The organism is Streptomyces canus (assembly GCF_041435015.1).
Classification (GTDB): Bacteria; Actinomycetota; Actinomycetes; order Streptomycetales; family Streptomycetaceae; genus Streptomyces; species Streptomyces canus_G.
Map to the genome: position 1 here is coordinate 4,567,890 of NZ_CP107989.1, position 57,057 is coordinate 4,624,946.

At 68.8% G+C, this 57,057-nt stretch carries 52 protein-coding genes, 3 rRNA genes and 1 pseudogene (1 of these 56 cut by a window edge); 18 read left to right on the forward strand and 38 right to left on the reverse strand.

Going from position 1 to position 57,057, the window contains the following annotated elements; translation table 11 throughout:
• The 3 genes from OG841_RS20595 to OG841_RS20605 all read right to left on the reverse strand — a co-directional run.
• Positions 1–1,348, reverse strand: partial view of a glutamyl-tRNA reductase gene (locus OG841_RS20595; protein WP_328640164.1) — the 5' portion only. 365 nt of this gene lie to the left of the window's left edge; the window shows 1,348 of its 1,713 coding nt (coding positions 1–1,348); it begins with the start codon at positions 1,346–1,348; the stop codon falls past the left edge of the window.
• On the reverse strand, positions 1,345–2,112 hold the full coding sequence (locus OG841_RS20600) for a redox-sensing transcriptional repressor Rex (RefSeq protein ID WP_328640163.1): 768 nt from the start codon (positions 2,110–2,112) through the stop codon (positions 1,345–1,347). Before OG841_RS20600 ends, OG841_RS20595 begins: the two co-directional genes overlap by 4 nt.
• A gap of 209 nt (positions 2,113–2,321) precedes the next feature.
• The gene (locus tag OG841_RS20605; RefSeq protein ID WP_328640162.1) at positions 2,322–2,609 is read right to left on the reverse strand and encodes a glutaredoxin family protein; all 288 of its coding nucleotides are present in this window, start codon (positions 2,607–2,609) and stop codon (positions 2,322–2,324) included.
• A gap of 94 nt (positions 2,610–2,703) precedes the next feature.
• Between OG841_RS20605 and OG841_RS20610 the strand changes: the two genes are divergently transcribed.
• The 3 genes from OG841_RS20610 to OG841_RS20620 all read left to right on the forward strand — a co-directional run bounded on the left by OG841_RS20610 (position 2,704) and on the right by OG841_RS20620 (position 6,164).
• Positions 2,704–3,630 carry an HAD family hydrolase gene (locus tag OG841_RS20610; protein ID WP_069762643.1) on the forward strand — a complete coding sequence of 309 codons (927 nt, stop codon included), beginning with the start codon at positions 2,704–2,706 and terminating at the stop codon, positions 3,628–3,630.
• A 315-nt stretch (positions 3,631–3,945) separates the two neighbouring features.
• Entirely contained in the window at positions 3,946–4,719 is a 774-nt protein-coding gene (locus OG841_RS20615; RefSeq protein ID WP_280863278.1) for an ECF subfamily RNA polymerase sigma factor, BldN family, read from the forward strand.
• 233 nt (positions 4,720–4,952) lie between these two features.
• Entirely contained in the window at positions 4,953–6,164 is a 1,212-nt protein-coding gene (locus OG841_RS20620; RefSeq protein WP_371566443.1) for a DUF5667 domain-containing protein, read from the forward strand.
• A gap of 99 nt (positions 6,165–6,263) precedes the next feature.
• Here the strand turns inward: OG841_RS20620 and OG841_RS20625 are convergent, their stop codons facing one another.
• The 13 genes from OG841_RS20625 to OG841_RS20685 form a co-directional block, all read right to left on the reverse strand.
• Positions 6,264–6,545 (reverse strand): hypothetical protein, encoded by a 282-nt coding sequence (locus OG841_RS20625; protein WP_371566444.1) that lies wholly within the window; start codon positions 6,543–6,545, stop codon positions 6,264–6,266.
• A gap of 12 nt (positions 6,546–6,557) precedes the next feature.
• Positions 6,558–7,610 carry a lysophospholipid acyltransferase family protein gene (locus OG841_RS20630; RefSeq protein WP_328640160.1) on the reverse strand — a complete coding sequence of 351 codons (1,053 nt, stop codon included), beginning with the start codon at positions 7,608–7,610 and terminating at the stop codon, positions 6,558–6,560.
• A gap of 14 nt (positions 7,611–7,624) precedes the next feature.
• Complete coding sequence (locus OG841_RS20635) at positions 7,625–8,686, reverse strand: NAD-dependent epimerase/dehydratase family protein (RefSeq protein ID WP_328640159.1); 1,062 nt, start codon at positions 8,684–8,686, stop codon at positions 7,625–7,627.
• A 207-nt stretch (positions 8,687–8,893) separates the two neighbouring features.
• Positions 8,894–8,992: a 30S ribosomal protein bS22 gene (locus tag OG841_RS20640; RefSeq protein WP_003948845.1), complete on the reverse strand. Its 99-nt coding sequence runs from the start codon at positions 8,990–8,992 to the stop codon at positions 8,894–8,896.
• Between the two features lie 177 nt (positions 8,993–9,169).
• On the reverse strand, positions 9,170–9,379 hold the full coding sequence (locus tag OG841_RS20645) for a helix-turn-helix domain-containing protein (RefSeq protein ID WP_016437488.1): 210 nt from the start codon (positions 9,377–9,379) through the stop codon (positions 9,170–9,172).
• A gap of 129 nt (positions 9,380–9,508) precedes the next feature.
• Entirely contained in the window at positions 9,509–10,324 is an 816-nt protein-coding gene (locus OG841_RS20650; protein ID WP_328640158.1) for a phosphatase, read from the reverse strand.
• Positions 10,325–10,428: 104 nt separating this feature from the next.
• Complete coding sequence (locus tag OG841_RS20655; protein ID WP_328640157.1) at positions 10,429–11,601, reverse strand: acetoin utilization protein AcuC; 1,173 nt, start codon at positions 11,599–11,601, stop codon at positions 10,429–10,431.
• The gene (locus OG841_RS20660; RefSeq protein WP_365118218.1) at positions 11,552–12,763 is read right to left on the reverse strand and encodes an MFS transporter; all 1,212 of its coding nucleotides are present in this window, start codon (positions 12,761–12,763) and stop codon (positions 11,552–11,554) included. Before OG841_RS20660 ends, OG841_RS20655 begins: the two co-directional genes overlap by 50 nt.
• 66 nt (positions 12,764–12,829) lie before the next feature.
• A complete protein-coding gene (locus tag OG841_RS20665) occupies positions 12,830–13,513 on the reverse strand; it encodes a VC0807 family protein (RefSeq protein ID WP_365118221.1) in 684 nt (227 codons plus the stop codon).
• A 69-nt stretch (positions 13,514–13,582) separates the two neighbouring features.
• On the reverse strand, positions 13,583–14,227 hold the full coding sequence (locus OG841_RS20670; protein ID WP_365118224.1) for an HAD family hydrolase: 645 nt from the start codon (positions 14,225–14,227) through the stop codon (positions 13,583–13,585).
• A 61-nt stretch (positions 14,228–14,288) separates the two neighbouring features.
• A 5S ribosomal RNA gene (rrf, locus tag OG841_RS20675) occupies positions 14,289–14,405 on the reverse strand.
• 71 nt (positions 14,406–14,476) lie between these two features.
• Positions 14,477–17,598: ribosomal RNA gene (locus OG841_RS20680) — 23S ribosomal RNA — on the reverse strand.
• A gap of 305 nt (positions 17,599–17,903) precedes the next feature.
• Positions 17,904–19,429, reverse strand: a 16S ribosomal RNA gene (locus OG841_RS20685).
• The 16S, 23S and 5S rRNA genes sit together here, the layout of an rRNA operon.
• Before the next feature lie 839 nt (positions 19,430–20,268).
• Between OG841_RS20685 and trpS the strand changes: the two genes are divergently transcribed.
• Entirely contained in the window at positions 20,269–21,330 is a 1,062-nt protein-coding gene (gene trpS / locus OG841_RS20690; RefSeq protein WP_365123674.1) for a tryptophan--tRNA ligase, read from the forward strand.
• Here the strand turns inward: trpS and OG841_RS20695 are convergent.
• Positions 21,234–22,283 carry a GlxA family transcriptional regulator gene (locus OG841_RS20695; RefSeq protein WP_365123671.1) on the reverse strand — a complete coding sequence of 350 codons (1,050 nt, stop codon included), beginning with the start codon at positions 22,281–22,283 and terminating at the stop codon, positions 21,234–21,236. The genes trpS and OG841_RS20695 overlap by 97 nt on opposite strands.
• 75 nt (positions 22,284–22,358) lie before the next feature.
• Between OG841_RS20695 and OG841_RS20700 the strand changes: the two genes are divergently transcribed.
• Positions 22,359–22,946, forward strand: a complete 588-nt coding sequence (locus OG841_RS20700) for a cysteine hydrolase family protein (protein ID WP_365123669.1) — start codon at positions 22,359–22,361, stop codon at positions 22,944–22,946.
• Between the two features lie 15 nt (positions 22,947–22,961).
• Here OG841_RS20700 and proC read toward each other — a convergent pair whose 3' ends face one another.
• The 7 genes and pseudogenes from proC to OG841_RS20735 all read right to left on the reverse strand — a co-directional run bounded on the left by proC (position 22,962) and on the right by OG841_RS20735 (position 27,700).
• Positions 22,962–23,774, reverse strand: coding sequence for a pyrroline-5-carboxylate reductase (proC, locus tag OG841_RS20705; RefSeq protein WP_020122518.1), 813 nt, complete (start codon positions 23,772–23,774; stop codon positions 22,962–22,964).
• A gap of 83 nt (positions 23,775–23,857) precedes the next feature.
• Positions 23,858–24,643 (reverse strand): ABC transporter permease, encoded by a 786-nt coding sequence (locus OG841_RS20710; protein ID WP_328640150.1) that lies wholly within the window; start codon positions 24,641–24,643, stop codon positions 23,858–23,860.
• Complete coding sequence (locus OG841_RS20715; RefSeq protein WP_328640149.1) at positions 24,640–25,464, reverse strand: ABC transporter ATP-binding protein; 825 nt, start codon at positions 25,462–25,464, stop codon at positions 24,640–24,642. Before OG841_RS20715 ends, OG841_RS20710 begins: the two co-directional genes overlap by 4 nt.
• 69 nt (positions 25,465–25,533) lie before the next feature.
• A complete protein-coding gene (locus tag OG841_RS20720; RefSeq protein ID WP_371566452.1) occupies positions 25,534–26,313 on the reverse strand; it encodes a class I SAM-dependent methyltransferase in 780 nt (259 codons plus the stop codon).
• Between the two features lie 136 nt (positions 26,314–26,449).
• Positions 26,450–26,959: an EamA/RhaT family transporter gene (locus OG841_RS20725; RefSeq protein ID WP_371566454.1), complete on the reverse strand. Its 510-nt coding sequence runs from the start codon at positions 26,957–26,959 to the stop codon at positions 26,450–26,452.
• Between the two features lie 44 nt (positions 26,960–27,003).
• Positions 27,004–27,317: pseudogene (locus OG841_RS20730) on the reverse strand (hypothetical protein).
• A gap of 56 nt (positions 27,318–27,373) precedes the next feature.
• Positions 27,374–27,700, reverse strand: a complete 327-nt coding sequence (locus OG841_RS20735; RefSeq protein ID WP_328640146.1) for an SH3 domain-containing protein — start codon at positions 27,698–27,700, stop codon at positions 27,374–27,376.
• Positions 27,701–27,882: 182 nt separating this feature from the next.
• Here OG841_RS20735 and OG841_RS20740 point away from each other — a divergent pair, with 182 nt between their 5' ends.
• Positions 27,883–29,979 carry a serine/threonine-protein kinase gene (locus tag OG841_RS20740; RefSeq protein ID WP_371566456.1) on the forward strand — a complete coding sequence of 699 codons (2,097 nt, stop codon included), beginning with the start codon at positions 27,883–27,885 and terminating at the stop codon, positions 29,977–29,979.
• 81 nt (positions 29,980–30,060) lie between these two features.
• On the opposite strand, the gene ilvD is transcribed toward OG841_RS20740, so the two are convergent.
• The 4 genes from ilvD to OG841_RS20760 form a co-directional block, all read right to left on the reverse strand.
• Positions 30,061–31,914 carry a dihydroxy-acid dehydratase gene (gene ilvD, locus OG841_RS20745; protein ID WP_328640144.1) on the reverse strand — a complete coding sequence of 618 codons (1,854 nt, stop codon included), beginning with the start codon at positions 31,912–31,914 and terminating at the stop codon, positions 30,061–30,063.
• A 136-nt stretch (positions 31,915–32,050) separates the two neighbouring features.
• Positions 32,051–32,689, reverse strand: coding sequence for a TetR/AcrR family transcriptional regulator (locus OG841_RS20750; protein WP_371566459.1), 639 nt, complete (start codon positions 32,687–32,689; stop codon positions 32,051–32,053).
• Between the two features lie 31 nt (positions 32,690–32,720).
• Positions 32,721–33,545 carry a sugar phosphate isomerase/epimerase family protein gene (locus OG841_RS20755; RefSeq protein WP_328640142.1) on the reverse strand — a complete coding sequence of 275 codons (825 nt, stop codon included), beginning with the start codon at positions 33,543–33,545 and terminating at the stop codon, positions 32,721–32,723.
• Positions 33,546–33,661: 116 nt separating this feature from the next.
• Positions 33,662–34,603 (reverse strand): Ppx/GppA phosphatase family protein, encoded by a 942-nt coding sequence (locus OG841_RS20760; RefSeq protein WP_328640141.1) that lies wholly within the window; start codon positions 34,601–34,603, stop codon positions 33,662–33,664.
• 71 nt (positions 34,604–34,674) lie between these two features.
• On the opposite strand from OG841_RS20760, the gene OG841_RS20765 reads away from it, so the two are divergent.
• Entirely contained in the window at positions 34,675–35,532 is an 858-nt protein-coding gene (locus OG841_RS20765; RefSeq protein WP_365123651.1) for a hypothetical protein, read from the forward strand.
• Between the two features lie 91 nt (positions 35,533–35,623).
• Here OG841_RS20765 and OG841_RS20770 read toward each other — a convergent pair whose 3' ends face one another.
• Positions 35,624–37,300, reverse strand: a complete 1,677-nt coding sequence (locus OG841_RS20770; RefSeq protein WP_328640140.1) for a BACON domain-containing protein — start codon at positions 37,298–37,300, stop codon at positions 35,624–35,626.
• A 276-nt stretch (positions 37,301–37,576) separates the two neighbouring features.
• On the opposite strand from OG841_RS20770, the gene radA reads away from it, so the two are divergent.
• Together radA and disA are read left to right on the forward strand one after the other, a co-directional pair.
• The gene (radA, locus tag OG841_RS20775; protein ID WP_371566462.1) at positions 37,577–38,986 is read left to right on the forward strand and encodes a DNA repair protein RadA; all 1,410 of its coding nucleotides are present in this window, start codon (positions 37,577–37,579) and stop codon (positions 38,984–38,986) included.
• 80 nt (positions 38,987–39,066) lie between these two features.
• Positions 39,067–40,191 carry a DNA integrity scanning diadenylate cyclase DisA gene (gene disA / locus OG841_RS20780; protein WP_328640138.1) on the forward strand — a complete coding sequence of 375 codons (1,125 nt, stop codon included), beginning with the start codon at positions 39,067–39,069 and terminating at the stop codon, positions 40,189–40,191.
• Positions 40,192–40,251: 60 nt separating this feature from the next.
• Here the strand turns inward: disA and OG841_RS20785 are convergent, their stop codons facing one another.
• Positions 40,252–41,106, reverse strand: coding sequence for a hypothetical protein (locus tag OG841_RS20785; RefSeq protein WP_328640137.1), 855 nt, complete (start codon positions 41,104–41,106; stop codon positions 40,252–40,254).
• A 346-nt stretch (positions 41,107–41,452) separates the two neighbouring features.
• Here OG841_RS20785 and OG841_RS20790 point away from each other — a divergent pair, with 346 nt between their 5' ends.
• The 5 genes from OG841_RS20790 (at position 41,453) to cseC (ending at position 45,962) form a co-directional block, all read left to right on the forward strand.
• Positions 41,453–42,400 carry an A/G-specific adenine glycosylase gene (locus OG841_RS20790; protein ID WP_371566465.1) on the forward strand — a complete coding sequence of 316 codons (948 nt, stop codon included), beginning with the start codon at positions 41,453–41,455 and terminating at the stop codon, positions 42,398–42,400.
• Between the two features lie 236 nt (positions 42,401–42,636).
• Positions 42,637–43,179: a SigE family RNA polymerase sigma factor gene (locus OG841_RS20795; RefSeq protein WP_020122536.1), complete on the forward strand. Its 543-nt coding sequence runs from the start codon at positions 42,637–42,639 to the stop codon at positions 43,177–43,179.
• Entirely contained in the window at positions 43,164–43,841 is a 678-nt protein-coding gene (locus OG841_RS20800; RefSeq protein WP_365123167.1) for a hypothetical protein, read from the forward strand. The genes OG841_RS20795 and OG841_RS20800 overlap by 16 nt, the downstream gene beginning before the upstream one ends.
• Positions 43,842–43,907: 66 nt before the next feature.
• The gene (gene cseB, locus OG841_RS20805; RefSeq protein ID WP_059209193.1) at positions 43,908–44,612 is read left to right on the forward strand and encodes a two-component system response regulator CseB; all 705 of its coding nucleotides are present in this window, start codon (positions 43,908–43,910) and stop codon (positions 44,610–44,612) included.
• 15 nt (positions 44,613–44,627) lie between these two features.
• Positions 44,628–45,962, forward strand: a complete 1,335-nt coding sequence (gene cseC, locus OG841_RS20810; RefSeq protein WP_328640134.1) for a two-component system sensor histidine kinase CseC — start codon at positions 44,628–44,630, stop codon at positions 45,960–45,962.
• A gap of 226 nt (positions 45,963–46,188) precedes the next feature.
• Here cseC and OG841_RS20815 read toward each other — a convergent pair whose 3' ends face one another.
• The 4 genes from OG841_RS20815 to OG841_RS20830 form a co-directional block, all read right to left on the reverse strand.
• Complete coding sequence (locus tag OG841_RS20815) at positions 46,189–47,082, reverse strand: class I SAM-dependent methyltransferase (protein ID WP_371566468.1); 894 nt, start codon at positions 47,080–47,082, stop codon at positions 46,189–46,191.
• Positions 47,079–47,513 (reverse strand): VOC family protein, encoded by a 435-nt coding sequence (locus tag OG841_RS20820; protein WP_328640133.1) that lies wholly within the window; start codon positions 47,511–47,513, stop codon positions 47,079–47,081. The genes OG841_RS20815 and OG841_RS20820 overlap by 4 nt, the downstream gene beginning before the upstream one ends.
• Positions 47,510–48,004 (reverse strand): helix-turn-helix transcriptional regulator, encoded by a 495-nt coding sequence (locus tag OG841_RS20825; RefSeq protein WP_328640132.1) that lies wholly within the window; start codon positions 48,002–48,004, stop codon positions 47,510–47,512. The genes OG841_RS20820 and OG841_RS20825 overlap by 4 nt, the downstream gene beginning before the upstream one ends.
• Before the next feature lie 104 nt (positions 48,005–48,108).
• On the reverse strand, positions 48,109–49,674 hold the full coding sequence (locus OG841_RS20830; protein WP_328640131.1) for an MDR family MFS transporter: 1,566 nt from the start codon (positions 49,672–49,674) through the stop codon (positions 48,109–48,111).
• 143 nt (positions 49,675–49,817) lie between these two features.
• Between OG841_RS20830 and OG841_RS20835 the strand changes: the two genes are divergently transcribed.
• Positions 49,818–50,414: a TetR/AcrR family transcriptional regulator gene (locus OG841_RS20835; protein ID WP_328640130.1), complete on the forward strand. Its 597-nt coding sequence runs from the start codon at positions 49,818–49,820 to the stop codon at positions 50,412–50,414.
• A gap of 12 nt (positions 50,415–50,426) precedes the next feature.
• Here the strand turns inward: OG841_RS20835 and OG841_RS20840 are convergent, their stop codons facing one another.
• Positions 50,427–50,975 carry a M23 family metallopeptidase gene (locus OG841_RS20840; protein WP_328640129.1) on the reverse strand — a complete coding sequence of 183 codons (549 nt, stop codon included), beginning with the start codon at positions 50,973–50,975 and terminating at the stop codon, positions 50,427–50,429.
• 373 nt (positions 50,976–51,348) lie between these two features.
• Here OG841_RS20840 and OG841_RS20845 point away from each other — a divergent pair, with 373 nt between their 5' ends.
• Positions 51,349–51,981 (forward strand): HAD family acid phosphatase, encoded by a 633-nt coding sequence (locus OG841_RS20845; RefSeq protein WP_328640128.1) that lies wholly within the window; start codon positions 51,349–51,351, stop codon positions 51,979–51,981.
• A gap of 45 nt (positions 51,982–52,026) precedes the next feature.
• Complete coding sequence (locus tag OG841_RS20850; protein WP_371566472.1) at positions 52,027–52,314, forward strand: hypothetical protein; 288 nt, start codon at positions 52,027–52,029, stop codon at positions 52,312–52,314.
• 497 nt (positions 52,315–52,811) lie between these two features.
• Here the strand turns inward: OG841_RS20850 and OG841_RS20855 are convergent, their stop codons facing one another.
• The gene (locus OG841_RS20855; RefSeq protein WP_328640126.1) at positions 52,812–52,961 is read right to left on the reverse strand and encodes a hypothetical protein; all 150 of its coding nucleotides are present in this window, start codon (positions 52,959–52,961) and stop codon (positions 52,812–52,814) included.
• 57 nt (positions 52,962–53,018) lie between these two features.
• Positions 53,019–55,544, reverse strand: a complete 2,526-nt coding sequence (locus OG841_RS20860) for an ATP-dependent Clp protease ATP-binding subunit (RefSeq protein ID WP_057612449.1) — start codon at positions 55,542–55,544, stop codon at positions 53,019–53,021.
• Between the two features lie 430 nt (positions 55,545–55,974).
• On the opposite strand from OG841_RS20860, the gene OG841_RS20865 reads away from it, so the two are divergent.
• A complete protein-coding gene (locus OG841_RS20865) occupies positions 55,975–56,661 on the forward strand; it encodes an SCO3374 family protein (protein ID WP_371566474.1) in 687 nt (228 codons plus the stop codon).
• Between the two features lie 35 nt (positions 56,662–56,696).
• Here OG841_RS20865 and OG841_RS20870 read toward each other — a convergent pair whose 3' ends face one another.
• Positions 56,697–57,032 carry a histone-like nucleoid-structuring protein Lsr2 gene (locus tag OG841_RS20870; RefSeq protein WP_280863311.1) on the reverse strand — a complete coding sequence of 112 codons (336 nt, stop codon included), beginning with the start codon at positions 57,030–57,032 and terminating at the stop codon, positions 56,697–56,699.
• Positions 57,033–57,057 lie beyond the last annotated feature (25 nt).

Below are 57,057 nucleotides of genomic sequence, written 5' to 3' on the forward strand. Positions count from 1 at the left end.
GACGGACCTGGTCGACGTCGGCCGCCATGGGAGCGTCCGCCGAAGCATCGGCGAGCGACTCGATGTCGACGAGCCGCACTCCGCCCAGGCGGTGCACGGCGGCGTCGATGTCCCGGGGCATGGCGAGGTCGAGCAGGAAGAGCGAGGGGACGGGCCGCGGAATCTCGGCGACGGGCTCGGGCCTGCGCCGCTCGGGCACCCGCCCGATGGCGGCGGCGGTGGCCGCGAGCGCCGCGATGGCGTCGGCTTCCTCGGCGGGATCGAGCACGGTCACGGCCGGACCGGAACTCTGCGGCCTCGGCGCGTTGTCCACCCACGCGGCGTGCTGCTCCAGCTCGGAGGCGGCCATCCCGGCGACAGCGGCTTCGCCGAGCACGGAGAAGCCGGGGGTGGCCTGTATGGGGGCCAGGTCGAGCGGACAGTTCTCGTCCGTCGCGGAGCCCGCGGGCAGTCGTGCCGCCGGGACGGCTCCCGGCCCACGGAAGGGCGGCACCTCGTCGGCGCCGAGTTCCGCGACCGACCCCCGCGCCGCGGCGACCGCCTCGGCACTGAGGACGAGCCCGGTGGCGCCCGTACAGGACACCACGACATCTGCACGTGTCAGCTCGTCCGACACCGAATCCATCGGTACCGCGCGGGCGGACACGTCCCCGCCTTCGTTGAGGATCTCCGCAAGCCGCTCGGCCCGGTCAGCCGTCCGGTTGGCGACGACGATCTCCGTGACCCCGACCCGGGCCAGCGTCGCCGCGGCCAGCGAGGACATCGACCCGGCCCCGATGACCAGTGCCCTCTTCCCCCGAGCCCAGTCGGACACCTCCGCGCCGAGAGCAAGCTGCTCCAGCCCGAACGTGACCAGCGACTGCCCCGCCCGGTCGATCCCGGTCTCGGAGTGCGCCCGCTTCCCGACCCGCAGCGCCTGCTGGAACAGGTCGTTGAGCAGCCGTCCGGCCGTGTGCAGTTCCTGCGCCCGCGCCAGCGAGTCCTTTATCTGCCCGAGGATCTGCCCTTCCCCGACGACCATGGAGTCCAGCCCACAGGCCACGGAGAAGAGGTGATGAACGGCCCGGTCCTCGTAGTGCACGTACAGATACGGAGTGAGCTCGTCGAGCCCCACCCCGCTGTGCTGCGCGAGCAGCGTGGACAGCTCGGCCACCCCGGCGTGGAACTTGTCCACGTCGGCGTACAGCTCGATCCGGTTGCAGGTGGCCAGCACCGCGGCTTCCGTGGCCGGGTCGGCGGCGACGGTGTCCTGGACCAGCTTCACCTGCGCATCGGCATGAAGAGCCGCCCGCTCCAGCACGCTGACCGGCGCGCTGCGGTGGCTCAGCCCGACGACGAGGAGACTCATGCCGGCATCACGGCGGGTACGTCCCCGTCGGGCCCTTTGTCGGCGGAGTCGCTGCGGCCGACGACGACCGGACCGGCGCCGTCGGCAGCGGCGGCGGCCTCCTCACCGGCCTTGCGCTGCTCGTGGAAGGCGAGGATCTGCAGCTCGATGGAGAGGTCGACCTTGCGTACGTCGACGCCGTCCGGCACGGACAGCACGGTCGGCGCGAAGTTCAGGATGGAGGTGACCCCGGCGGCCACGAGCCGGTCGCAGACCGGCTGGGCGGCACCGGCGGGGGTGGCGATGACGCCGATCGACACGCCGTTGTCCTCGATGATCTTTTCCAGGTCGTCCGAGTGCTGCACCGGAATGCCCGCGACGGGCTTGCCGGCCATCGCCGGATCGGCGTCGATCAGCGCCGCGACACGGAATCCACGGGACGCGAAGCCGCCGTAGTTGGCGAGAGCGGCGCCCAGATTACCGATACCGACGATCACAACCGGCCAGTCCTGGGTCAGGCCGAGTTCGCGGGAGATCTGGTAGACGAGATACTCGACGTCGTAGCCGACACCGCGCGTTCCGTAAGAACCCAGATAGGAGAAATCCTTGCGCAGCTTCGCGGAATTGACCCCCGCGGCGGCCGCGAGCTCCTCGGAGGAGACCGTGGGTACCGAGCGCTCCGACAGTGCGGTCAGGGCTCGTAGGTACAGCGGAAGCCTGGCGACGGTGGCCTCGGGAATCCCTCGGCTACGGGTCGCCGGTCGGTGAGTTCGGCCAGTTGCCACGGTGCTCCTGCGGGTAGAGCGGGGCTGTAGGCGGTCATGCGTCCCCAGACCGCCCCGTCGAATGCAGGCTATGTCTTTGTGAACGCGTGCACAAAGATGGTGTCCGATTTGCCCGGCCAACGTGACCGGCGTCACGCGCGTCTCTCTCGGAGGCAAAACCGCACACTTCCCTCATCAATCCCGCCCCCACGACCACGTCGCCATCGATCCTAAGCGGTCAGGGCCCTGCGGAGACGGTCCTCGTTCACACGCCAGAAAGTGTGCTGTTCGCCGTCGACGAGCACCACCGGGATCTGCTCCCAGTACTGATCGTGGAGTTGAGGATCCTCGTCAATGCTCTTCTGCTCCCACGGAACCCCGAGATCTCCACACACCTTCTCGATCACGGACTGAGCGTCGTCACACAGATGGCAGCCCGGCTTGCGGATGAGAGTGACGAGCCGTTCCTCGGGAAGCCTGGCCGCACTGCGGCGGAAGATGGGACTCATGTCAGCCATTCTCACCCTTGCTTAACGGCACAGTCGCGGAGAGTTCACACCCTTCGAACCTCTCGGCTCCGGAACCACCGAACAGAATGGCTATGCTCACGCCATGGCCGCTCTAGGATGGCTCACTCCCCGTAGGCGCTCCGCCACGGCGCGGAGCGTGTTGGCAGGCGAGGCCTCGGCGGAGGCTGCGCGCAAGTCCTCCCAGGAGGTCGAGGAGACCCCTGGTACGGAACCGGAGTCCCAGTTCCCGGTCCTGGGCGACGACAAGGCCGCCGCCTTCTTCGACCTGGACAACACGGTGATGCAGGGCGCCGCCCTCTTCCACTTCGGCCGTGGCCTGTACAAACGGAAGTTCTTCGAGACCCGCGACCTCGCGAAGTTCGCCTGGCAGCAGGCGTGGTTCCGACTCGCCGGCGTCGAGGACCCGGAGCACATGCAGGAGGCCCGGGACTCCGCGCTGTCCATCGTGAAGGGCCACCGCGTCGCCGAGCTCCAGTCGATCGGCGAGGAGATCTACGACGAGTACATGGCCGAGCGCATCTGGCCGGGCACCCGCGCGCTGGCACAGGCGCACCTGGACGCGGGTCAGAAGGTGTGGTTGGTCACAGCGGCCCCGGTGGAGATCGCCCAGGTGATCGCCCGCCGTCTCGGCCTCACCGGCGCCCTCGGCACCGTGGCGGAGTCGGTGGACGGCGTCTATACGGGCAAGCTCGTGGGCGAACCCCTCCACGGCCCCGCGAAGGCGGAGGCCGTCCGGGCCCTGGCGGCGGCGGAGGGTCTCGACCTGTCGCGCTGCGCGGCGTACAGCGACAGCCACAACGACATCCCGATGCTCTCGCTGGTCGGCCACCCCTACGCGATCAACCCGGACACCAAGCTCCGCAAGCACGCCCGTCAACTGGACTGGCGCCTGCGCGACTACCGCACAGGCCGCAAGGCGGCGAAGGTCGGCATCCCGGCGGCGGCCGGCGTGGGAGCGGTGGCAGGCGGTACGGCGGCGGCGATCGCCCTGCACAAACGCCGCCGGTAGCCGGGCGAACACACCAATCCACGGGTTTTACGGGCGTAACCCCGTGTGCAGGCACATTGGCTGCACACGGCCACAACACGCCCTGTTCCCTGGCAGAACACGACCGCTTCCGATCAACAACCGGCCACTCTCCGGCACTTGAACTGCTCCCAATCGGTTACAGAAGCGACGTAATCGATGAATAGAGCAACTGGGTGTAGCAGAGCCTGCACTAAGCGTTATTCTCCTCAGACGCAATCCGGTACCCCTTCCGTCGCTACGACGGGTGAACGGTCCGGTACTGCACGTGATGGAAGCTCTGCCTCTGGGAGTCCCGTGTACCCACACGTCGGGGTTGACGCCTCGGGCCTGGCTACGCTGCGCGCAACGGTCCAAGACCTGTTGCGCGGCTTCGTCCCCACCGCGTACGCCGTCCCCGCCCTCGCCGCAGCCGCGGCACCGATCGGCCCGTGCTACGCACTGGCCGACGGTTCCGCGGCCGTCGGCAGACGAGGGCGTTCGACCGGCGCCGCCCCCGCCCGCCGTCCGGCCGCGGACAGCGACAGCGCCCGCATGATGGACCTGGTCGAACGCGCCCAGGCCGGCGAGGCCGACGCCTTCGGCCGCCTGTACGACCAGTACAGCGACACGGTGTACCGGTACATCTATTACCGGGTAGGAGGTAAGGCCACCGCCGAGGACCTGACGAGCGAGACATTCCTGCGCGCGCTCAGAAGGATCGGCACGTTCACCTGGCAGGGCCGCGACTTCGGTGCCTGGCTCGTCACCATCGCCCGCAACCTCGTCGCCGACCACTTCAAGTCGAGCCGGTTCCGTCTCGAGGTCACCACCGGCGAGATGCTCGACGCCAACGAGGTCGAGCGCTCGCCCGAGGACTCCGTCCTGGAGTCGCTCTCCAACGCCGCACTGCTGGACGCCGTCCGCCGGCTCAACCCCCAGCAGCAGGAGTGCGTGACCCTTCGTTTCCTCCAGGGCCTCTCCGTTGCCGAGACCGCCCGGGTGATGGGCAAGAACGAAGGCGCCATCAAGACCCTCCAGTACCGGGCCGTGCGCACCCTGGCCCGTCTCCTCCCGGACGACGTCCGCTGAGAGGGCACGCCCGGTAACCGCCAACTCGCTCTCGGTGAAAGTCCGTTGCCTTCCCGATCCGATCATCCGCCGTCCGTAACCCAAGTGCCACGCCGCTCGTTGTGCGGGATGCAGGCTCCCTGTGGTCACTCCCTGGCCGACTTCGATCACTCGATCGTGTGCTCGTGGTCAGGGTGTGCAACCCTCAGGACCCCCTGGGGAGTCGACCGTCATGACGAGAGGAGGTGCCGCCAGTGATCGCGAACGTATCGGCGCACCGGCGGGCGAACGCCTTCGCCCAGGCCCTGGAGGAGCAGTCCGACCGGGACCCGGCGGCCGAGCAGTCCGAAGGACACCAGCCGGCCGCTGGGGAACACACCGGGCAGGACCGCCTGTTGACCCTCGCGGAGTGTCTTGGCGAGCTGCCCAGGCCTGAGCTGGACCCTGAGGTCAAGGTCGTCCAGCGAGCCCAGCTCGTGGCCGCGATGGAGGCCATGCTGCTGGAGGGCGACGGGGTGGAACCCGCGGTGCCCGGGCAGCGGTCCCATCGGGCGGGAGCCGCCCACCGGGCGAGTCCGCTCGGGAAACTGCGACCGCGTTCCCGGCTCAGCAAGAGCCTGGCCGCGGGCGGCCTGAGCGTCGGAGTCGCCGCCGGAGCCTTCGGCGGAGTGGCCGCGGCCAGCTCGGACGCCCTGCCCGGGGACTCGCTGTACGGCCTCAAGCGCGGCATCGAGGACTTCAAGCTCAGCTACCTGTCCGAGGGCGACGACGAGCGCGGTGTCGCCTACCTCGACCAGGCCTCCACCCGGCTGAGCGAGGCCCGCCGCCTGATGGAGCGCGACCGGGGCGGTCACCTCGACCACGAGTCCCTGAGCGAGATCCGCCGCGCCCTGTCCGGCATGCAGCACGACGCCGCCGAAGGCCACCGCCTGCTGCACGAGGCGTACGACCGCGACCCGAACTCCCTGGGCCCCATCCAGGCTCTCTCCAGCTTCTCGCGCTCGCACCGCGAGGCCTGGGGCGCGCTTCGCGAGCGGCTGCCCGTGCAGCTCGGCGACGTCAGCAACCAGGTGTCCTCGGTCTTCGACGCCATAGACGAAGAGGTCGCCCCGCTGCAGTCCCTCCTGCCCGAATCCCCCGCCCGGAGCGGTGGCTCGGGACAGCGCCAGCGCTCCGGGACGGCGTCCTCGGACACCTCGACCGGTTCCGGCCGGTCCACGGCTCCGGGCACCGGCGGCTCCTCCGAGCACAGCGGCGGCAGCAGCCCCAGCAAGTCGGCCACCTCCGGCGGCGAGGACGACGGCCTGCTCGGCGGCAACACCGGCGGCCTCCTGGACCCGCCGAAGGCCACCGGCACCGCCACCCCGACCTCCCCCGCCCCGTCGTCCGACCCGGACGTCACCCTCCCGCCCCTCCTCCCGGGCCTCCTGCCCGGCCTGGGAATCGACGGCGAGAACACGAACTAGCTCTTCCGGTACGACGACGGGGGCGCCCCTTCCACGAAGGGGCGCCCCCGTCGTCGTACGACAGAAAAGATCAGCGGACCTGGCCGGTCAGGTTGAACATCAACATCGCGCCCCATCCACCCTGCCGCCCTGGCGCAGCGGGGTCGTCCTCGCGGCCAGGACCCGCATCGTCGGAAGCCATGTCCGCGCACCGATGCCGAACTGAATCGTCCACTTCGTCGGCAGCGGGACCGCTCCGAGGGGACCCAGCCACGGGAAGGTCGGGGTGAGCGGGAAGTACGGGAAGCCCAGCAGACGGGCCAGCGACCCATCCACATGGCCGCCCTCGCACCGCTCCGCGGGCTTCGCACGGCTGCGCCGGACTCCGTCCAGCGGCTCCACACCCGGGAAGACTCAGAAGAACACGGACCTCCGCTGCACCAGCAACTTGTACAACGTGTGCTGGATCTGTTCCCTGACCTGGTCGGTCAGGTTGAACATCAGCATCGGATCCTCCGCGGCCTCCGGCGGGTAGCCGTCCGTGAGGATCGGCTCGCCGAACTGAATCGTCCACTTCGTCGGCAGCGGAACCGCACCGAGGGGACCCAACCACGGGAAGGTCGGGGTGAGCGGAAAGTACGGGAAGCCCAGCAGACGGGCCAGCGTCTTCGCGTTGCCGATCATCGGGTAGATCTCCTCCGCGCCCACGATCGAGCACGGAATGATCGGGGTGCGCTGACGCAGAGCCGTGGAGACGAACCCACCCCGGCCGAAGCGCTGGAGCTTGTAGCGCTCGCTGAACGGCTTGCCGATGCCCTTGAAGCCCTCCGGCATCACACCGACCAGCTCACCGCGCCCCAGCAGCCGCTCGGCGTCCTCCGCGCAGGCGAGGGTGTGCCCGGCCTTGCGGGCGAGTTCGTTGACCACCGGCAGCATGAACACCAGGTCCGCCGCCAGCAGCCGTAGATGCCGGTTAGCGGGGTGCTGGTCGTGGACGGCGACCTGCATCATCAGGCCGTCCAGCGGCAGCGTCCCGGAGTGGTTGGCGACGATCAGCGCGCCGCCCTCCGCCGGGATGTTCTCGACGCCCTTCACCTCGACCCGGAAGTACTTCTCGTACACCGGCCGCAGCAGGGACATCAGGACCTGGTCGGTGAGTTCCTCGTCGTAGCCGAAGTCGTCGACCTCGTAGTCCCCGGTGAGCCGGCGGCGCAGGAAGCTGAGGCCTCCGGCGATCCGCCGCTCCAGGCCGCCCTCGTCGTTCGCCTGCTGCGGCGGCTCTTCCTCACGCGTCACAGGAACATCATCCTGCCCGGAGGCCCTGCTGGGCAGGGGCTGGACCTCACGGACCAGCGCGGGCTCGGAGCCCTTGCGCCGGCTCCCCCCGCCACGGCGCCGCGCCGGCCGCTGTACGGCGCCTGCGCGGGACCGGTCGTCGTCGAACGGAATGACCTTGGCGTCCGCCATCGTTGATGCGCTCCTCAGTTGGCGCTCTGCGTCGGGGGGTGGCCGCCGCCCGCGAGGGGCAGCGCGGCGATCCTGTCGACGGCCCCCGAGAGGGCCTCCGGCGGCAGCAGCCCGGGTCCCTGGCTGCGTGCGAACTCCGCGAAGGTCTCCGCCGTCGTGTACTTCGGCCGGAATCCGAGCGTCTCACGCATCTGGACCGTCGACACGACCCGGCCGTGGGTGAGCAGCCGGATCTGCTCGGGCGAGAAGTCCGTCATGCCGAGCGTCCGCACCAGCGACCCGGCCCAGGTGACGGCGGGCAGCAGCAGGGGCACGGTGGGCCTCCCGAGCCGCCGGGAACACTGCGACAGCAACAGGACCCCGTCGCCCGCGATGTTGAAGGTGCCGCTGTTGAGCGTGCCCCGCTCCGGTTCGTGCGAGGCGATCCTGAGCACCTCGATCACATCGTCCTCGTGCACGAACTGCAGCCGGGGGTCGTACCCGAACACGGTCGGCAGCACCGGCAGCGCGAAGTACGAGGCGAGCGGCGTGTCCGCCGTCGGCCCCAGGATGTTGGCGAACCTCAGCACACACACGGCCACGTCCGGCCGCCGCCGCGCGAAGCCCCGTACATACCCCTCGACCTCGACCGTGTCCTTGGCGAAGCCGCCGGACGGCAGGGACTTGGGCGGCGTGGTCTCCGTGAACACGGCGGGATCGCGCGGCGCCGAGCCGTACACGTTCGTGCTGGACTTCACCACGAGCCGCTTGACGTTCGGCGACTTCTGACAGGCCCCGAGGAGCTGCATGGTGCCGATGACGTTGGTCTCCTTGACCGTGGTCCGGCTCCCGCTGCCGAGCGCCATCGCCGTCACATCCAGGTGTACGACGGTGTCGGCGGCCGTTTCGGCCAGTACCCGCGCGATGCCGGGCTGCCGGATGTCCGCCTGGACGAAGTCGGCACCGCCCAGATGGTGCTCCGGCGCCACCGCGTCCACGGCGATCACCCGGTCCACTTGCGGGTCACGCTGGATGCGTCGTACGAACCGGCCCCCCAACTGCCGGGCCACTCCGGTCACGAGCACGACCTTTCCCAAGATCAGCGCCTTCCTTCCAGCCCTCGTACCGCCCTGGTCCTGTGCCGCGTTCCCCGTGTGCGCCAACCTAGCGGGTTGTTGTTGCGCTGTGATGACCGCCCACTGCATGAGGTGACGACATCCAGCCCACGGAGTACGTCCTGACACGCGTATGGCCCCCCACCGGCAAGAGGTGGGGGGCCACAAAACACGCTTTCGCGGCGTCGCCTACTTCTTGTTGCGACGCTGAACGCGCGTGCGCTTGAGCAGCTTGCGGTGCTTCTTCTTGGCCATCCGCTTGCGCCGCTTCTTGATAACAGAGCCCACGACTACCCTCGCTCACTTCTCATCACTCGGTGCTGGGCGCCATGGGCCCATACGACCTTCGACGGGCTAGCCTACCCGCCCGAGCGCTGAGGTCGTAATCGAGGGGAACCGGGGAGATCAGGCAGGGGTCCACGAGTGCCCTGAGGCCCCCTTGAGACCTCCCCGAGTCCGCTGTCGTCAGGCCGTCTCCACCCCCACATAACTCTCGCGGAGGTACTCGTGAACCGCGTTCTCGGGGACGCGGAAGGACCGCCCCACCCTGATCGCGGGCAGATGACCGCTGTGCACCAGCCGGTACACGGTCATCTTCGACACTCGCATCACCGAGGCGACTTCCGCCACGGTAAGGAACTGAACCTCGCTCAGAGGCCTCTGCTCAGCAGCCATGACACACCTGAACCTTCCGCACTCGACGGCCACCGGCTTCCCCTTCCGGTGACTCTTCGTCGCTGCGTGCTCACTCCCCAATGTAGGGGCGGGTGATGCAAGTGGGGAAGAGGTGCACCCATCGGCGGCCTACTGTGACAGACACGCTCGATTGAGTACGTAGCGGGTCAGCGGCAGGTAGTAATCAGACCGCACAGCGTCATCAAGTGGAACGACGACGGACACGACCCCCTCGGCCTCCCCCACAAAGAGCGCGGGGTCATCCGTATCCGCGAGCCCAATGGCCTCAAACCCCAGCTGACCTGCTCCGCAGACCCATCCGTGGTCCCCGACCACGAGCTCGGGAAGCGGCCCGCCGCTCTCCGCGGCGGCCGCCAGCACGGTACGAACCGGGAGCGGCGAGTGCGAGTGTGCGCCGGTCTCACAACCGGAGCTCTTCGCGTCCGGTTCCCGGACGAGCGCGACTCCTCGTACGTAGTCAAGGTTGTACGTGCGTAGACCGAACCGGGTCGTTATGTCGACACAGTGGCCATGCGCAGGGGTGAGGACGGTACATCCCGCCGCCGAGAGGGCGTCCGCGATGGCGGCGTAGAACCCGAGCAGTCGGTGCGGATGGCCGGTGCCGAGGAGCACGGCCCCCTGGCGCTGGGCGGTTGCCTCGAGCCGCTCCGCGAAGGCGTCGAGCGCGACGAGGGTTCGCTCAGGGTCAATCACATCATGGCCACTTGTGTGCCGCGGATCGCCCGAAACTCCGCACTTGTCGGCCATGAGACCGATCAAATCCCGCTCGTTCCACGACCACTCGGGATCGATCCCGATCAGCACCCTCGGATCCCGAGCCGCGAACAACCGGTAACTCCGCAGACTCTCCTCGCGGGAGGTGGCCACGGGCCCGGCCATACGAGCGGCCAGCAGATGGGCGCGGAGGGCACCGGTGCTCAACACGTGAGTGATGGTGACGGAGGCGAGGCGAAGGAGGGATGGGAACAGGGAAACACCGCACAGTTGGCGTAACCGGAGCCTGCACGGCTGCCCGCGGTCGGGACCTGCTACGCCAGCAAGCCCCGCAACGGGAACACCGCCCGCCGGGTGGCCAGTACCGCCTGATCCAGCCGATCCGCAGGGTCGTACCCCGCGTCCCACTCCGCATAGGCCACCGGCCACCGACCGTCCGTCATCCGCGCCGGCGCCAACTGCCGGGTCCGGGCGAACACTTCCTGCCGCCACCCCTCGGGAATCATCGCCTCGGGCTCGACCGGCCGCCCGGCGGCGATCCCCACCAGATGCGTCCAGGACCGGGGCACGACATCCACCACGGCGTACCCCCCGCCCCCGAGCGCGATCCACTTACCCGCGGCGTACTCGTGCGCCAGCTCATGACACGCCATCTGCACAGCCCGCTGCGCATCCAACGACACCGCGAGATGAGCCAGCGGATCCTCGAAGTGCGTATCGGCCCCGTGCTGCGTCACCAGCACATCCGGCCGGAAGTCGGCGATCAGCTCCGGCACCACCGCGTGGAACGCCCGCAACCACCCCGCGTCCCCCGTCCCCGCCGGCAACGCCACGTTCACGGCGCTGCCCTCGGCCGAGTCCGCACCCGTCTCCTCCGGCCACCCGGTCTGCGGAAACAGCGTCCGGGGATGCTCGTGCAGCGAGATCGTCAGAACCCGGGGATCCTCCCAGAACGCCGCCTGCACCCCGTCCCCGTGATGCACGTCGACATCCACATAGGCGACCCGCTCGGCGCCCAACTCCAGCAGCCGCGCGATGGCGAGCGAGGCGTCGTTGTAGATGCAGAACCCCGAGGCACCACCGGGCATCGCGTGATGCAGCCCACCCGCGAAGTTCACCGCATGCAGCGCCTGCCCCCGCCATACGGCCTCCGCCGCCCCCACCGACTGCCCGGCGATCAGCGCGGACACGTCGTGCATCCGCGGGAAGGCCGGATCGTCCATCGTTCCCAGCCCGTACGACTGGTCGGCCGCCCCAGGGTCCACGGAAGCCGCCTTCACGGCCTCGACGTAGTCCTCCCGGTGCACGAGCCGCAACGTCGACTCGCCCGCCGCCTTCGCGGACACGACCTCCACGTCCCGGTCCAGTCCGAAGGCATCCACCAGTCGCCGGGTCAGGTCGAGCCGGACCGGATCCATCGGATGGTCCGGACCGAAGTCATAGCCCGTTACTGCCTCGTCCCACATCAGCTGTGCGCGGCCGCTCATGCCCGCCACCGTATCGGTCCGGTTGAGCCGCGAACGACTTGGCGTACACCAGCGTCACCAGCACCAACACCATCGGCACGAGCATGGCCCCGCGATAGCTCCACGTGTCCCCCAAGGCCCCCACCAACGGCGAGCCGACCAGAAACCCGACGTAATTGAAGACATTGAGCCGAGCGACCGCGGCATCCGAGGCCCCCGGGAACAACCGCCCCGCCGCCGCGAAGGTCTGCGGCACCAGCACACACAACCCCAGCCCCAGCAGCGTGAACCCGAGCATCCCGACCCACGGTCCGGGCGCCACGGCCACCACCGCGAACCCCCCGGCCGCCACCAACGACCCCAGCCGGACGACCGCCGCGGCCCCGAACCGCCGCACCCCGAGGTCGCCGATGGTGCGCCCGATCAGCGTGGTCACCATGTAGACGTTGTACGGCACGGTGGCCAGCTGCTCCGAGCTCCCCAGCACATCCTGCAGATACTTCGCACTCCAGTTGGAGACGGTGGAGTCCCCGATGTACGCGAAGGTCATCACCAGACACAGCGGCAGCAGCAGCTTGAAGACCACCGTCTCCCCGCCCTGCGACTTCTCCTCCACGAGGGTGGCGTCCCCGTCGACGTACCACCGACTCCCCACCAGGCACAGCGGCAACAGCACCAGGACGACCGGCAGATAGGACACGAACAGCGCGAGATGCCAGTGCGCCCCCACCCAGGCGAGTGAGGCCCCGGCGATCCCGCCGAGACTGAACACCGCGTGGAAGCTCAGCATGATGCTGCGCCCGTACGCCCGCTGCAGGCTCACCCCGAGCATGTTCATGGACGCGTCGAGCATGCCCACGGCGAGCCCGAAGGCGCCGAGCGAGAACCCCAACTCGAGCGTCGAGTCCCCGGCCCCCACCCCCAGCAGCGCCAGGAGCACGACCGGTTGAGCGAACCGCAGCAGCCGACTGGGCCGTATTCGCTTCACCAGGTGCTCGGTCGAGACGCTCCCGACACCGGCGAGGATCGGCACGGCGGCCAGGAAAGCCGGCAGCAACGCGTCGGAGACGCCGTACCGGTCCTGGATGGCGGGGATCCGCGTCACCAGCAGAGCAAAGGCGACACCTTGCGCGAAGAAACTGAACGCCAGCGAGGCCCTACCGCGCCGCAGCACATCTGTCATGGCGGCGAGCGTAGGGCCCCGGCGTACTCGTGGGTAGATCCAGCCAAAGATGAATTTCACTCAGCTTTATCGGGCGAGGGCGACCTCGGGCCTCGACACGGCCTCCGCCTTCGTCTCGGCGCACAGCATCCGGGCCATGGGTCCGGCGCCCACCGCCCCGCTGACCAGGAAGGCCACGGCCATCGCCACGACCATGACGACGGACCCGAGCCAGACCATCGTGTCCACGGGGAGCGTGTACGCCCCTACAACCCGCAGCACACACTCCGCGAGCAGAACGACCCCCCACACCACGGAGAACCGCCGCTCGGCACTCCGGAAGTCCGCCGACCCGTCCTGGAGCCTCGCCCAGGCGGCCTCCCGCTCCGCGATCCCCTTCACCAGCCAGGGCTTCATCCCCGCGGTCATCATGGGCCTCCCGAGCGCGACGGAGACGAGAATGCCGATCCCGATCACGCTGCTGACCCCGCTGTCCTTGGCGAGCATCAGCCGCGGGTCGCCGGCGACGAGGCTGAGCAGCAGCCCCACGACGTTGACGACGAGGATGAGCGCGGCGAGACCGTTGACCGCTCGCTCCTTCACCACGCTCCAGCCGGTCCGCACCGCGGGCACGACACTGCTGAGGCCCAGCGCCATCAGCGTGCTCGTCCCGAGTCCGTCCTTGAGCAGGTAGTACGCCCCGATCGGCACAGCCACGTCCACGATCAGGGGAGCCAGGTTCGCGCGCTTCGAGTTCGTCTTCGTCGTCATGCCCTCAGCTTCCCGTCCGGCGAGGGGGTGCCAACAGAAACGATCGTCCGGACCTCGGCATGACAAATGTCAGACGAACAGGTCAGCCAACTCCCCCATGCCGGAGAAGAGTTGGGTGGCCCCCGCCAGCTTGGCGGCAGGCGTCATGGCGGTGAAGCCGTACACGTCCATCCCGGCCGCGACAGCCGCCTGCACGCCCAGCGGACTGTCCTCGACCACCACACACCGCCCGGGCTCGACCCCCATCCGCTCGGCGGCGTACAGGAACAGATCCGGCGCCGGCTTGCCCCGCCCCACATCATGCGAACTGAAGATCCGCTCGTCCGCGAACCACCGGTCGAGCCCGGTCGCCCGATGCCCCACCCGGATCCGCTCATGACTCCCGGAGGACGCGACGCAGAACGGCACCCCGTCCGCCGCCAGCTTCTCCAGTACGCCCGCCACGCCGACCACCGGCTGCAACTCCCGCTCGAACGCGGCGAACACCCGCGAGTGGAAGACGTCGTCGAAGTCCTCCGGCAGCCGCCGCCCGGTGCGTTCCAGGACGAGGTCGTGGATCCGGTGCATGGCGGAGCCCATGTAGTCGCGGATGGATTCCTCGTAGGAGGTCGGATGGCCGAGCTCCGTCAGATACGCGGCGAGATGCCGATTGGAGATCGGCTCACTGTCGACGAGAACACCGTCGTTGTCGAAGATGACGAGGTCGTAACGCATGTATCGAGCCTAAACGCAGAAAACCCCCGTTCCGAATGGAACGGGGGTTTTCTCAAAAATTGTTCGGCGGTGTCCTACTCTCCCACAGGGTCCCCCCTGCAGTACCATCGGCGCTGTAAGGCTTAGCTTCCGGGTTCGGAATGTAACCGGGCGTTTCCCTCACGCTATGACCACCGAAACACTATGAAGTTAGACCGGAAAAACGACACGGTCGTTGCCTCAGAACTAACACAGTGGACGCGAGCAAATATGGACAAGCCCTCGGCCTATTAGTACCGGTCACCTCCACCCATTACTGGGCTTCCAGATCCGGCCTATCAACCCAGTCGTCTACTGGGAGCCTTAACCCCTCAAGGGGGTGGGAATACTCATCTCGAAGCAGGCTTCCCGCTTAGATGCTTTCAGCGGTTATCCCTCCCGAACGTAGCCAACCAGCCATGCCCTTGGCAGAACAACTGGCACACCAGAGGTTCGTCCGTCCCGGTCCTCTCGTACTAGGGACAGCCCTTCTCAATATTCCTGCGCGCGCAGCGGATAGGGACCGAACTGTCTCACGACGTTCTAAACCCAGCTCGCGTACCGCTTTAATGGGCGAACAGCCCAACCCTTGGGACCGACTCCAGCCCCAGGATGCGACGAGCCGACATCGAGGTGCCAAACCATCCCGTCGATATGGACTCTTGGGGAAGATCAGCCTGTTATCCCCGGGGTACCTTTTATCCGTTGAGCGACGGCGCTTCCACAAGCCACCGCCGGATCACTAGTCCCGACTTTCGTCCCTGCTCGACCCGTCGGTCTCACAGTCAAGCTCCCTTGTGCACTTACACTCAACACCTGATTGCCAACCAGGCTGAGGGAACCTTTGGGCGCCTCCGTTACTCTTTAGGAGGCAACCGCCCCAGTTAAACTACCCATCAGACACTGTCCCTGATCCGGATCACGGACCCAGGTTAGACATCCAGCACGACCAGACTGGTATTTCAACGACGACTCCACCTGAACTGGCGTCCAAGCTTCACAGTCTCCCAGCTATCCTACACAAGCCGAACCGAACACCAATATCAAACTGTAGTAAAGGTCCCGGGGTCTTTCCGTCCTGCTGCGCGAAACGAGCATCTTTACTCGTAGTGCAATTTCACCGGGCCTATGGTTGAGACAGTCGAGAAGTCGTTACGCCATTCGTGCAGGTCGGAACTTACCCGACAAGGAATTTCGCTACCTTAGGATGGTTATAGTTACCACCGCCGTTTACTGGCGCTTAAGTTCTCAGCTTCGCCACACCGAAATGTGACTAACCGGTCCCCTTAACGTTCCAGCACCGGGCAGGCGTCAGTCCGTATACATCGCCTTACGGCTTCGCACGGACCTGTGTTTTTAGTAAACAGTCGCTTCTCGCTGGTCTCTGCGGCCACCCCCAGCTCGAGGAGCAAGTCCTCTCACCAGTGATGGCCCCCCTTCTCCCGAAGTTACGGGGGCATTTTGCCGAGTTCCTTAACCATAGTTCACCCGAACGCCTCGGTATTCTCTACCTGACCACCTGAGTCGGTTTAGGGTACGGGCCGCCATGAAACTCGCTAGAGGCTTTTCTCGACAGCATAGGATCATCCACTTCACCACAATCGGCTCGGCATCAGGTCTCAGACTATTGCCAGGCGGATTTACCTACCTGACGTCCTACACCCTTACCCCGGGACAACCACCGCCCGGGCTGGACTACCTTCCTGCGTCACCCCATCACTCACCTACTACCACCTTGGTTCGGCGGCTCCACCACTTTCCATTCCCCGAAGGGTCCGGAACGGCTTCACGGCCTTAGCATCAATAGGTTCGGTGTTTGACGCTTCACAGCGGGTACCGGAATATCAACCGGTTATCCATCGACTACGCCTGTCGGCCTCGCCTTAGGTCCCGACTTACCCTGGGCAGATCAGCTTGACCCAGGAACCCTTAGTCAATCGGCGCACACGTTTCCCACGTGTGTATCGCTACTCATGCCTGCATTCTCACTCGTGAACCGTCCACCACTGCCTTCCGGCGCGGCTTCACCCGGCACACGACGCTCCCCTACCCATCCATACAGGCGTTGGCCCTATTGTATGAATGACACGACTTCGGCGGTACGCTTGAGCCCCGCTACATTGTCGGCGCGGAATCACTAGACCAGTGAGCTATTACGCACTCTTTCAAGGGTGGCTGCTTCTAAGCCAACCTCCTGGTTGTCTCTGCGACTCCACATCCTTTCCCACTTAGCGTACGCTTAGGGGCCTTAGTCGATGCTCTGGGCTGTTTCCCTCTCGACCATGGAGCTTATCCCCCACAGTCTCACTGCCGTGCTCTCACTTACCGGCATTCGGAGTTTGGCTAAGGTCAGTAACCCGGTAGGGCCCATCGCCTATCCAGTGCTCTACCTCCGGCAAGAAACACACGACGCTGCACCTAAATGCATTTCGGGGAGAACCAGCTATCACGGAGTTTGATTGGCCTTTCACCCCTAACCACAGGTCATCCCCCAGGTTTTCAACCCTGGTGGGTTCGGTCCTCCACGAAGTCTTACCTCCGCTTCAACCTGCCCATGGCTAGATCACTCCGCTTCGGGTCTTGAGCGTGCTACTCAAACGCCCTATTAGGACTCGCTTTCGCTACGGCTACCCCACCCGGGTTAACCTCGCAACACACCGCAAACTCGCAGGCTCATTCTTCAAAAGGCACGCAGTCACGAGACACCAAGCAAGCTTGATGTCCGACGCTCCCACGGCTTGTAGGCACACGGTTTCAGGTACTATTTCACTCCGCTCCCGCGGTACTTTTCACCATTCCCTCACGGTACTATCCGCTATCGGTCACCAGGGAATATTTAGGCTTAGCGGGTGGTCCCGCCAGATTCACACGGGATTTCTCGGGCCCCGTGCTACTTGGGTGTCTCTCAAACGAGCCGCTGATGTTTCGACTACGGGGGTCTTACCCTCTACGCCGGACCTTTCGCATGTCCTTCGCCTACATCAACGGTTTCTGACTCGTCCTGTCGCCGGCAGACGACAGAAGAGAGATCCCACAACCCCGAATGCGCAACCCCTGCCGGGTCTCACACGCATACGGTTTGGCCTCATCCGGTTTCGCTCGCCACTACTCCCGGAATCACGGTTGTTTTCTCTTCCTGCGGGTACTGAGATGTTTCACTTCCCCGCGTTCCCTCCACATACCCTATGTGTTCAGGTATGGGTGACAGCCCATGACGACTGCCGGGTTTCCCCATTCGGAAACCCCCGGATCAAAGCCTGGTTGACGACTCCCCGGGGACTATCGTGGCCTCCCACGTCCTTCATCGGTTCCTGGTGCCAAGGCATCCACCGTGCGCCCTTAAAAACTTGGCCACAGATGCTCGCGTCCACTGTGCAGTTCTCAAACAACGACCAGCCACCCATCACCCCGGAGCTTCACTCCGAGTTCACTGGGGCCGGCATCGAGGGGGTTCATTCCCTCAGACACCCAACAGCGTGCCCGACACCCTCGCCACTCATGATCAGCTTTCCACGCTCCGAAGAGCAGTACTGGCAGCCCGAGATGACTGAAAGTGCCGAATAATCAACGTTCCACCCATGAGCAACCACCGTCGAACGTGTGCCGACGTAATGGCCCTGGACCACCGGGCAAGCCCGGCAGCCTAGATGCTCCTTAGAAAGGAGGTGATCCAGCCGCACCTTCCGGTACGGCTACCTTGTTACGACTTCGTCCCAATCGCCAGTCCCACCTTCGACAGCTCCCTCCCACAAGGGGTTGGGCCACCGGCTTCGGGTGTTACCGACTTTCGTGACGTGACGGGCGGTGTGTACAAGGCCCGGGAACGTATTCACCGCAGCAATGCTGATCTGCGATTACTAGCAACTCCGACTTCATGGGGTCGAGTTGCAGACCCCAATCCGAACTGAGACAGGCTTTTTGAGATTCGCTCCACCTCACGGTATCGCAGCTCATTGTACCTGCCATTGTAGCACGTGTGCAGCCCAAGACATAAGGGGCATGATGACTTGACGTCGTCCCCACCTTCCTCCGAGTTGACCCCGGCGGTCTCCTGTGAGTCCCCATCACCCCGAAGGGCATGCTGGCAACACAGAACAAGGGTTGCGCTCGTTGCGGGACTTAACCCAACATCTCACGACACGAGCTGACGACAGCCATGCACCACCTGTACACCGACCACAAGGGGGGCACCATCTCTGATGCTTTCCGGCGTATGTCAAGCCTTGGTAAGGTTCTTCGCGTTGCGTCGAATTAAGCCACATGCTCCGCTGCTTGTGCGGGCCCCCGTCAATTCCTTTGAGTTTTAGCCTTGCGGCCGTACTCCCCAGGCGGGGAACTTAATGCGTTAGCTGCGGCACCGACGACGTGGAATGTCGCCAACACCTAGTTCCCACCGTTTACGGCGTGGACTACCAGGGTATCTAATCCTGTTCGCTCCCCACGCTTTCGCTCCTCAGCGTCAGTAATGGCCCAGAGATCCGCCTTCGCCACCGGTGTTCCTCCTGATATCTGCGCATTTCACCGCTACACCAGGAATTCCGATCTCCCCTACCACACTCTAGCTAGCCCGTATCGAATGCAGACCCGGGGTTAAGCCCCGGGCTTTCACACCCGACGTGACAAGCCGCCTACGAGCTCTTTACGCCCAATAATTCCGGACAACGCTTGCGCCCTACGTATTACCGCGGCTGCTGGCACGTAGTTAGCCGGCGCTTCTTCTGCAGGTACCGTCACTTTCGCTTCTTCCCTGCTGAAAGAGGTTTACAACCCGAAGGCCGTCATCCCTCACGCGGCGTCGCTGCATCAGGCTTTCGCCCATTGTGCAATATTCCCCACTGCTGCCTCCCGTAGGAGTCTGGGCCGTGTCTCAGTCCCAGTGTGGCCGGTCGCCCTCTCAGGCCGGCTACCCGTCGTCGCCTTGGTGAGCCATTACCTCACCAACAAGCTGATAGGCCGCGGGCTCATCCTTCACCGCCGGAGCTTTCAACCACCACAGATGCCTGCGGTAGTGGTATCCGGTATTAGACCCCGTTTCCAGGGCTTGTCCCAGAGTGAAGGGCAGATTGCCCACGTGTTACTCACCCGTTCGCCACTAATCCCCACCGAAGTGGTTCATCGTTCGACTTGCATGTGTTAAGCACGCCGCCAGCGTTCGTCCTGAGCCAGGATCAAACTCTCCGTGAATGTTTACCCGTAATCGGGTGCACACATCACGAGAGCGGAGCGACCACCGGAATAAGGCGGTCGCTCACAGCGTCCTCGCTGTGTTTTCTTCAAAGGAACCTCGCCCCAGCAGATGCTGGAGACGGGGTATCAACATATCTGGCGTTGATTTTTGGCACGCTGTTGAGTTCTCAAGGAACGGACGCTTCCTTTGTACTCACCCTCTCGGGCTTTCCTCCGGGCTTTTTCCCTTCGGTCTTGCGTTTCCGACTCTATCAGACCGTTTCCGGTTCCGATTTCCTCGGCGCTTTCCAGGTTCCCGCTCTCGCGTTTCCCTTTCCGGCGGTTCCGACTCTATCAGATCCTTTCGGGCCTGATTCCCAGTCAGCGGGGGTTTGCCTTCCCGGCTGTTGGGCCGTTCCGACGAGTGAGACTTTAGCGGATTCCCGGCTCCCGAGCTAATCGGGGGCCGCCGTCCTTTCGAACGCGGATTCCTCATTTCGCGAATACGCACGCCAATGCGGCGACGGCAGACAGAGTGACTGTCGTCGTTTGTTGGCTGGTACCTGCGGAATGGCTGTCCGGGGACCGACCGGGGTCGGCGCTCACGTCGGACAACTCGGAGAACACTACGTACCGGGCTGGGGAGTGTCAACTCAGGTCCGGACGGGCGCTCGGAGGCGTACGCTGACAGGCATGACAACGCGTACGTGCACCCAGCAGTGGTGGGCCGCCTGACGGCGGCCGTGATCACGTATGCACTCAACGGCCGCCGCCTCGGCGGCCGTTCGCATATCTCCCTCCAGGACTCCTGAGGGTCGGCCGGCCGGGGTCGGCGGCCTCGACCAGGAGGTGGAGAGATGACGCGGGTCTTCAGCGGGGTCAAGCCGACGGGGCATCTGACGCTGGGGAACTACCTGGGAGCCATGCGGCAGTGGGCCACGGTCGACCAGCACCGGGCCGAGTCGCTGTTCTGCATCGTCGACCTGCACGCCCTGACCGTCGACCATGATCCGGCGCGGGTGCGCCGGCTGAGTCGGCAGGCGGCGACGCTGCTGCTCGCGGCGGGGTTGGATCCCGAGCTGTGCACCGTGTTCGTACAGAGTCATGTGGACGAGCATGCGCGGCTGTCGTACGTGCTGGAGTGCGTGGCCACGGACGGCGAGATGCGGCGGATGATCCAGTACAAGGAGAAGGCCGCTCGGGAGCGGGCGCGGGGCGGGAGTGTGCGGCTGTCGTTGCTGACGTATCCCGTGCTGATGGCGGCGGACATCCTGGCCTACGGGGCCGACGAGGTGCCGGTCGGGGACGACCAGGCACAACACGTGGAGTTGACGCGGGATCTGGCGGCGCGGTTCAACCAGCGGTACGGCTACACGTTCGTGGTGCCCCGGGCCACCCTGCCCACGGTGGGCGCGCGGGTCATGAACCTTCAGGACCCGCTGTCGAAGATGGGGAAGTCCGACGACTCCGGGCCGGGGATCGTCTATCTGCTCGACGAGCCGGATGTCGTGCGGAAGAAGGTGATGCGGGCCGTGACCGACAGCGGGCGGGAGGTCGTGTACGACCGGGAGGCGCGGCCCGGCCTGGCGAATCTGCTGGAGATCCTCGCGTCCTGTACGGGTGGGAACCCATCGGAGCTGAGCGGTGTATATGAGTCGTACGGCGCCTTGAAGAAGGACACCGCCGAGGCCGTGGTCGAGGTCTTGAGGCCCGTGCAGGAGAGGCACAAGGAGTTGTGCGCGGATCCTGGCTATGTGGAGGGGGTGCTGCGGGATGGCGCGGAGAGAGCGCGGGCGATGGCGCGGCCGACCGTGGATGCCGCTTATCGCGCGATCGGGCTGCTTCCGGCCACTGCCGAGCCGGTCGCGGTGGATACCGACGCGGTCGACAGCGGAGTCGTGCTGAACGCTGCCCGGTAGGCGCGTGGGCTGGTGGCGAGGCGCGATGCGAAGTGCTGGCGCATCGTGACCTCGCTGCCGAAGCCGGCGCGGCGGGCGACTTCGGGCATCGGCAGGTCAGTGCGCTCAAGGAGTTTCTGGGCTGCGGCGATGCGCTGGTCGAGGAGCCAGCGGAGCGGGGTCGTGCCGGTTTCCGCGGCGAAGTGACGGGCGAAGCTGCGGGCGGACATGCCTGCGCGGGCGGCCAGGTCGGCGACGGTGAGCGGTTCGTGGAGGTGGCGCAGGGCGTGCTCGCGTACGGCGGCGAGGGCGTCGGAGTCGCGGTCGGCGCGCGGGGTGGGGTGCTCGATGAACTGGGCCTGGGTTCCGGTGCGGAAGGGCGCGGTGACCATCGAGCGGGCGATGGTGGCCGCGGCTTCGGCGCCGTGGGCCCGGCGGACGAGGTGGAGACAGAGGTCGATGCCTGCCGCGGTGCCGGCCGCGGTCCAGATGTTGTCGTCCTCGATGAACAGGGCGTCGGGGACGACGGTGACCTGGGGGTGGTGTGCGCGCAGGGGGTCGATCAGGTTCCAGTGGGTGATGGCGCGGCGACCGTCGAGGAGGCCGGCCTGGGCGAGGGTGAAGGCGCCACCGCACAGGGCCGCGATGGTGGTGCCGCTGGTGTGCGCGCGGCGCAGGGCTTCGAGGACGGGGGTGGGTGCGGAGGTGAGGTGGTCGTCGAGGCCGGGGATCACGATGAGATCGGCGTGGGGCAGCCAGTCGAGGGTGCGGTCGGGAAGGAGGGTGAGGCCGCCGCGCATGGGGACCGGTGTGGTGTCGGGGGCGGCTCGGCGCAGGTCGAAGGCGGGGGCTCCGCGATCGGTGCGGTCGGTGCCCCAGACCTCGGTGATGACGGAGACGTCGAAGGGGCGGATCCCGGGGAAGGCGACCAGCGCGACGCCGTACGCGTGCTCCTTCTCCCCAGGGTTCTCCATGGCTGGCAGTAAACCATCGATCGCTGTCTTTTCACCCACTGGGTGGGGTGGGCTCCCGGCGGCAGGATCGTCGGCATGGAGATCGCAGAGGACGCAGCGCTGGTGGTCGTGGACGTCCAGAAGGGCTTCGACGAGGCCGACTTCTGGGGACCGCGGAACAACCCGGAGGCCGATGACAACGTCGCTTCGCTCATCGACGTGTGGCAGGCGACGGGGCGGCCGGTCGTGTTCGTGCGGCATGACTCGCGGAAGCCCGAGTCGCCGCTGCGGACGGGGTATGAGGGGAACGCCTTCAAGGAGTACGTGGAGCGGCGGCGTGGGAGGGGGGTCGGCGGGGCTGAGCTGTTGGTCACGAAGACCGTGAACTCGGCCTTCTACGGGACGCCGGATCTGGATGCCTGGCTGAAGGGCGAGGGGATCTCGCAGTTCGTGGTGGCCGGGATCCAGACCAACATGTGCGTGGAGACGACGGCTCGGATGGGCGGGAACCTCGGTTATGACGTGGTGGTCGCCTATGACGCGACGCACACGTTCGATCTGGAGGGCCCGTTCGGCTGGCGGCGGAGTGCGGACGAGGTGGCACAGGCGTCGGCGGTCTCGCTGCACGGGGGCGGCTTCGCTCGTGTGGTGGCCACGAAGGAAGTGGTGGACGCGGCGGGGTGACCGCCCCCGTGGGCCTCAGTCCTTCTTGCCGGAGGCCAGGGCGCGGCTGCGGTCGCGGGCGGCTTCGAGGGCGGCGATGAGGGCGGCGCGTACGCCGTGGTTCTCGAGTTCGCGGATGGCGTTGATGGTGGTGCCCGCGGGGGAGGTGACGTTCTCGCGGAGCTTCACCGGGTGCTCGCCGCTGTCGCGGAGCATCGTCGCGGCGCCGATCGCGGACTGGACGATCAGGTCGTGGGCCTTGTCGCGGGGCAGGCCGAGCAGGATGCCGGCGTCCGTCATGGCTTCGACCAGGTAGAAGAAGTACGCCGGTCCGGAGCCGGAGAGGGCGGTGCAGGCGTCCTGCTGGGACTCGGGGACGCGGAGCGTCTTGCCGACGGCGCCGAAGATCTCCTCGGTGTGGGCGAGGTGGTCGGCGGTGGCATGGGTGCCGGCGGAGATGACCGACATGGCCTCGTCGACCAGGGCGGGCGTGTTGGTCATCACGCGGACGACGGGGGTGCCGGTGGCGAGGCGCTCCTCGAAGAAGGAGGTGGGGATGCCGGCGGCGCCGCTGATGACCAGGCGGTCGGCCGGGACGTGCGGGGCGAGTTCGTCGAGGAGGGTGCCCATGTCCTGCGGTTTGACCGTGAGGATCAGGGTGTCGGCGGTCTTCGCGGCTTCCGGGTTGGTGACCGGGGTGACTCCGTAGCGGCTGCGGAGTTCTTCGGCTCGCTCGGGGCGGCGGGCGGTGACCAGGAGGTCGGCCGGGGCCCAGCCGGCGCGGATCATTCCGCTGAGCAGGGCTTCGCCGATCTTGCCGGTGCCGAGGACTGCGACTTTCTGACTCATGCGGTTCAGTCTGGCACCGGGTCGGGGCGTGCAGGGCGGGTGTCCGGTGGGCGGAACAGGAGGGTGGCCGACCGTGCGCAGCGCTATGGCGTCCTGCGCCTGAGGGTTGCCGCTCCCAGTCCCAGGACCAGCAGTGCGCAGCCCGCCACGATCAAGGCGTCGCGTAGGAAGGTCGCTGTCATGTCCGTGTGCCTGAGGACTTCGTTCATGCCGTCGACGGCGTAGGACATGGGGAGGACATCGGAGATGGTCTCCAGGACGGGGTGCATGTTGTCGCGGGGGGTGAAGAGTCCGCAGAGGAGGAGTTGGGGGAAGATCACGGCCGGCATGAACTGGACGGCCTGGAACTCGGAGGCCGCGAAGGCCGAGACGAACAGGCCGAGGGCGGTGCCGAGCAGGGCGTCGAGCAGGGCGACCAGCAGCAGGAGCCAGGGGCTGCCGATGACGTCGAGGCCGAGGAACCAGACGGCGAGGCCGGTCGCGAGGGCGGACTGGATGATCGCGAGGACGCCGAAGGCGAGGGCGTAGCCGGCGATGAGGTCGCCTTTGCCCAGCGGCATGGCGAGGAGGCGTTCGAGGGTGCCGGAGGTGCGTTCGCGCAGGGTGGCGATGGAGGTGACCAGGAACATCGTGATCAGCGGGAAGATCCCGAGGAGGGAGGCACCGATGCTGTCGAAGGTGCGCGGGCTGCCGTCGAAGACGTAGCGCAGCAGGAAGAGCATCACGCAGGGGATCAGGATCATCATCGCGATGGTGCGCGGGTCGTGGCGGAGCTGGCGCAGGACCCTGGCCGCGGTGGCGGTGGTGCGGGAGAGGCTGAGGGCGCTGGTGGGAGCGGGCGCGAGGTTCGGCGTGGTGGTCGTGGTCATCGCGTGGGCTCCTTGGTGCGGCTTGCCTCGACGGCCTGGTCGACCAGGTGGAGGAAGGCCTCCTCGACAGTGTCGGAGTGTGTGCGGGTGCGGAGGGCCTCGGGGGTGTCGTCGGCGAGGATCTCGCCCTCGCGCATCAGGAGGAGGCGGTGGCAGCGCTCGGCCTCGTCCATGACGTGGGAGGAGATGAGGAGGGTGGCGCCGCGGCGGGCGGCGATGTCGTGGAAGAGGTTCCAGAGGTCGCGGCGCAGGACGGGGTCGAGGCCGACGGTGGGTTCGTCGAGGACGAGGAGTTCGGGGGTGCCGAGGAGGGCCACGGCGAGGGAGACGCGGCTGCGCTGGCCGCCGGAGAGGTTGCCGGCGAGGGAGTCGGCGTGGGTGGTGAGGTCGACGTCGGTGATGGCCCGGGTGACGTCGGAGTGGCGGCGGTCGGCGGCGGCGCGGCCGGGAGCGAGGATCGCGGCGAAGTAGTCGAGGTTCTGGCGGACGGTCAGGTCGTCGTAGACGGAGGGGGCCTGGGTGACGTAGCCGATGCGGGTGCGGAGAGTGGGGTGGCCCGCGGGCCGGCCTAGGACGTCGAGGGTGCCGGTGACCTTGGCCTGGGTGCCGACGATCGAGCGCATCAGCGTGGACTTGCCGCAACCCGAGGGGCCGAGGAGGCCGGTGATCTGGCCGCGTGGGACGTCGAAGGCGAGGCCGCGCAGGACGGTGCGGGGGCCGCGCACGACGGTGAGGCCGTCGGCGTGGACGGCGGGGATGGCGGGCCCTTGGGCCGTGCTGTCGTCGCTGTCGTCGGGTGGCCCGGACGCATTATTCACCATGTGATGAATAATGCTCTCGCGGCTTCTGACCGTCAAGCGAGTCACCCCCCCCCTGGAACTCGGCGGGGGTCAGGCGTTGACGGCGACCAGCAGTTCGACGTCGTAGGTCTCCTCGACGGTCTCGTCCGGGAAGAGTTCCAGCAGGATCCGGCGCTCCTCGGTGAGGAAGGCGCCCGCGTGCTCCTCGCCCGCGACCAGGAACAGCGAGTGGCTGCCGATGTTGGCGAGGTGGGTGTCGACGGGGACGTGGCGGCTCCAGCGGACCACGCGGTGGGCGAAGTCCAGGCGGCCGGTGGGGTCGGCCAGGGCCGACCGGGCTCCGCTGCCGTTCACCTCGACGGCCGGGTGGGCACCGTAGGCCTTGAAGTGCTCCCCGATGCGGTCCAGTTGACCGGTGATCCACGGCACGTCGAGGGCGTGGGTGTTCCACCACAGGGCGAGCGCGCCGCCGGGGCGCAGGACGCGGAGGGCTTCGGGGACCGCGCGGGCGGGGTCGGTCCAGTGCCAGGACTGGGCGTAGGTCAGGAAGTCGACGGCGTCCGCGAGGAGGGGGAGGTCGTTGCCGTCGCCCCTGAGGATCGGGATGTCGGGGTGCGCACTGCGGAACTGCGCCGCCATGCCGACCCCGGGTTCGACCGCGACGACCTCGGCGCCCCGGGCCTGCAGCAGAGCGGTCGCGATACCGGTACCGGCCCCGATGTCGGCGACCCGCGCACCCGCGAGGGGCCGGCCGGCGAGCTCTTCGACGGCGTCGAAGAGGGCGGGTGGGTAGGAGGGGCGGTTGGCGGCGTACTGGGCTGCGGCGGTGTTGAAGGAGTGGGCTCGGGTGGTGCGGGAGGAAGCCGTCATAGGGACATGGTGGCCGGGGTGCGAGTGGGGCGCTGTGAGTTTTCGGTGAGAAACGGAGGCGTGGGCGGATGCAGGGGTGCGGGCCTGTGTGGATGTGCGGCTCCGCAGCGACGGGGCTGCGGCTGCCCGAGCGCCGTCAGCGGCGGCGCTTCTGCTTCGAGGGGTTCCCCGTGCGGCGAGCGTCCCTCTTCTCGTGCTCCCGCCGGGCAGCCTCGTACTCCTCGCGGTGCAGCTTCTCGCCCGGCGCCTCGATGAGGGAGCGGAAGAAGTAGGCCAGGAGCGACCCGACGAACCCGATGGCCAGCAGACCGCGGAGGGAGGCCTGGCGGTCCGGGTCGGGGCGCCTGCCGAAGCCGTCCCACGTGGTGTGGAAGGCCAGCGCGCTGCAGATCGCGAACATCGCGATGACGAGGACGGTCACGAAGCTGCCGGTGTCGGCGATCTGGAGGCCCTCGTAGGCGAAGCGGAGGATCAGGCAGGAGGCGACGGCGGCGGCGAGGGAGCCGGTGGCCGCGCCGACGCGGCGGAGGGCGTAGCCGTTGTCGTGGTCCACCCAGGCCGTGCCGAAGAAGCGGATCGGTTCGGGGCGGGGGCCGCCCACCGTGGAGCCCGCGGGGATGTCCTGGGTGCCGGATTCGTCGCTCACGGGACGATTATGGCTCCGGGGCGGGGGCGGGCTCCCTTCGGGGATCAGGAGCAGCGGTCGGCCACGTAGCCGTCGCTGCCGGTGTTCACGTACGCGTCGGAGACGTACTGACTATTGCTGATGTTGTCCCAGATGTGTTCGAGGTGCCATACGGACCGGTCACTGTGGTGCCCGGCGTCTGGCAGTAGATGTGGACCATGGAACCCTCGGGCAGGACACGGACGACGCTGTAGCTCGTGCCTGGTCCGCTGCGGGCGTTCAGCTGATAGCCGGAAGCCACGGGGTAGTACCGGATCGTCACGGCCTCGGCATTGGCGGCGCCCACCATGAGGAGGGCGCCGGTCAAGCCTGCGAGCATGACGGATCCGCGTTTCAGGGTGTCACTCGTGGATCCCTCTGGGATGGGTGACCAGGTCAGCCGCAGCGCGAGGCGACGTAGCCGTCGCTGCCGGTGAGTACGTAGGCGTCCGAGACGAACTCGCCGTTGGCGATGTTGTCCCAGATGTTCGAGGTGCCGTACGGGCCGACAACCGAAGTCCCCGGCGTCTGGCAGTAGATCGCGACCTGCGCGCCCTCGGGGAGGACACGGACGATGCCGTACTGCGTGCCCGGGCCGCGGCGGACGTTGAGGCGGTAACCCGGTGCCACCGCGTAGTAGTGCACGGCCGCGGTCGCGGCAGCGGCTGTTGTGACGGACTTGCTCTCGCCGCTCTCGACTTCTTCCACGCGGTCAACAGACATGAAAATCCTCCCCCGTTGGTCCCCATGACTGCCATGGGGTCCCGTTGATTCCCCTAAATCACGCCATGAAACACATGTACGCAACTCGCACGCGGAGACTAGCAAGCCGCCTCTGTCCCGTACGAGTCATCGACTAGGCTCCGTGCGTCGCGCGCGCGGACGATCAGCACGGGGGTGGTTCCATGGCGCCACAGGGCAACACCGGAGCGGGCGCGGAAGCGGAACTTCCCGAGTACGCCGGTCACTACCGGCTGGAGTCATGCCTCGGCTCCGGTGGGATGGGCGTCGTACACGTCGCGCGCAGCACCTCGGGGATGAAGCTCGCGGTGAAGGTCGTCCATACCGAGTTCGCCAAGGACCCCGAGTTCAGGGGGCGCTTTCGGCAGGAGGTGGCCGCGGCCCGGAAGGTGAGCGGGGCGTTCACCGCGTCCGTCGTCGATGCCGATCCCGATGCCGAACGGCCCTGGATGGCCACACTGTTCATTCCCGGCCCGACCCTCTCGGACGAGGTGAAGCGGAACGGGCCCATGGCGCCCTCCGAGTTGCGCCGGCTGATGGCCGGGCTCGCCGAGGCGCTGCGCGACATCCATCGGGTCGGGGTGGTCCACCGGGATCTCAAGCCGAGCAATGTGCTGCTCGCCGAGGACGGGCCCAAGGTCATCGACTTCGGTATTTCTCGGCCAAAGGACAGCGAACTTCGCACCGAGACCGGGAAGTTGATCGGGACGCCGCCGTTCATGGCGCCGGAGCAGTTCCGTCGGCCCAGGGAGGTGGGACCCGCCGCCGACATCTTCGCGCTCGGATCGGTGATGGTGCATGCGGCCACCGGGCGCGGGCCGTTCGACTCCGACAGTCCGTATGTCGTCGCCTACCAGGTCGTGCACGACGAGCCGGACCTGACGGGCGTACCGCAGAACCTCGCACCGCTCATCGTGCGGTGCCTCGCCAAGGAGCCCGAGGACCGGCCCACGCCCGACGAGTTGATGCGGGAGCTGCGGTCGGTCGCGGCCTCGTACGACACCCAGGCGTTCATACCGGCGCAGCGCACGGGTGATGTGCCGGTGCTTGAGCAAGAGGCCGAGGAGCCGGTACGCCGACCCGAGCGGCGCCTGCGCAGAAACGTGTTCCTCGCCGCCGGCGCACTTGCCCTTGTCGCGAGCGGAGTGTTCGCCTCGGTCCAGTTGCTCGGCGACGGACGGCCCACGCCGACGGACAGCGATACGCCCCGGGCGGGGGCGTCCGCGTTCCGCGCCTGGGAGGCGAAGCCCATGGCCGGGGGCACGGGTACGCCCCGGTGCTCGTACGGGGCGGGAAAGCTCTTCTGCGTGCGGGCGGGTCTGGTCTTCGCCCTCGATCCGACCGACGGCAGCCTGCTGTGGCGGTATGCGGCCGACACGAACCGGTGGAGCGTTCCGCCCGCCCTGTCCGGTGGCCTCCTGCTGCCGTTGGCCGATTACGGCAACCGTCTGGAGGCGCTCGATCCCGCCACGGGCCGGACGCGCTGGCAGCGGAACGTGCCGACGTACGACGGCGTGTGGTCGGCCGACGGCATGCTTCTGGTCACCCGCGCGGACGGGACGGTGACCGGCGTGGACAGCGCGTCCGGCGACACCAGGTGGAGCAAGGAGATACCCGGCCACGCCACACCGTCGTTCTCCACGTTTCCCGGGGACCCGCTGCTGTACGTGACCAGCACGTCCGTCGACGAGTCGAGTACTCGGGTCACCGCCGTGGACGCGGCCACGGGTGACGTGCGGTGGGACGAACACCTCGACGGCGCGCTGACCCCGATCGGTTCGGAGAACGGATCCGTCTTCTTCCTCTCCGTCGACCAGGTCTACGACTACGCCAAGGCCGTGGTCCGCTACACCCCCGCCTCCGGAGCCACCCGGAAAGTGACCCTGCCCGTGCCTCGGCAGGGAGCCGAGGCCGCTGTGCACGACGGTGTCGTCTATGTGCTGGCCACCGCCGGAGCCCTGGAGGCCGTCGACGTCGACACGGGCCGGCAACTGTGGCACCTGGAGACGTCCGTGAGCCGGGGATCCGTCCCGGTCCCCGACGGCAGTCACGTCTTCGTCACCGCTTCCGACGGGCGGCTGCTCGCCGTGGACGCGCGCAAGGGAACGCTCGCCGGGCAGACACCGGCACGGCTCGGCGCCAACGCGGGCGATGTGATCGCCACGCTGCCCCGGCCCGCTGTCGCCGATCACCACATCTACGCCACCGCCCCCGACGGCACCGTCTTCGCCGTGGACGCCCGCAAGCCCTCGGACTGGTAGCGCTCAGAACAGGCGCGCGGCACAAACGGGGCCGCCCCCGAAGGGACGGCCCCAGGCTCTCGCGGAGTGAAGGAGGGAACCTCAGCCCAGCTTCGACACGTCCCGCACCGCGCCCTTGTCGGCGCTCGTGGCCATCGCCGCGTAGGCCCGCAACGCCGCCGAGACCTTGCGCTCGCGGTTCTTCGGGGCGTAGGCGCCGTCCAGTGCGGCCTCCCGGCGGGCCAGTTCCTCGTCGTCGACCAGGAGCTCGATCGACCGCCCGGGGATGTCGATGCGGATGCGGTCGCCGTCCTCGACGAGGGCGATGGTGCCGCCGGCCGCGGCCTCCGGGGAGGCGTGCCCGATGGACAGGCCGGACGTGCCGCCGGAGAAGCGACCGTCGGTGATCAGGGCGCAGGCCTTGCCGAGACCGCGGCCCTTCAGGTACGAGGTCGGGTAGAGCATCTCCTGCATACCGGGTCCGCCCTTGGGGCCCTCGTAGCGGATGACGACGACGTCGCCCTCCTTGACCTGCTGGGTGAGGATCTTCTGGACGGCCTCCTCCTGCGACTCGCAGACCACCGCCGGGCCCTCGAACCGCCAGATCGACTCGTCCACACCGGCCGTCTTCACGACGCAGCCGTCGACCGCCAGGTTGCCCTTGAGGACCGCCAGGCCGCCGTCCTTGGAGTACGCGTGCTCGATGCTGCGGATGCAGCCCTCGGCGGCGTCCTCGTCCAGCGCCTCCCAGCGCTCCGACTGGGAGAAGGCCTCGGCGGAGCGGACACAGCCGGGGGCCGCGTGCCACAGCTCGAGCGCTTTCGCGGAAGGCGATCCTCCCCGGACGTCCCACGTCTTCAGCCAGTCCGCCAGCGACGGGCTGTGGACCGAGTGCACGTCCTCGTTGAGCAGGCCCGCGCGGTGCAGTTCGCCCAGCAGCGCCGGGATGCCGCCCGCGCGGTGCACGTCCTCCATGTAGTACGTGCGGTTCTTCGCCACGTTCGGGGCGACCTTCGCCAGGCACGGGACACGGCGGGAGACCGCGTCGATCTCGGCGAGGCCGAAGGGGACCTCCGCCTCCTGGGCCGCCGCCAGCAGGTGCAGGATCGTGTTGGTCGAGCCGCCCATGGCGATGTCGAGGGCCATGGCGTTCTCGAAGGCCGCGAGGGTGGCGACGTTGCGCGGCAGAACCGTGTCGTCGTCCTGCTCGTAGTAGCGGCGGGTGATGTCCATGACCGTGTTGGCCGCGTCGACGTACAGCTCCTTGCGGGCCGTGTGCGTCGCCAGGACCGAGCCGTTGCCGGGGAGCGAGAGGCCGATGGCCTCCGTGAGGCAGTTCATCGAGTTGGCCGTGAACATGCCGGAACAGCTGCCGCAGGTCGGGCAGGCGTTCTCCTCGATACGGAGCATGTCCTCGTCGGAGATCTTCTCGTTCACCGCGTCGGACATCGCGTCGACCAGGTCGAGGGTGCGGACCGTGCCGTCCACGAGGGTCGCGCGGCCGGACTCCATCGGGCCGCCCGAGACGAAGACCGTGGGGATGTTCAGCCGCAGCGCGGCGTTCAGCATGCCCGGGGTGATCTTGTCGCAGTTGGAGATGCAGATCAGGGCGTCGGCGCAGTGGGCCTCGACCATGTACTCCACCGAGTCCGCGATCAGGTCGCGGGAGGGGAGGCTGTAGAGCATTCCCCCGTGTCCCATCGCGATGCCGTCGTCGACGGCGATGGTGTTGAACTCGCGCGGGATGCCGCCGGCCTCGACGATCGCCTCGGAGACGATCCGGCCGACGGGCTGCAGGTGGGTGTGGCCCGGCACGAACTCCGTGAAGGAGTTGGCGACCGCGATGATCGGCTTGCGGCCGATGTCCGCACCGGGTACACCGGAGGCGCGCATAAGGGCGCGGGCGCCCGCCATGTTACGGCCGTGGGTGACTGTGCGGGACCTCAGCTCGGGCATCGTCGCTCGCTCCTTCAGAGACGGTCGTCAGAGACTTCAGAGACGGTCGTATGAGACTTCTGACTGCTAACGAGCGTACGCCGGTCATCCAGGGGTCGGGACAAGGCGTCCGGCATGCGGGACGCACGTCTCGGAGTCAGGGCCCGGTCAGATGGCTCTGCACCACCGGGGCCACCCGCGCGATGATCTGCTCGATGTCCGTCGACTCCAGCGGCTCCACCTTGATCACATACCGCAGCATGGCCGTCCCCACCAGCTGCGCGGCCGCCAGTTCGGCCCGCAGCTCCGCGTCCGGCACGTCCAGCTGGTCGGCGATGCGGCGCAGCAGCTGGGCGGCGACGAGGCGGCGGAAGACGGCGGCCGCGGTCTCGTTGGTCACGGCGGAGCGGACGATCGCCAGGATCGGCATGCGCGTCGCCGGGTTCTCCCACACGCCGAAGATGAAGCGGGTCAGACGCTCTCCGACGTCCTCCAGCGGACCCTCGTCGAGCGCGTCGGGCGCACTCAGCGCGGGCGCGGCGGCGACTTCCACGGCCGCCTCGAAGACCTGCTCCTTGGTGCCGAAGTAGTGGTGGACCAGGGCCGAGTCGACCCCGGCGGCCTTGGCGATCCCCCGAACGGACGTCTTCTCGTAGCCCCGCTCGGAGAACTCCTCACGGGCCGCGAGGAGGATCCGGTCGCGGGTACCGGCCGCGTCCGATTCCGTACGGCGGGGCCGGCCGCGCTTGCGGGCGGTGACGTCGCCGGTCGCCCGGGCGCTTTCGAGGTCGCTCACGGCCGGGGCGCCTTCACGGTCGCTCGGTTCCTCATCGCCGGGGCACCTTCACCGGCGAGGCCAGATGGAGGCGGGTGAAGGCCAGGGCCTCGGCGAGGTCGGCCTCACGTTCGGCGCCGGACATCGCGCGGCGGGTGTTGACCTCGATGACGACATGGCCGTCGAAGCCGCTCAGCGCGAGGCGCTCCAGGAGTTCGGCGCAGGGCTGGGCGCCGCGGCCGGGCACGAGGTGCTCGTCCTTCGCGGAGCCCTTGCCGTCGGCGAGGTGCACATGGCCGAGACGGTCCCCCATCCGGTCGACCATCTGCATCGCGTCGGTCCTGGAGGTCGCCGCGTGGCTGAGGTCGATCGTGAAGTGCCGGTAGTCGTCCTTGGTGACGTCCCAGTCGGGGGCGTAGGCGAGCATCTCGCGGTCGCGGTAGCGCCAGGGATACATGTTCTCGACGGCGAACCGTACGTCCGTCTCGTTCGCCATCCGCCAGATCCCGCTGACGAAGTCTCGGGCGTACTGGCGCTGCCAGCGGAACGGCGGGTGTACGACGACCGTGCTCGCGCCCAGCTTCTCGGCTGCCGCGCGGGCGCGCTGGAGCTTGACCCAGGGGTCCGTCGACCACACGCGCTGCGTGATGAGCAGGCAGGGGGCGTGCACGGCGAGTATGGGGATGCCGTGATAGTCGGAGAGGCGGCGCAAGGCCTCGATGTCCTGGCTGACCGGGTCGGTCCACACCATGACCTCGACGCCGTCGTATCCGAGGCGTGCGGCGATCTCGAAGGCCGTCGCCGTCGACTCCGGGTAGACGGAGGCCGTCGACAGGGCGACCTTCGCATCCGGGATCCGTACGACTGGCTCTGCCATGGGGGACAGATTACGGGTTGCCGTGGGTGGGGTGCGGGGTGCCCATTCGCCGTTGTGGTGATTGCCACTGGGCGGGTGCGGGTGAGTCGGGGTTGTTCGCGCCGTTCCGCGCGCCCCTATATGCCCTGAACCGATCCCATATGGTCAAGTCTGCGCAGGATGACGCCCTCCCTCAGCGCCCAGGGGCAGATTTCCACCTTTTCCACACCGAACAAATCCATCGCGCCCTCGGCCACCAAGGCGCCCGCAAGGAGCTGGTTCGCCCGGCCCTCCGACACGCCCGGGAGTTCCGCCCGCTGGTCCGTCGTCATACCGGCCAGCCTCGGGACCCAGGCCTCCAGGGACTCGCGCTTCAGTTCGCGCTGGACGTAGAGACCCTCCGTCGAGCGGGCCGCGCCCGCCAGACGGGCCAGCTGCTTGAAGGTCTTGGACGTGGCGACCACGTGGTCGGGTGCGCCGAAGCGGGCGAACTCGCCGACCGTACGGGCGATCTGGGCGCGCACGTGGCGTCGCAGGGCCCGGATGGCGTCCGGATCCGGGGGGTCTCCGGGGAGCCAGCCTGCCGTGAGGCGGCCCGCGCCCAGAGGGAGGGAGGCCACCGCGTCCGGTTCCTCGTCGATGCCGTAGGCGACCTCCAGGGAGCCGCCGCCGATGTCGAGGACCAGGAGCTTGCCCGCCGACCAGCCGAACCAGCGGCGGGCGGCGAGGAAGGTGAGGCGGGCCTCTTCGGCGCCGGTGACGACCTGGAGCTCGACGCCGGTTTCGGCCCGCACGCGCGCGAGGACGTCGTCGGCGTTGCTGGCCTCGCGGACGGCGGAGGTGGCGAACGGGAGCAGGTCCTCGACGCCCTTGTCCTCGGCGGCCTGGAGCGCGTCCTTGACGACCGAGACCAGCTTCTCGACGCCTTCGGGACCGATCGCCCCGGCCTCGTCGAGGAGTTGGGCAAGGCGCAGTTCCGCCTTGTGCGAGTGCGCGGGCAGGGGGCGGGCGCCGGGGTGTGCGTCCACCACCAGCAGATGCACCGTGTTCGATCCCACGTCGAGGACACCGAGTCTCATGGAGGGAACGCTACTGCCAGCTGGGCGTTCGACTGTCTCCGGAGGGGCCTCGGGCGACTTACCCTGGACGCGTGCCAAAGACGAAAAAGGTGAAGGACGACAAAACGGCCGAATCCGCCAGCGGTCCTTCGCGGGCGAAACCGCCGAAGCAGTCGCGGAAGGCCATGAAGGCTCTGAAGGCCGACGAGAAGGGGCTCGACTTCGCACGCGCGTGGGTGGAGTTCCCGGATCCGGCGGACGACGAGCAGGTCTTCCGCTGCGATCTGACATGGCTGACCTCTCGGTGGAACTGCATCTTCGGCAGCGGCTGCCAGGGCATCCAGGCGGGCCGGGCGGATGACGGGTGCTGCACGCTGGGTGCCCACTTCTCCGACGAGGACGACGAGAAGCGGGTCGCCGAGCATGTGGCGCGACTCACTCCGGACCTCTGGCAGCACCACGACGAGGGCACGGCCAACGGCTGGATCTCGCAGGACGAGGACGGTGACCGGCAGACCCGGCCCTTCCAGGGCTCCTGCATCTTCCAGAACCGGCCCGGCTTCGCGGGCGGCGCGGGCTGCTCGCTGCACATCCTGGCCCTGAAGGAGGGCCGTGAGCCGCTGGAGACCAAGCCGGACGTCTGCTGGCAGCTTCCGGTGCGGCGGACGTACGACTGGATCGACCGGCCCGACGACACGCGCGTGCTCCAGGTGTCGATCGGCGAGTACGACCGGCGCGGCTGGGGTCCGGGCGGGCACGACCTGCACTGGTGGTGCACGTCGGCGACCTCGGCACACGGCGCCGGTGACCCGGTGTACGTCTCCTACCGCCCCGAACTGATCGAGCTGATGGGCAAGGCGGGCTACGACCGCCTCGTCGAGCTCTGCGAGGAGCGCCTGGCCTCCCAGCTGCCCCTGCTGGCACCGCATCCGGCGGACCCGACCCACTGAGCGCCCTGCACCCCGACACAGCACACGCCGGCCCTTCCCTCCCGACATCACGCCCCCTGCCCACCGACGGGCCCCGGCTCTGCCGCATCCGCTAGGACGCGGACGGGCTCGGGTCGCCGCTGTCCGTGGGAGGGGGCGTCGGGCTTGCCGGGTCGGACGAGGTGGGGTCCGGTGCGGTCGGGGAGGGCGACGAGGACGGAGGGTCGCTGGGAGTGGGATCCGAGGGCGCCGAGGCCGTGGGGCCGGGGCTGGACGGGGGTGTCGTCGGCTCGCCGGGGTCTGAGGGTGCGGGCGCCGTGCCGTAGCCCTGGATGGTGACGACCGCGCCGGCCGGTGCGATCGCCACGCGCGCGCTCCAGGGGCCGGAGGGCTCGCGCAGATGGTCGACGTACACCTTGATCGTCAACGACTCGCCGCGTCTCAGGGTTCCCGAGGACCGGCTGAGGTAGAGCCAGGAGGCTCCCGTGGTGGCCGACCAGCGGACCGGGGCGTCGCCGGTCGCGGTGAGGGTGATCAGCGTGGTGTCGCCGCTGTTGCCGGCGCCGACCTCCAGGTGCCCGGCGCCCTTCCTGCCGGCCCCCGCGACGCTGACGACCTCCACGGAGACGTCGGGGCGGCCGTCCTTGGCGAAGCGGCTGCCGGGTTCGGTGCGGGCGTTGCCGGCGTTCTGGTAGCCGCCGCTCGCCGTCTCGCCGTCCAGGCTGCCGGGTCCGTGCGCCTCGCTGGCGCTCGCGGAGTGGCCGTCGACCCCCTCGCCGGGTCCGCCCCGGTAGGCGGCCCACAGGGCGAGCACGGGGGCGGCGACGACGGTGGCGACGACGGTCGTGGTGACGGCACGCGCGCGCAGGCGGTCGCGGCGGGCGGCCCGGTCCTTGGGATCCATCGGGAAGCCGCGCCGGTCGAAGCGGGGCACGGCGGCGCCACGCGCGCGTGACGGGTGCGCCGGCGCCATGTGCAGCGCCCCGCGCGGCGCTTCGAGCACGGGCAGCTCGGCGGGCGTGGTCATGGCTCCGGGCCAGCGTCCGGGAATCGCGCGCTCGGCACTGCGGCGGCAGCGCGGGCAGTCGTCGACATGGCGCACGAGTTCCCGGCGCAGGGCCGAGCTGAGCACGAACTGGCGGTCGCCGGTGAGCCGGGCCACGCTCGGGCAGTCGCCGGTCTCGACGACGGCGAGGGCCGCGCGGGTGCGCTCGACCTCGCAGGCGGCGGAGGCGAGCAGTTCGCGGGCGCCGGCGAGGTCCATGCCGAGGACGGCGGCGACCTCGTGGGCGGCGAGGTGATGACGTACGGCGAGTTCGAGCGACTCGCGCTGCTCGGGGGTCGTTCCGGCCGCCTCCGGCCAGGCCAGCAGGGCGAGTTCGCGGCGGCGCGCCTCCTGCAGGTCCGCGGCGACCGGGGGTTCGGCGGGCTTCTGGGACGCTCCGTGACGTCCGGCCGCATGGGTGGCCTGACGTTTCTGCTTGGCCTCGGCCAGCTTGCGCAGACAGGCCCAGCGGGCCAGCGCGTACAGCCAGGCCCTGCGGTCGCCGGCCGCCTCCGGGCCGCCGCGCCTCTCGGCGAGCGCGAGGACGTCGCCGAGGGCCGCGATCGCCGCGTCGTGGTCGCACAGCACGGACAGGCAGTAGGTGAACAGGCCGTCCAGGTACGGCTCGTAGCGCGCGGGCGGCCCCTGCGCCACCGTGCGCGCGGCACCGCGGTCGCGCTCCTCCCGTTGCGCCCGGTGCGCGCCGGTGGTGCGGGTCGAGGTCTCCGGACTGCTGCTCATCATCCGTGGACCGTAGGGGGCGGAACATGGCCCCTTCCGGCGCCTCGAGCACTTTTACTCCGTACGGGTGAAACGATCCCTCAATAGGGGACAGGAACCCGCGATTCCGTGGCTCGTTCCCGTCGTGACGTGGCCGGTTCACGCGCGGGGCGTGCGGTGATGCAGATGCCGAAGCCGGGTTGCTCCGGATGCCGGAGGATCGGGTCGGGCCGGATGCCGGGGTGCATGCCGTCCGGCGGGCGGGGCCGGGTTGTCAGTGGCGGCGGTTACGGTTCGTGCATGGCTGCCCGTACGAAGTCCGCCAAGGAGCGTCCGTCCTACCGCTGCACCGAGTGCGGCTGGCAGACGGCCAAGTGGCTCGGCCGCTGCCCCGAGTGCCAGGCCTGGGGGACGATCGAGGAGTACGGCGCGCCCGCGGTGCGTACGACGGCACCCGGCCGCGTCACCACCTCCGCCGTGCCCATCGGCCAGGTCGACGGCCGCCAGGCCACCGCCCGCTCCACCGGCGTGCCCGAGCTGGACCGGGTGCTCGGCGGCGGCCTCGTGCCCGGCGCGGTCGTGCTCCTCGCGGGCGAACCCGGCGTCGGCAAGTCCACGCTGCTGCTGGACGTGGCGGCCAAGTCGGCCAGCGACGAGCACCGCACGCTCTATGTGACCGGCGAGGAGTCGGCGAGCCAGGTCCGGCTGCGCGCCGACCGTATCCACGCCCTCGCCGACGACCTGTATCTCGCCGCCGAGACCGACCTGTCCGCGGTCCTCGGACACCTGGACGCGGTGAAGCCGTCCCTGCTGATCCTCGACTCGGTGCAGACGGTGGCCTCCCCCGAGATCGACGGCGCCCCCGGTGGCATGGCCCAGGTGCGCGAGGTGGCCGGGGCACTGATCCGGGCGTCCAAGGAGCGCGGGATGTCCACCCTCCTGGTGGGCCATGTCACCAAGGACGGCGCGATCGCGGGTCCTCGCCTGCTCGAGCACCTCGTGGACGTGGTCCTCAGCTTCGAGGGCGACCGGCACGCGCGCCTCAGGCTCGTACGAGGCGTCAAGAACCGCTACGGCGCCACCGATGAGGTCGGCTGCTTCGAACTGCACGACGAGGGCATCACGGGCCTCGCGGACCCAAGCGGACTTTTCCTGACACGTCGGGCCGAACCGGTCCCCGGCACCTGTCTCACCGTCACCCTGGAGGGCCGGCGCCCCCTGGTGGCCGAGGTCCAGGCGCTCACCGTCGACTCACAGATCCCCTCACCCCGGCGCACCACCTCCGGTCTGGAGACCTCCCGTGTCTCGATGATGCTCGCCGTCCTGGAGCAGCGAGGCCGGATCAGCGCTCTCGGCAAGCGGGACATCTACTCCGCGACGGTCGGTGGTGTAAAGCTTTCGGAACCTGCCGCGGACCTGGCGGTCGCCCTCGCCCTGGCGTCGGCGGCCAGCGACACCCCGCTGCCCAAGAACCTCGTCGCGATCGGCGAAGTGGGCCTCGCGGGCGAGGTCAGACGGGTCACGGGCGTCCAGCGCAGGCTCTCCGAGGCACACCGTCTGGGCTTCACGCACGCACTCGTCCCGGGCGATCCCGGCAAGATCCCGTCCGGCATGAAGGTCCTGGAAGTCGCGGACATAGGGGACGCCCTGAGGGTCCTTCCGCGCTCGCGTCGGCGAGAGGCCCCACGGGACGACGAGGACCGCCGGTAGACTTTGCCCTGGTCTCGCCCGTCCGTACGAACCGAACGACGACACGGGAGCGTCCAAGACCCCGCGACCGGAGGAGAGCAGTGGCAGCCAACGACCGGGCAGCAGCTCCCGGAAAGTCCGGTGGGAGCGCCGGTGCCGATGGCCTGATGCGCGCCTCCCTGAGCGCCGTGGCCCCCGGCACCGCCATGCGCGACGGCCTCGAGCGGGTGTTGCGCGGCAACACCGGCGGACTCATCATCCTCGGCTTCGACAAGACGGTGGAGACGATGTGCACGGGCGGTTTCGTCCTGGACGTCGAGTTCGCGGCCACGCGTCTGCGTGAGCTGTGCAAGCTGGACGGCGGCATCGTGCTCTCGTCCGACCTGTCGAAGATCCTGCGGGCCGGCGTGCAGTTCGTACCCGACGCGACGATCCCGACGGAGGAGACGGGCACCCGGCACCGCACCGCGGACCGCGTGAGCAAGCAGGTCGGCTTCCCGGTCGTCTCCGTCTCCCAGTCGATGCGCCTCATCGCCCTGTACGTCGACGGCCAGCGCCGGGTCCTGGAGGACTCGGCGGCGATCCTGTCCCGCGCGAACCAGGCCCTGGCGACCCTGGAGCGCTACAAGCTCCGCCTGGACGAGGTCGCGGGCACGCTCTCCGCGCTGGAGATCGAGGACCTCGTGACGGTCCGGGACGTCTCGGCCGTGGCCCAGCGCCTGGAGATGGTCCGCCGTATCGCCACGGAGATCGCCGAGTACGTCGTCGAACTCGGCACGGACGGCCGCCTCCTCGCCCTCCAGCTGGACGAGTTGATCGCGGGCGTGGAGCCGGAACGCGAACTGGTGGTCCGGGACTACGTCCCCGAACCCACCGCGAAGCGCTCCCGCACGGTCGACCAGGCGCTGTACGAACTGGATGCCCTGACCCATGCGGAGCTCCTCGAACTCCCCACGGTCGCCCGCGCCCTGGGCTACACAGGCTCCCCCGAGGCGATCGACTCGGGCGTCTCCCCCCGGGGCTTCCGCCTGCTGGCCAAGGTCCCCCGCCTGCCGGGCGCGATCATCGACCGCCTGGTGGAGCACTTCGGGGGCCTCCAGAAGCTCCTGGCGGCAAGCGTGGACGACCTGCAGACGGTGGACGGAGTGGGCGAGGCAAGGGCAAGGAGCGTCCGAGAGGGCCTGTCCCGCCTGGCGGAGAGCTCGATCCTGGAGCGGTACGTCTAGGGGGCCGGCGCCCCCTCAGCCGTTCTCCAGCCAGTCGTTCTCCAGCCAGTCGTTCTCCAGCTAGTCGTTCTCCAGCACGAACGAAGCCTGCGCAGTCGCATACCCCGGCGCCTTGACCTCCACCAGGTACGTCCCCGCCCCGGCCGACCCCGCCGCAGGTGTCGCACACTGCGGTGCACTCGGCTTGCGGTCCCACTTCACGGTGTACGTGATGCTGCTGCCGGCCGGAGCCCGGTAGACGAGGTTGCCCGCGGTCACAGGACAGTCGGCGGACGACCAGTAGGGGTCGTCCTCGCCGGCCTGAGTGATCGTCAACACCGCGCGCTTCGGACCGAGATCGACCTTGCAGTCACTGCCGGAGGAGTTGGTCGCGGTCAGCAACAACGTGGGCTTCTGGCCGGGGTCGTAGGCGTTGCGCAGGCTCCGCACGCTCAACTTCACCGCACCTGCGGTGCAGTTGGGCAGCGTGGAGCCGGCCGGAAGAGTGTCGCCCTGCCCCACTCCGGTACCCGTACCGCCACTCCCCGCGCCACCGGCTCCGCCGGCCCCGGCTGCCCCGGCTGAGCCGCCCGTACCGGTGTCACCACCGGCGCCCGAGCTGCCCCCCGTGCCGGTCCCGGAACCGGAGCCCGAGCCTGAGCCGCCGCCGGTGTCCCCACCGGTGGTCGACTCGTCGCGCCCGCCCGGCGCTTGGCTGATCGCGGGGCCGGAACCGGACGGTCCGGGGGTGATCGTCGAGGGGGTGGGATGCTTGCCGTTGGACCCGTCCGCGCCGTTCTTGCCGCCTCCGCCGCCGGAGCTGACGATCCATGCGATCAGCAACGCCAGCACACCGAGGACGGACAGCATGACGGCCCTCCGTCGCCAGTAGATGGAGGAGGGAAGCGGCCCGACCGGATTGCGCAGAGATCCCACGGCGCAAACTGTACGAGAGATCGGCGAGTTCACCGCCCTCACCCGCCGCCGGGCGACACAACTTTTCAGGATCATCATTCCGGAAACGGCAGTCCCGCCCGGGACTTCCCCCAGGCCTGACACGTGCCGACAGCGGATCGTGACCGAACCGGCCCGCGCCTCACGGTCCGTGACCATGAAGGTCATCCCCGGGGGAGTGACGACCCACGGCCGGGACATGGACGTACGGCGTGTTCGCGATCGCAGCCTTGCACCTCTGGCCACGACTGTGGCGTCCACCCGGTCCGAGCGACCCGTCCCTCAGAACACCCGTCCGCCACCTCCGGCATGGCAGGATCGGAAGGCCATGACTGCGCCCACGAAGCCCCAGCCCCAGCCCCCGGACAGCAGCCCCGCCGACGGCATCATCGACGCTCCTCCCGGAGCGGGCCTGCACTCCCCCGTCATCGACTGGTTCGACGAGCACGCCCGGGATCTGCCGTGGCGGCGACCCGAGGCCGGTCCGTGGGGGGTGATGGTCAGTGAGTTCATGCTCCAGCAGACGCCCGTGAACCGGGTGCTGCCGGTCTACGAGCAGTGGCTCGCGCGGTGGCCGCGGCCCGCCGATCTGGCCGCGGAGGCGCCCGGCGAGGCCGTGCGCGCCTGGGGCCGGCTCGGCTATCCGCGCCGGGCGCTGCGGCTGCACGGCGCCGCGGTCGCCATAACGGGACGGCACGGCGGCGACGTACCGACGGAGCACGCGCAGCTGCTCGCGCTGCCCGGGATCGGCGAGTACACGGCCGCCGCCGTCGCCTCCTTCGCGTACGGGCAGCGGCACGCCGTGCTGGACACCAATGTGCGGCGGGTGTTCGCGCGGGCGGTGACCGGCGTGCGGTACCCGCCGAACGCCACGACGGCCGCCGAGCGCAAGCTCGCCCGCGCGCTGCTGCCGGAGGACGAGAGCACCGCCGCCCGCTGGGCCGCCGCCTCGATGGAACTGGGCGCGCTGGTGTGCACGGCCAAGAACGAGAGCTGCGTGCGCTGCCCCATCGCCGCCCAGTGCGCCTGGCGGCTCGCGGGCAAGCCCGAGCACGACGGGCCGCCGCGGCGCGGGCAGACGTACGCCGGTACCGATCGCCAGGTCCGCGGCAAGCTGCTCGCCGTTCTGCGGGAGGCACACGCACCGGTGCCGCAGGCGGTTCTCGACCGGGTGTGGCACGAACCGGTACAACGGGCGCGGGCGCTGGACGGTCTGGTCGCGGACGGGCTCGTGGAGCCCCTGTCGGGTGGTTTGTATCGGCTGCCGTTGACGTAGCCCGACACGGAGCCAACCGGCAAATCCCCCTGAACCGGCGCGAATCACCGCGCCGGTTTACCCCTTTTCGGCTTCCGTTACACAACCGACGGACAGCCTATTGCCAGCCGCGCGCTGCTCCGCACAGCCCCGTGACAACAGCTCCGTAGCTTGATTGCCATGCCGCACACCAGGGCGGCGCACACGCGATGAGAACCGGCAGGGACTGCCGGAACGGGGATCAGGAGGCGGTCTACATGGCGCAGGGCGAGGTGCTCGAGTTCGAGGAGTACGTCCGCACCCGGCAGGACGCGCTGCTGCGCAGCGCACGCCGTCTGGTCCCGGACCCGGTCGACGCGCAGGACCTGCTCCAGACGGCGCTCGTGCGGACGTACGGCCGCTGGGAGACCATCGAGGACAAGCGGCTCGCGGACGCCTATCTGCGCCGGGTGATGATCAACACCCGCACGGAGTGGTGGCGGGCGCGCAAGCTGGAGGAGGTGCCGACCGAGCAGCTCCCGGACGCCTCGGTCGACGATTCCACCGAGCAGCACGCGGACCGCGCCCTGCTGATGGACGTCATGAAGGTGCTCGCCCCCAAGCAGCGCAGTGTCGTGGTGCTGCGACACTGGGAGCAGATGTCCACGGAGGAGACGGCCGCCGCCCTCGGTATGTCGGCCGGAACGGTCAAGAGCACGCTGCACCGGGCGCTCGCCCGGCTCCGTGAGGAGCTGGAGGCCCGCGATCTGGACGCACGCGCGCTGGAGCGTGAGGAGCGGGAGCGTTGCGCGGCGGCCTGACCGAGCCCGGGCCCACCCGGCCGGACCTCTATCCGGTCCGGGGGATCTTCCAGGCGGCAAGCACGGCGGTGGTCGTGCTGGCCGCCCTCGCCCTTTTCGTCTCCGCCTGCGCCACCGGCGGCACCGGCACCCGTGACGAGGGTCCGGCACACGCGGTCGCGGAGGGTGACGCCTCCCCCTCCGCCCTGCCATCCGCCCTGACCTCCCCCCGTCTGGACCGCAAGAGCGCGGTCGCTCTCCTCAGATCGGACCCGAAGGTCTCCGAGGCGGTCAAGCGCGATCTGGAGCCCTGTGGCGCCCACCAGTACCCGGTCGACCTGTTCTACGGCGACCTCACCGGCGGCTCGGCCAACGACGTCGTCGTCAACGTCGTGACCTGTGCGGATCTGGTGGGCGTCGGCTCGTACGTGTATCGCGAGCAGGGCGGTTCGTACCAGAATGTCTTCCATACCGAGGAGCCTCCGGTCTACGCCGAGATCGATCGCGGCGACCTCGTGGTGACCAAACAGGTGTATGAAAAGGGTGACGCGGTGTCGGACCCGTCCGGCGAGAATGTGATCACGTACCGCTGGGCCTCGGGAAAGTTCGCCGCCGTCTACCGGACGCACAGCGACTACAGCGATGCCGTCGACGCGGATCCGACGCCGGTGCCCGACAACTGAACCGATCGGGCCGCCCGGAACGATCCTCCAGTGACCGCATCGACACCGAAGAGTGAGAGCACCCGGATGGCAGACCAGACCCACGTGCTGTTCGTCGAGGACGACGACGTCATCCGCGAGGCCACCCAACTCGCCCTGGAGCGGGACGGCTTCGCGGTCACCGCCATGCCCGACGGACTGTCGGGCCTGGAGGCGTTCCGGGCGGACCGCCCCGACATCGCCCTGCTGGACGTCATGGTCCCGGGCCTGGACGGGGTCAGCCTGTGCCGCCGTATCCGCGACGAGTCCACCGTGCCGGTGATCATGCTGTCGGCGCGCGCCGACTCGATCGACGTGGTGCTCGGTCTGGAGGCCGGCGCCGACGACTACGTCACCAAGCCGTTCGACGGTGCCGTCCTGGTCGCCCGGATCCGTGCGGTGCTGCGCCGCTTCGGGCACGCGGGCGGGGCCGACCGGGGCGAGGAGAGCGCGGACGCGGCCGCCGGGGGCGTGCTGTCCTTCGGCGAGCTGGAGATCGACACCGAGGGCATGGAGGTGCGCAAAGCCGGGCAGCCGGTCGCGCTCACCCCGACCGAGATGCGGCTGCTGCTCGAGTTCTCCTCCGCGCCCGGCACGGTCCTGTCCCGCGACAAGCTCCTGGAGCGGGTGTGGGACTACGGCTGGGGCGGTGACACCCGAGTCGTCGACGTCCATGTGCAGCGGCTGCGGACGAAGATCGGCCAGGACCGGATCGAGACGGTCCGTGGCTTCGGCTACAAGTTGAAGGCCTGAGCGGGGGGACCTGGGATGCGGGGGATCCTTCGGGGCCCGGTGACCGATCGGCTGGCCGTGCGGACCGGGCTGAGGTGGAAGCTGAGCGCGGCCATCGCGCTGGTCGGCGCGCTCGTGGCGGTCGCGCTCAGTCTGGTCGTGCACAACGCGGCGCGCGTCTCGATGCTGGACAACGCGCGCGACCTCGCGGACGAGCGGATCCGGATCGCCCAGCGCAACTACGAGCTGACCGGCAAGCCGAACTTCCCCAGCATCGCGGTCGACGACCGTCATCTGCCGCCCGCGCTGCGCGAGAAGGTCGAGGAGGGCCGCCGGGCGACGTACGTCTCCGACCGGCCCGACCGCGGCCCGGACATCTGGGCGGCCGTCCCGGTCAAGGGCGGCCATGTGCTGTCCCTGCACACCGGGTTCACCGACCGCAGCACCGACATCCTCAAGGATCTCGACCAGGCCCTGGTGATCGGCTCCATCGCGGTGGTCCTCGGCGGCAGCGCGCTCGGCGTGCTCATCGGCGGGCAGCTGTCACGGCGGCTGCGGAAGGCGGCGGCCGCGGCCAACCAGATGGCCAAGGGCGAGACGGACGTACGGGTGCGGGACGCGATCGGCGGGGTCGTACGGGACGAGACCGACGACCTCGCCAGCGCGGTGGACGCCATGGCGGACGCGCTCCAGCAGCGGCTGGAAGCCGAGCGCCGGGTCACCGCGGACATCGCGCACGAGCTGCGGACACCGGTGACGGGACTGCTGACGGCGGCGGAACTGCTGCCTCCGGGCCGGCCCACGGAGCTGGTCCTGGACCGGGCGAAAGCCATGCGCACCCTCGTCGAGGACGTCCTGGAGGTGGCCCGTCTCGACGGCGCCTCCGAGCGGGCGGAGCTCCAGGACATCCTGCTGGGCGAGTTCGTCGCCCGGCGGGTGGCGGCCAAGGACCCGGGGATCGAGGTGCGTGTGGTGCACGAGTCGGAGGTCACGACCGACCCGCGCCGCCTGGAGCGCGTGCTGTTCAACCTCCTGGCCAACGCCGCCCGGCACGGCAAGCCGCCCGTCCAGGTCACCGTCGAGGGCCGGGTCATCCGCGTCCGCGATCATGGCCCCGGCTTCCCCGAGGACCTTCTCGCGGACGGCCCGAGCCGCTTCCGCACGGGCAGCGCGGACCGCGCGGGCCACGGCCACGGGCTCGGACTGACCATCGCGGCGGGGCAGGCGCGGGTGCTGGGGGCACGGCTGACGTTCCGCAACGTCCGTCCGGTCGGTCCCCTGGACGGCGCCCCGGCGGAGGGCGCGGTGGCGGTGCTGTGGCTGCCGGAGCACGCGCCTACGGCCACGGGAAGTCATCAGATGCTGCCATAACCTGCACCAGCATCAGCTCCTCCCCCTCGACGGGCGCCCCGGCGGAAGTCCCGGCAGCCGTGCTGTGACTGCCCGAGCACGCGCCTACGGCCTCAGGGAGGCATCAGATGCCGCCGTGACGTGCGCCAGCATCAGCTCCTCCCTCTTGGACGGTCGCACCCCGTCCGTCCGCCCCCCAAGGCGCCCCGGCGGAAGTCCCGGCAGCTGTGACTGCCCGAGCACGCGCCTACGGCCTCAGGGAGGCATCAGATGCCGCCGTGACGTGCGCCAGCATCAGCTCCTCCCCCCTCGACGGCCGCACCCCGTCCGTCCGCCCCTCGAAGTAGCGCCGGTCCAGCTCCTCCGCCGGCATGTGCCGGGCCTCGTGGAAGCCGGACTCGCGGGCCAGGGCCAGGATCTCGGACGGCTGGAAGAAGCTCAGGAACGGCGTCCCCGCGGCCCGCGCGCCCGCGACGGCGGCCTCGAGCTGTGGTCGCTGCTCCGGCTCGACGTCCTCCACCGGCCGCAGGAAGGTCGTGACCAGCGTGGACCCCGGGGCGAGTCCGGCGACCAGGCGGAACGTGGCCGCGACCGCCTCCCGGGTGAGGTACATGGTGACGCCCGTGGAGGCCACCACCGCGGGCCGCGCGGGATCGAGCCCCGCCTCGACGAGCCGCCCCCACCAGTCCCCCTCGAAGTCGACCGGCACCAGCCGCAGCCACTCGGGGACGCCGAGCCCGAGGTCCATGAGCCGCCGCCGCTTCCAGGCCTGCGGGCCGGGCCGGTCGACCTCGAAGACCCGCAGTCCGCTCGACGCGGCGACCTCGGGCCTGCGCTGAGCGAACGTGTCGAGGCCGGCGCCGAGGACGACGTACTGGTCCACCCCTCGCCCGACCGCCTCGACCACCAGGTCCTCGACGAACCGGGCCCGGGCCACGATCGACGCGCGGGTGCGGCGTGTGGCGTCCACGTCCATGTCGGGGCGGTCGCGCCAGCCGTCGTCCGGGTCCGCGAGCCGCAGCCCGACCTCGTCCTCCAGGACATGCGGCGGCGGATCCGCGCGGACGTGCAGGGCCCGCCAGAGGGCGACCCGTACGGCCGTGTGGTCCGCCGCGGCCGGTTCCTCCCCGGTGTCCGTCACGCCCAGTCCTTCGAGAAGTCGAGCTCCTCGCGGCGCTGGGTCAGCGAGTACCAGTTGCCGCTGTCGTCGCGGAAGATCGCCTCGATGCCGTACGGCCGCTCCTGCGGTTCCTGGATGAACTCCACCCCGCGCGCCCGGAACGTCTCGTAGTCACCGCGGCAGTCGTCCGTACGGAACGCTCCGGCGCCCATCACGCCCTTGCCGACGAGCTTCTTGAGCGCCTCGGCGGACTCGGGGTCCAGACCGGGGCCGTCGAGGCTCATCAGCGCCAGCTCCAGGCCCTGCTGCTCCTTGGCACTGACGGTGACCCATGTCATCTCGCCCATCGAGACCTCGCTGCGCACCTCGAAGTCGAGCTTCTCGGTGAAGAAGGCCTTCGTGCGTTGCTGGTCGAAGGTCCATACGGTGGCGATGCCCAGTCCCTGGATCATGGCTCTGCTCTCCTGTCCTGCGGGGGTTCCTCTCCGTCACCGTAGGCAGGGCCGGGGCCGGGCCGCTTCTTCAAAGTTGCGGTCCTCTTCACCGTTCTCGCGGTGGGGAATCCGCCGGCCCAGAGCATGGCGTAGCACCCGGGGATCAGGGAGGCGCCGCGGCCCACGTGCTGGGTGCGGTACTCGCTCGGGGTGAGCCCGGTCCGCGCCTTGAAGCGGGCGGAGAAGGTGCCGAGGCTGCTGAAGCCGACCAGGTGGCAGATCTCGGTCACGCTGAGATCGGCCCCCCTCAGCATCTCCTCGGCCCGCTCGATCCGCCGGTGCGTGAGGTAGTGCCCGGGCGTCTCGCCGTAGGCCTCCTTGAAGGCCCGCAGGAAGTGATAGCGCGAGTACCCGGCATGCGCCGCGACGGCGTCCAGGTCCAGGTCCGGATCGGCCCAGTCGCGGTCCATGGCGTCCTTGGCGAGCCGGATCTGCCGCACCTTGTCCATGAGGCCGATGGTGGCACGCGGCACTGACATCGACCCGCGAGCGCGCACGGAGAAGGCCCCCGGGGCGGACACCATCCGGGGGCCTTCGGTTCGGCGGGGTCGGCTCAGACCTCGACCAGCGGAGCCGGCGCCGCGTCGTCCGCCGACTTCTGCGGTCCCGCGCCCTGCAGCGGTACCTCCTTGACGAACACCGCCGCCACCAGCGCGACCACGGCGACGATCGATCCGAGCAGGAACGCCGAGTGCGTGCCTGCGGAGACCGCGTACTGGTACGCCTCGCGCACCGCGTCCGGCAACTTCTCCAGGCTCTTCGCGTCCAGCTGCGCGGACTGCTCGGTCACCTTGGAACCCAACGCCCCGCCCCGCTCCGCCATGGTGTCCTGGACCCGGTGGTTGAACAGCGCGCCCATGACGGCGACACCGAAGGAGGAACCGAGGGTACGGAACAGGGTGGTGGACGAGGACGCGACGCCCATGTCCTTCATCTCCACGCTGTTCTGCGCGACGAGCATGGTGATCTGCATCAGGCAGCCCATGCCGAGACCGACGACGGCCATGAGGACACCGGAGGTGAACCGCGAGGTCCCCGTGTCCATCGTCGACAGCAGGTACAGCCCGATGACCATCAGGACGCTGCCGAGGACCGGGAAGACGTAGTACCGCCCGCTGTTGGTGGTCACCCGTCCCGCGACCATCGAGGTCACCAGCATCGCGCCGAGCATCGGCAGGAGCAGCAGCCCGGAGTTGGTGGCGGAGGCACCCTGCACGGACTGCTGGTACAGCGGCAGGAAGAGGGTGGCACCGAACATCACGAATCCGGTGATGAAGCCGATGATCGACATCAGCGTGAAGTTGCGGCTGCGGAAGATGTGCAGCGGCACGACCGGCTCGGCCGCCTTGGTCTGCCAGAACACGAACCCGACGAGCGCGGCGACACCGATCCCGATCAGCTCCATGATCCGCGCGGAGGTCCAGGCGTACTCCGTGCCGCCCCAGGTGGTGACGAGCACGATGGAGGTGATGCCGACGGTCAGCAGCGCGGCGCCGAGATAGTCGATCCGCGCCTGCGCACGCTTCGCCGGCAGGTGCAGTACGACGCTGATGAGGCCGAGCGCCACCACGCCGAGCGGCAGGTTGATGTAGAAGGACCAGCGCCAGCCCCAGTTGTCGGTGATGGTGCCGCCGACCAGCGGACCGCCGATCATCGCGAGCGCCATGACGCCGGCCATCATGCCCTGGTACTTGCCGCGCTCCCGGGGCGGGATCAGGTCACCGATGATCGCCATCACGCCGACCATCAGACCGCCGGCGCCGAGGCCCTGCACGGCCCGGAAACCGATGAGCTGCCCCATGTCCTGGGCCATACCGCTGAGCGCGGAGCCGATCAGGAAGAGCACGATCGACGTCATGAAGACGCCCTTGCGGCCGTACATGTCGCCGAGCTTGCCCCAGAGCGGGGTGGCGGCCGCGGTGGCCAGCGTGTAGGCCGTCACGACCCACGAGAGGTGTTCGAGCCCGCCGAGCTCGCCCACGATCGTCGGCATCGCGGTGCCCACGATCATGTTGTCCAGCATCGCGAGCATCATGGTGATCATCAGCGCGAGCAGGACGACCCGCACGCTGCGCTGTTTCTTTTCCGGTTCCGTCTCGACCGTCTGTGTGTCCGCCATCGTTCCCACTCCCCTGAGGTCCTGCGGTACTGCCCCCGCCGGGGCACTTACTTGCCGCCCGGCTAGTTGACTACACTGGGGAAGGTAGACGCGTAACTAGCCGGGCGTCAAGTAAGTTTTATGGAAAGCCGAGGAGCACGAGGATGGGCGGCACCATGGACGTCACGAAGCAGCAGCGCCGCGGCAACACGCGCCAGCGCATCCAGGACGTGGCCCTCGGACTCTTCGCGGAGCAGGGCTACGAGAAGACGTCCCTGCGGGAGATCGCCGAGCACCTGGATGTCACCAAGGCGGCGCTCTACTACCACTTCAAGACCAAGGAAGAGATCCTCGTCAGCATCTTCGACGATCTGACGCAGCCGATCCTCGACCTGATCGAGTGGGGCAGAAGACAGCCGCACACGCTGGAGACCAAGCAGGAGATCGTACGGCGCTACAGCGAGATCCTGTCCGGCGCGGCACCGCTGTTCCGCTTCATGCAGGAGAACCAGGCGGCGGTCCGCGAACTGCGCGTCGGCGAGACCTTCAAGGAACGCATGCAGGGGCTGCGCGAGATCATCATCGATCCGGAAGCGGACCTGACCGACCAGGTCCGCTGCGTCAGCGCGATCTTCACGATGCACGCCGGGATGTTCTTCCTCCAGGACATCACCGCCGACCCGGAGGCCAAGCGCAAGGCGGTCCTGGAGGTGGCGACGGACCTGGTCACCCAGGCCCACCGGGGCAGTGCGAACGCGTAGGCGGTCAGCCGCTCAGACCTTGACGCCCTTGGCCCGCAGGAAGGCGACCGGGTCTATCGCAGAGCCGTAGTTGGCGGTCGTGCGGATCTCGAAGTGCAGGTGCGGGCCGCTGGAATTGCCGGTGTTGCCGGAGAGGGCGATGCGCTGGCCGGTCTTGACGACCTGGCCGACCTTGACCTTGATCCGGGAGAGGTGGGCGTACTGCGAGTACTTCCCCTTGCCGTGCTTGATCACTATGGCGTTGCCGTAGGCGGAACCGTCACCGGCACCCCTCGGGCCCGCCTTGACGACGGTCCCGCCGTGCGCGGCGACGACGGTCGTACCGCTCGGCACGGCGAAGTCCTGCCCGCTGTGGGTGGAGTGCCACATGCTCCCGGCCTGCGCGTAGCTCGCGCTGAGCGTGTACTTCTTCACCGGGTCGACCCAGGAGGCCGAGGAGGACGCGGCCGAGGCGACTCCGGCCCCCAGCGCGACCGTCGTCCCGACGGACGCGGCCACGACGGCAACACGGGTGCGGAGCATGGACGTACGGGAAGAGCGGTTGAAGACGCGCTGGAACATCAGAACCTCATGAAAGCCGGGGGACAGGAAAACCATCCGGCGCACAGCGGCGACCGGATGGGACAACCCTTGGTACCCCCGGGGGTCAAAAACCCCCAAACAGCACATCTACGACGGACTGTAGTAACAGGTCTCGTCGGGCCGGGCGAGAAGTCCTTTTCCTCCCCGGATCCCTCCACTATTCCGCCTAGTAACGGACAAATCGCCTGTGCGGCAAGTCACCGGCGACCCAAAGGCAAAAGCCGTGCCATGTGATGCACGCCTCTAGCTTCCTACCAACCAGTAACCCTACGGTTCCCCTCGCGCCACCCTCACCAACAAACATGCACGCGACAACTGCAGCGTTTCCGGACGTGAGAGGACCCCCACCACCGTGACAAGCCGACGCCCCTGGGCGCACCGCATAGCCGTGAGCACCGTCTCCGCAGCCGCACTCGTCGCCCTGGCCGCCCCCGCCGAGGCCGCGACGACGACCACCAGCGCTTCCCCGACCGCGTCGGCCGCCGCCGAAGACGTCGACTACGCCACCTGGCAGACCGACTGCCAGGCCGTGATGGGCCAGGCCCTCCCCTACCTGAAGACACGTATCGCCGCCACCAAGCCGGGCGAGAAGCAGGCGATCGTCTTCGACATCGACAACACCACCCTGGAGACGGACTTCGGCTTCAGCTACCCCGCGCCGGCCAACAAGCCCGTCCTGGACGTCGCGAAGTACGCCCAGGAGCACGGCGTATCCCTGTTCTTCGTGACGGCCCGCCCCGACATCATCGCCTCGGTGACCAACTACAACCTCAAGCACGTCGGTTACCAGGTCAGCGGCCTCTACGTCCGCAACTTCATCGACCTCTTCAAGGACGTCGCCGCCTACAAGACCGCCCAGCGCGTCGACATCGAGAACAAGGGCTACACGATCATCGCGAACATCGGCAACAGCGCCACCGACCTGTCGGGCGGCCACGCCGAGAAGACCTACAAACTCCCGGACTACGACGGCCAGTTGTCCTGACCTCCGGCTGGGCTCCATCCGTCGCGGCCCCTACGGGGGTGGCGGATGGAGCCGGCGGTACTCGGCAGCAAACCGGCGTCCGGTCTGGTCGGCCGGCTGGTGAGGAAGCCCTTCCGGCCGGACGGTCCCGGCGCCGACGTGGTGGACGAATCCGTCCGGCTTTCCACCCTCGCCTCCTCGCGGGGCGAGCAGCGCACGCACGGCGAGCAGAAGGTCCGCTCCTGGCCCGCAGCGGGGTCCGCGCGGCCATGGAGTCCCCGGGAGAGCCGCCCTTCCCGGCGTACGGCCTCGACCGGCTCGCCCCGCTGGAACGGCTCTCCCTGGGCAGGCTGAGCACGGACCCCGGACGGTCCCGGCGCCGACGTGGTGGACGCATCCGTCCGGCTTTCCGCCCTCGCCTCCTCGCGGGGCGAGCAGCGCACGCACGGCGAGCAGGAGGTCCGCTCCTGGCCCGCAGCGGGGTCCGCGCGACCATGGAGTCCCCGGGAGAGCCGCCCTTCCCGGCGTACGGCCTCGACCGGCTCGCCCCGCTGGAACGGCTCTCCCTGGGCAGGCTGAGCACGGACCCCGGACGGTCCCGGCGCCGACGTGGTGGACGAATCCGTCCGGCTTTCCACCCTCGCCTCCTCGCGGGGCGAGCAGCGCACGCACGGCGAGCAGGAGGTCCGCTCCTGGCCCGCAGCGGGGTCCGCGCGGCCATGGAGTCCCCGGGAGAGCCGCCCTTCCCGGCGTACGGCCTCGACCGGCTCGCCCCGCTGGAACGGCTCTCCCTGGGCAGGCTGAGCACGGACCACACGGGTCTGCGAAGGCGCCCTTGCGGGGCGCAGGGCTCATCGCCCCGGCACCGAGGACTTCTCCGCGTCGACGCGCCGGCTGTCGGCACTGCGCCCGGTGACGCTGCTGGGCGTGCGGGGGTTCTCCGTCTCGCTCGCCCCCTTGGCCGAGCACTTCCCGGAGTCGAGGTCGCCCTGGTCGAGCACAGAGAAAGGGGCCGGTGCTTCGAAAAGCACCGGCCCCTTTTGGCGTCGCCCTGAGGCTTACGCCTCCTTGCTCAGGTTCGGACCGGCACCGCCGGCCGCCTGCTCGATCGGCGGGACGTCGGGCAGCGCCGCCTTCTCCTCACCGCGGAAGGTGAAGGTCTGGGTCTCGCCCTCGCCCTCCGTGTCGACGACCACGATGTGACCGGGACGCAGCTCGCCGAAGAGGATCTTCTCCGAGAGCGTGTCCTCGATCTCGCGCTGGATCGTGCGACGCAGCGGTCGCGCACCCAGCACCTGGTCGTACCCCTTCGTGGACAGCAGCTCCTTGGCGGACTGGGAGAGCTCGATGCCCATGTCCCGGTCCTTGAGGCGCTCGTCCACCTTGCCGATCATCAGGTCGACGATCTGGAGGATGTCGGCCTGGGTCAGCTGCGGGAAGACGACCACGTCGTCGACGCGGTTGAGGAACTCGGGCCGGAAGTGCTGCTTGAGCTCGTCCGAGACCTTGTTCTTCATGCGCTCGTAGTTGGTCTTCTTGTCGCCCGAGGCCGCGAAGCCCAGGTTGAAGCCCTTGGAGATGTCCCGGGTGCCGAGGTTGGTCGTCATGATGATGACCGTGTTCTTGAAGTCCACGACCCGGCCCTGGGAGTCGGTCAGGCGACCGTCCTCCAGGATCTGCAGCAGCGAGTTGAAGATGTCCGGGTGGGCCTTCTCGACCTCGTCGAAGAGGACCACCGAGAACGGCTTGCGCCGCACCTTCTCCGTCAGCTGGCCACCCTCTTCGTAGCCCACGTAGCCGGGGGGCGAACCGAAGAGCCGCGAGACCGTGTGCTTCTCGCTGAACTCCGACATGTCGAGGGAGATCAGCGCGTCCTCGTCACCGAAGAGGAACTCGGCGAGCGCCTTGGACAGCTCGGTCTTACCGACACCGGACGGGCCGGCGAAGATGAACGAACCACCGGGACGCTTCGGGTCCTTCAGACCGGCACGCGTACGACGGATCGCCTTCGACAGCGCCTTGACGGCGTCGACCTGGCCGATGACCCGCTTGTGGAGCTCGTCCTCCATGCGCAGCAGACGCGAGGACTCCTCCTCGGTCAGCTTGAAGACCGGGATGCCGGTGGCGGTCGCGAGGACCTCGGCGATCAGCTCGCCGTCGACCTCGGCGACGACGTCCATGTCGCCGGCCTTCCACTCCTTCTCCCGCTTGGCCTTGGCGGCCAGGAGCTGCTTCTCCTTGTCGCGGAGGGAGGCGGCCTTCTCGAAGTCCTGCGAGTCGATCGCGGACTCCTTGTCGCGGCGCACGCCGGCGATCTTCTCGTCGAACTCGCGCAGGTCCGGCGGCGCGGTCATCCGGCGGATGCGCATCCGGGAACCGGCCTCGTCGATCAGGTCGATCGCCTTGTCCGGCAGGAAGCGGTCCGAGATGTACCGGTCGGCCAGGGTGGCGGCCTGGACCAGCGCCTCGTCGGTGATGGAGACGCGGTGGTGCGCCTCGTACCGGTCACGCAGACCCTTGAGGATCTCGATCGTGTGCGGCAGGGACGGCTCCGCGACCTGGATGGGCTGGAAGCGGCGCTCGAGGGCCGCGTCCTTCTCCAGGTGCTTGCGGTACTCGTCCAGGGTGGTCGCACCGATGGTCTGGAGCTCACCGCGGGCCAGCATCGGCTTCAGGATCGAAGCGGCGTCGATGGCGCCCTCGGCGGCACCCGCACCGACCAGCGTGTGCAGCTCGTCGATGAACAGGATGATGTCGCCGCGGGTACGGATCTCCTTGAGCACCTTCTTCAGGCGCTCCTCGAAGTCACCGCGGTAGCGGGAGCCGGCGACCAGCGCGCCGAGGTCAAGCGTGTAGAGGTGCTTGTCCTTCAGCGTCTCGGGCACCTCGCCCTTGACGATGGCCTGGGCGAGGCCCTCGACGACGGCGGTCTTGCCGACGCCGGGCTCACCGATCAGGACCGGGTTGTTCTTGGTACGGCGGGACAGCACCTGCATGACCCGCTCGATCTCCTTCTCGCGCCCGATGACCGGGTCGAGCTTGGACTCACGAGCGGCCTGGGTGAGGTTCCGGCCGAACTGGTCGAGGACCAGGGACGTCGAGGGGGTGCCCTCGGCAGGCCCGCCGGCGGTGGCGGTCTCCTTGCCCTGGTAACCGGAGAGCAGCTGGATGACCTGCTGCCGCACCCGGTTGAGATCAGCGCCCAGCTTGACCAGGACCTGGGCGGCGACGCCCTCGCCCTCACGGATCAGGCCGAGCAGGATGTGCTCCGTGCCGATGTAGTTGTGGCCCAGCTGAAGGGCCTCGCGGAGCGACAGCTCCAGGACCTTCTTGGCACGGGGGGTGAAGGGGATGTGCCCGGACGGGGCCTGCTGCCCCTGCCCGATGATCTCCTCCACCTGCTGGCGGACCGCCTCGAGCGAAATCCCGAGGCTCTCAAGGGCCTTGGCGGCGACACCCTCACCCTCGTGGATCAGGCCCAGGAGGATGTGCTCGGTGCCGATGTAGTTGTGGTTGAGCATCCGGGCTTCTTCCTGAGCCAGGACGACAACCCGCCGCGCGCGGTCGGTGAACCTCTCGAACATCGTTAATCGCTCCTCAGAGCGGTCAGGCAGTGGGGGGAACTTCCCCTCCCTGTCCTTCCGCAGCTTAGTCCCGCAAGCGGGGACCGCTCATTCCAACTGCCGACACCGTCCTTGGCCTCCTGACCCCGAACGCCGACATCTGCTCCAACCCGATGGTGCGAGACGATGTTCCCGCAGGCCAGGCAGTTACCCCAGTCGCCAGTACGCCGATGGCGAACGTGAGACGGCCTTTCCTGCGTGTCGCCCCCTCCCACTAGGGATGTCTTACCCGCGCGGACCGACACTCCATGCCGCACGCCCCCTGTCCCTCCGCTATGGGCGAACAACCTTGCACCACCCCGCACGCCCGCACGCCCCCTCTTCGGCCACTCTTCGCGCACGCCGGTACACCCAACGTAACTCTTGCGGTCTTTCGGCGGTTGCACTTGGCATGTCCGGCATCCTCCCCTCTCTCACGACGGATCTCACCGCGGTCCCGCTCCCCCGTCGGCCGCTCGACCTGGCCGCCTTCGGCGACGATCCGGTCCGCCGCTGGTACGAGAACGAACTGGGCTGGCCCGCGGTGCCCGCGAGCACCGCGGAATCTCCCCTACGACTGCGTCTGGGGCTGCGCTTCGACATCCTGGACGTTCCGGCCGAGGCCGGCCGCGTGGCCCTGCGCCATCTCACCGGGACCTCTCCGGTGGCGATGCGGGGTGACCGCATGGAAATCCTGGTGGCCGCGGGCAGCACGGAGGAGCTGCCCGGCCTGCTGGACTGGCTGGAGTGGGGCGCCCTGGCGCTCGACCTGCGGGCGATCGGCACGGGCGGCGTGATGCGGGCACCGCGTCCGCCGGAGCCCGCGGTGAGCGGGCTCGGGGAGGTGCCGTCGGGGCGGCCTGCGGGGCCCGGCGAAGACGAATCCCTCGCCCTGCCGGCACGTCCGGAAGCGGGTGCCCTGCAGGGGGCCGCCATATGGCTGCGGCCCCCCGAGCCTGGGTGCGAGGTCGAGGCCTCGCTGCCGACGTTGTCGGCGCTGGGGGGCGATGGGGACGCCCCCGATCTCGTACGCGTCGTGAACACGGTGGCGACGCACTGCCACCGGTTGCGGCTGCGGCTTCGGCGCACTCGGCCATAAGCTTTCGCAGGCCCCGGCCGCCGTAGACCTTTCGATCAGGCGTTGGCCTTCTCGTAAGCCTCGCGAATGCTCGCCGGAACTCGGCCGCGGTCATTGACCTCGTAACCGTTCTCCTTCGCCCAGGCACGGATCTGAGCGGTGTCCTGACTGCCACCGGAAGTGGCCCGCGCCTTTCCGCGCCCGCCCGCGGCTCGGCCTCCGGTACGGCGACCGCCCTTCACGTAAGGGTCGAGAAGGCCACGGAGCTTGTCCGCATTGGCGGTCGTGAGATCGATCTCGTACGTCTTGCCGTCCAACGCGAACGTGACGGTCTCATCCGCCTCGCCGCCGTCGATGTCATCGACAAGAAGGACCTGAACCTTCTGTGCCACCGGATTTCCTTTCATCCAATACTTG

Coding starts and splice junctions, on each gene's coding strand:
- OG841_RS20645 (WP_016437488.1), bottom strand. CDS start 9,379: ATGGCTGCTGAGCAGAGGCCTCTGAGCGAGGTTCAGTTCCTTACCGTG.
- OG841_RS20840 (WP_328640129.1), bottom strand. CDS start 50,975: ATGTTCCAGCGCGTCTTCAACCGCTCTTCCCGTACGTCCATGCTCCGC.
- proC (WP_020122518.1), bottom strand. CDS start 23,774: ATGAGTCAGAAAGTCGCAGTCCTCGGCACCGGCAAGATCGGCGAAGCC.
- OG841_RS20820 (WP_328640133.1), bottom strand. CDS start 47,513: ATGATCCAGGGACTGGGCATCGCCACCGTATGGACCTTCGACCAGCAA.
- OG841_RS20665 (WP_365118221.1), bottom strand. CDS start 13,513: ATGACGACGAAGACGAACTCGAAGCGCGCGAACCTGGCTCCCCTGATC.
- ilvD (WP_328640144.1), bottom strand. CDS start 31,914: ATGCCCGAGCTGAGGTCCCGCACAGTCACCCACGGCCGTAACATGGCG.
- OG841_RS20770 (WP_328640140.1), bottom strand. CDS start 37,300: ATGATGAGCAGCAGTCCGGAGACCTCGACCCGCACCACCGGCGCGCAC.
- OG841_RS20795 (WP_020122536.1), top strand. CDS start 42,637: ATGGCGCAGGGCGAGGTGCTCGAGTTCGAGGAGTACGTCCGCACCCGG.
- OG841_RS20695 (WP_365123671.1), bottom strand. CDS start 22,283: ATGGAGAACCCTGGGGAGAAGGAGCACGCGTACGGCGTCGCGCTGGTC.
- cseB (WP_059209193.1), top strand. CDS start 43,908: ATGGCAGACCAGACCCACGTGCTGTTCGTCGAGGACGACGACGTCATC.
- OG841_RS20610 (WP_069762643.1), top strand. CDS start 2,704: ATGGCCGCTCTAGGATGGCTCACTCCCCGTAGGCGCTCCGCCACGGCG.
- OG841_RS20670 (WP_365118224.1), bottom strand. CDS start 14,227: ATGCGTTACGACCTCGTCATCTTCGACAACGACGGTGTTCTCGTCGAC.
- radA (WP_371566462.1), top strand. CDS start 37,577: ATGGCTGCCCGTACGAAGTCCGCCAAGGAGCGTCCGTCCTACCGCTGC.
- OG841_RS20660 (WP_365118218.1), bottom strand. CDS start 12,763: ATGACAGATGTGCTGCGGCGCGGTAGGGCCTCGCTGGCGTTCAGTTTC.
- OG841_RS20830 (WP_328640131.1), bottom strand. CDS start 49,674: ATGGCGGACACACAGACGGTCGAGACGGAACCGGAAAAGAAACAGCGC.
- OG841_RS20865 (WP_371566474.1), top strand. CDS start 55,975: ATGTCCGGCATCCTCCCCTCTCTCACGACGGATCTCACCGCGGTCCCG.
- OG841_RS20825 (WP_328640132.1), bottom strand. CDS start 48,004: ATGGACAAGGTGCGGCAGATCCGGCTCGCCAAGGACGCCATGGACCGC.
- OG841_RS20720 (WP_371566452.1), bottom strand. CDS start 26,313: ATGACGGCTTCCTCCCGCACCACCCGAGCCCACTCCTTCAACACCGCC.
- OG841_RS20700 (WP_365123669.1), top strand. CDS start 22,359: ATGGAGATCGCAGAGGACGCAGCGCTGGTGGTCGTGGACGTCCAGAAG.
- OG841_RS20755 (WP_328640142.1), bottom strand. CDS start 33,545: ATGGCAGAGCCAGTCGTACGGATCCCGGATGCGAAGGTCGCCCTGTCG.
- OG841_RS20655 (WP_328640157.1), bottom strand. CDS start 11,601: ATGAGCGGCCGCGCACAGCTGATGTGGGACGAGGCAGTAACGGGCTAT.
- OG841_RS20760 (WP_328640141.1), bottom strand. CDS start 34,603: ATGAGACTCGGTGTCCTCGACGTGGGATCGAACACGGTGCATCTGCTG.
- OG841_RS20860 (WP_057612449.1), bottom strand. CDS start 55,544: ATGTTCGAGAGGTTCACCGACCGCGCGCGGCGGGTTGTCGTCCTGGCT.
- trpS (WP_365123674.1), top strand. CDS start 20,269: ATGACGCGGGTCTTCAGCGGGGTCAAGCCGACGGGGCATCTGACGCTG.
- OG841_RS20790 (WP_371566465.1), top strand. CDS start 41,453: ATGACTGCGCCCACGAAGCCCCAGCCCCAGCCCCCGGACAGCAGCCCC.
- OG841_RS20605 (WP_328640162.1), bottom strand. CDS start 2,609: ATGGCTGACATGAGTCCCATCTTCCGCCGCAGTGCGGCCAGGCTTCCC.
- cseC (WP_328640134.1), top strand. CDS start 44,628: ATGCGGGGGATCCTTCGGGGCCCGGTGACCGATCGGCTGGCCGTGCGG.
- OG841_RS20735 (WP_328640146.1), bottom strand. CDS start 27,700: ATGTCTGTTGACCGCGTGGAAGAAGTCGAGAGCGGCGAGAGCAAGTCC.
- OG841_RS20740 (WP_371566456.1), top strand. CDS start 27,883: ATGGCGCCACAGGGCAACACCGGAGCGGGCGCGGAAGCGGAACTTCCC.
- OG841_RS20710 (WP_328640150.1), bottom strand. CDS start 24,643: ATGACCACGACCACCACGCCGAACCTCGCGCCCGCTCCCACCAGCGCC.
- OG841_RS20715 (WP_328640149.1), bottom strand. CDS start 25,464: ATGGTGAATAATGCGTCCGGGCCACCCGACGACAGCGACGACAGCACG.
- OG841_RS20630 (WP_328640160.1), bottom strand. CDS start 7,610: ATGGCGGACGCCAAGGTCATTCCGTTCGACGACGACCGGTCCCGCGCA.
- OG841_RS20835 (WP_328640130.1), top strand. CDS start 49,818: ATGGGCGGCACCATGGACGTCACGAAGCAGCAGCGCCGCGGCAACACG.
- OG841_RS20850 (WP_371566472.1), top strand. CDS start 52,027: ATGGAGCCGGCGGTACTCGGCAGCAAACCGGCGTCCGGTCTGGTCGGC.